Annotated in this window: 49 protein-coding genes and 1 pseudogene; 30 read left to right on the top strand and 20 right to left on the bottom strand. The window is 69.1% G+C overall.

Features of this window, described 5'->3' with window-relative positions; genetic code table 11:
* Nucleotides 1–54 precede the first annotated feature (54 nt).
* The 8 genes from fmt to rlmD all read left to right on the top strand — a co-directional run bounded on the left by fmt (nucleotide 55) and on the right by rlmD (nucleotide 10270).
* Nucleotides 55–999 carry a methionyl-tRNA formyltransferase gene (fmt, locus tag ABJF88_08965; protein ID MEP0547050.1) on the top strand — a complete coding sequence of 315 codons (945 nt, stop codon included), beginning with the start codon at nucleotides 55–57 and terminating at the stop codon, nucleotides 997–999.
* Between the two features lie 20 nt (nucleotides 1000–1019).
* Nucleotides 1020–2225 (top strand): hypothetical protein, encoded by a 1206-nt coding sequence (locus ABJF88_08960; protein MEP0547049.1) that lies wholly within the window; start codon nucleotides 1020–1022, stop codon nucleotides 2223–2225.
* A gap of 49 nt (nucleotides 2226–2274) precedes the next feature.
* Nucleotides 2275–3270: a MoxR family ATPase gene (locus ABJF88_08955; protein MEP0547048.1), complete on the top strand. Its 996-nt coding sequence runs from the start codon at nucleotides 2275–2277 to the stop codon at nucleotides 3268–3270.
* 37 nt (nucleotides 3271–3307) lie between these two features.
* Entirely contained in the window at nucleotides 3308–4342 is a 1035-nt protein-coding gene (hprK, locus tag ABJF88_08950; protein ID MEP0547047.1) for an HPr(Ser) kinase/phosphatase, read from the top strand.
* Nucleotides 4343–4746: 404 nt separating this feature from the next.
* On the top strand, nucleotides 4747–5721 hold the full coding sequence (locus tag ABJF88_08945; protein MEP0547046.1) for a peptidoglycan DD-metalloendopeptidase family protein: 975 nt from the start codon (nucleotides 4747–4749) through the stop codon (nucleotides 5719–5721).
* Between the two features lie 402 nt (nucleotides 5722–6123).
* Nucleotides 6124–6342, top strand: coding sequence for a DUF2795 domain-containing protein (locus ABJF88_08940; GenBank protein ID MEP0547045.1), 219 nt, complete (start codon nucleotides 6124–6126; stop codon nucleotides 6340–6342).
* 34 nt (nucleotides 6343–6376) lie between these two features.
* Complete coding sequence (locus ABJF88_08935) at nucleotides 6377–8767, top strand: BamA/TamA family outer membrane protein (protein ID MEP0547044.1); 2391 nt, start codon at nucleotides 6377–6379, stop codon at nucleotides 8765–8767.
* Between the two features lie 75 nt (nucleotides 8768–8842).
* Nucleotides 8843–10270 carry a 23S rRNA (uracil(1939)-C(5))-methyltransferase RlmD gene (rlmD, locus tag ABJF88_08930; GenBank protein MEP0547043.1) on the top strand — a complete coding sequence of 476 codons (1428 nt, stop codon included), beginning with the start codon at nucleotides 8843–8845 and terminating at the stop codon, nucleotides 10268–10270.
* Nucleotides 10271–10287: 17 nt separating this feature from the next.
* On the opposite strand, the gene ABJF88_08925 is transcribed toward rlmD, so the two are convergent.
* The gene (locus tag ABJF88_08925; GenBank protein ID MEP0547042.1) at nucleotides 10288–10629 is read right to left on the bottom strand and encodes a hypothetical protein; all 342 of its coding nucleotides are present in this window, start codon (nucleotides 10627–10629) and stop codon (nucleotides 10288–10290) included.
* A gap of 105 nt (nucleotides 10630–10734) precedes the next feature.
* Here ABJF88_08925 and ABJF88_08920 point away from each other — a divergent pair, with 105 nt between their 5' ends.
* On the top strand, nucleotides 10735–11712 hold the full coding sequence (locus ABJF88_08920) for an NAD-dependent epimerase/dehydratase family protein (protein MEP0547041.1): 978 nt from the start codon (nucleotides 10735–10737) through the stop codon (nucleotides 11710–11712).
* A 98-nt stretch (nucleotides 11713–11810) separates the two neighbouring features.
* Complete coding sequence (locus tag ABJF88_08915) at nucleotides 11811–15572, top strand: multifunctional oxoglutarate decarboxylase/oxoglutarate dehydrogenase thiamine pyrophosphate-binding subunit/dihydrolipoyllysine-residue succinyltransferase subunit (protein ID MEP0547040.1); 3762 nt, start codon at nucleotides 11811–11813, stop codon at nucleotides 15570–15572.
* A 258-nt stretch (nucleotides 15573–15830) separates the two neighbouring features.
* Here the strand turns inward: ABJF88_08915 and rpsU are convergent, their stop codons facing one another.
* Nucleotides 15831–16022, bottom strand: coding sequence for a 30S ribosomal protein S21 (rpsU, locus tag ABJF88_08910; protein MEP0547039.1), 192 nt, complete (start codon nucleotides 16020–16022; stop codon nucleotides 15831–15833).
* Nucleotides 16023–16225: 203 nt separating this feature from the next.
* Between rpsU and rdgB the strand changes: the two genes are divergently transcribed.
* Together rdgB and dtd are read left to right on the top strand one after the other, a co-directional pair.
* Nucleotides 16226–16819 carry an RdgB/HAM1 family non-canonical purine NTP pyrophosphatase gene (rdgB, locus tag ABJF88_08905; protein ID MEP0547038.1) on the top strand — a complete coding sequence of 198 codons (594 nt, stop codon included), beginning with the start codon at nucleotides 16226–16228 and terminating at the stop codon, nucleotides 16817–16819.
* Nucleotides 16820–16921: 102 nt separating this feature from the next.
* Nucleotides 16922–17374, top strand: coding sequence for a D-aminoacyl-tRNA deacylase (gene dtd / locus ABJF88_08900; GenBank protein MEP0547037.1), 453 nt, complete (start codon nucleotides 16922–16924; stop codon nucleotides 17372–17374).
* 1 nt (nucleotide 17375) lies between these two features.
* Here dtd and ABJF88_08895 read toward each other — a convergent pair whose 3' ends face one another.
* Nucleotides 17376–17954 carry a hypothetical protein gene (locus tag ABJF88_08895; GenBank protein ID MEP0547036.1) on the bottom strand — a complete coding sequence of 193 codons (579 nt, stop codon included), beginning with the start codon at nucleotides 17952–17954 and terminating at the stop codon, nucleotides 17376–17378.
* A gap of 13 nt (nucleotides 17955–17967) precedes the next feature.
* The gene (locus tag ABJF88_08890) at nucleotides 17968–18492 is read right to left on the bottom strand and encodes a methylated-DNA--[protein]-cysteine S-methyltransferase (protein MEP0547035.1); all 525 of its coding nucleotides are present in this window, start codon (nucleotides 18490–18492) and stop codon (nucleotides 17968–17970) included.
* A 192-nt stretch (nucleotides 18493–18684) separates the two neighbouring features.
* On the opposite strand from ABJF88_08890, the gene ABJF88_08885 reads away from it, so the two are divergent.
* Nucleotides 18685–20337: an amidohydrolase gene (locus ABJF88_08885; protein MEP0547034.1), complete on the top strand. Its 1653-nt coding sequence runs from the start codon at nucleotides 18685–18687 to the stop codon at nucleotides 20335–20337.
* Nucleotides 20338–20521: 184 nt separating this feature from the next.
* Here ABJF88_08885 and ABJF88_08880 read toward each other — a convergent pair whose 3' ends face one another.
* Nucleotides 20522–21148 (bottom strand): fasciclin domain-containing protein, encoded by a 627-nt coding sequence (locus tag ABJF88_08880; protein MEP0547033.1) that lies wholly within the window; start codon nucleotides 21146–21148, stop codon nucleotides 20522–20524.
* 340 nt (nucleotides 21149–21488) lie between these two features.
* Between ABJF88_08880 and ABJF88_08875 the strand changes: the two genes are divergently transcribed.
* The 5 genes and pseudogenes from ABJF88_08875 (at nucleotide 21489) to ABJF88_08855 (ending at nucleotide 26064) form a co-directional block, all read left to right on the top strand.
* The gene (locus ABJF88_08875) at nucleotides 21489–23801 is read left to right on the top strand and encodes a winged helix-turn-helix domain-containing protein (protein MEP0547032.1); all 2313 of its coding nucleotides are present in this window, start codon (nucleotides 21489–21491) and stop codon (nucleotides 23799–23801) included.
* Between the two features lie 6 nt (nucleotides 23802–23807).
* Complete coding sequence (gene moaA, locus ABJF88_08870) at nucleotides 23808–24815, top strand: GTP 3',8-cyclase MoaA (GenBank protein MEP0547031.1); 1008 nt, start codon at nucleotides 23808–23810, stop codon at nucleotides 24813–24815.
* A gap of 177 nt (nucleotides 24816–24992) precedes the next feature.
* Complete coding sequence (gene moaC, locus ABJF88_08865; protein ID MEP0547030.1) at nucleotides 24993–25487, top strand: cyclic pyranopterin monophosphate synthase MoaC; 495 nt, start codon at nucleotides 24993–24995, stop codon at nucleotides 25485–25487.
* Between the two features lie 62 nt (nucleotides 25488–25549).
* Nucleotides 25550–25810 carry a DUF4160 domain-containing protein gene (locus tag ABJF88_08860; GenBank protein MEP0547029.1) on the top strand — a complete coding sequence of 87 codons (261 nt, stop codon included), beginning with the start codon at nucleotides 25550–25552 and terminating at the stop codon, nucleotides 25808–25810.
* Nucleotides 25811–25833: 23 nt separating this feature from the next.
* Nucleotides 25834–26064: pseudogene (locus ABJF88_08855) on the top strand (DUF2442 domain-containing protein).
* Between the two features lie 289 nt (nucleotides 26065–26353).
* Here the strand turns inward: ABJF88_08855 and ABJF88_08850 are convergent.
* Complete coding sequence (locus tag ABJF88_08850; protein MEP0547028.1) at nucleotides 26354–27268, bottom strand: hypothetical protein; 915 nt, start codon at nucleotides 27266–27268, stop codon at nucleotides 26354–26356.
* A 138-nt stretch (nucleotides 27269–27406) separates the two neighbouring features.
* Between ABJF88_08850 and floA the strand changes: the two genes are divergently transcribed.
* Both floA and ABJF88_08840 read left to right on the top strand, forming a co-directional pair.
* Nucleotides 27407–28396, top strand: coding sequence for a flotillin-like protein FloA (floA, locus tag ABJF88_08845; protein ID MEP0547027.1), 990 nt, complete (start codon nucleotides 27407–27409; stop codon nucleotides 28394–28396).
* 67 nt (nucleotides 28397–28463) lie between these two features.
* Nucleotides 28464–29027: a hypothetical protein gene (locus ABJF88_08840; protein ID MEP0547026.1), complete on the top strand. Its 564-nt coding sequence runs from the start codon at nucleotides 28464–28466 to the stop codon at nucleotides 29025–29027.
* Here ABJF88_08840 and ABJF88_08835 read toward each other — a convergent pair.
* From ABJF88_08835 to ABJF88_08810, 6 genes are all read right to left on the bottom strand, one after another.
* On the bottom strand, nucleotides 29024–30328 hold the full coding sequence (locus tag ABJF88_08835) for a hemolysin family protein (protein ID MEP0547025.1): 1305 nt from the start codon (nucleotides 30326–30328) through the stop codon (nucleotides 29024–29026). The genes ABJF88_08840 and ABJF88_08835 overlap by 4 nt on opposite strands.
* An 84-nt stretch (nucleotides 30329–30412) precedes the next feature.
* On the bottom strand, nucleotides 30413–31210 hold the full coding sequence (locus ABJF88_08830; protein MEP0547024.1) for an enoyl-CoA hydratase-related protein: 798 nt from the start codon (nucleotides 31208–31210) through the stop codon (nucleotides 30413–30415).
* A gap of 66 nt (nucleotides 31211–31276) precedes the next feature.
* Nucleotides 31277–32125 (bottom strand): hypothetical protein, encoded by an 849-nt coding sequence (locus ABJF88_08825; protein MEP0547023.1) that lies wholly within the window; start codon nucleotides 32123–32125, stop codon nucleotides 31277–31279.
* A gap of 8 nt (nucleotides 32126–32133) precedes the next feature.
* Nucleotides 32134–32688, bottom strand: a complete 555-nt coding sequence (locus ABJF88_08820; GenBank protein ID MEP0547022.1) for a hypothetical protein — start codon at nucleotides 32686–32688, stop codon at nucleotides 32134–32136.
* Nucleotides 32689–32755: 67 nt separating this feature from the next.
* Nucleotides 32756–33535 carry a PspA/IM30 family protein gene (locus ABJF88_08815; protein ID MEP0547021.1) on the bottom strand — a complete coding sequence of 260 codons (780 nt, stop codon included), beginning with the start codon at nucleotides 33533–33535 and terminating at the stop codon, nucleotides 32756–32758.
* A gap of 118 nt (nucleotides 33536–33653) precedes the next feature.
* Nucleotides 33654–35006: a thymidine phosphorylase gene (locus ABJF88_08810; GenBank protein ID MEP0547020.1), complete on the bottom strand. Its 1353-nt coding sequence runs from the start codon at nucleotides 35004–35006 to the stop codon at nucleotides 33654–33656.
* Between the two features lie 89 nt (nucleotides 35007–35095).
* Between ABJF88_08810 and ABJF88_08805 the strand changes: the two genes are divergently transcribed.
* Nucleotides 35096–36130 carry a zinc-binding dehydrogenase gene (locus ABJF88_08805; protein MEP0547019.1) on the top strand — a complete coding sequence of 345 codons (1035 nt, stop codon included), beginning with the start codon at nucleotides 35096–35098 and terminating at the stop codon, nucleotides 36128–36130.
* A gap of 76 nt (nucleotides 36131–36206) precedes the next feature.
* Here the strand turns inward: ABJF88_08805 and rpmE are convergent, their stop codons facing one another.
* Entirely contained in the window at nucleotides 36207–36461 is a 255-nt protein-coding gene (gene rpmE, locus ABJF88_08800; protein MEP0547018.1) for a 50S ribosomal protein L31, read from the bottom strand.
* A gap of 326 nt (nucleotides 36462–36787) precedes the next feature.
* On the opposite strand from rpmE, the gene ABJF88_08795 reads away from it, so the two are divergent.
* From ABJF88_08795 to ABJF88_08775, 5 genes are all read left to right on the top strand, one after another.
* A complete protein-coding gene (locus ABJF88_08795; GenBank protein ID MEP0547017.1) occupies nucleotides 36788–38806 on the top strand; it encodes a T9SS type A sorting domain-containing protein in 2019 nt (672 codons plus the stop codon).
* A gap of 34 nt (nucleotides 38807–38840) precedes the next feature.
* On the top strand, nucleotides 38841–39473 hold the full coding sequence (locus ABJF88_08790; protein MEP0547016.1) for a sigma-70 family RNA polymerase sigma factor: 633 nt from the start codon (nucleotides 38841–38843) through the stop codon (nucleotides 39471–39473).
* Nucleotides 39474–39567: 94 nt separating this feature from the next.
* Nucleotides 39568–40473 (top strand): hypothetical protein, encoded by a 906-nt coding sequence (locus ABJF88_08785; GenBank protein MEP0547015.1) that lies wholly within the window; start codon nucleotides 39568–39570, stop codon nucleotides 40471–40473.
* A 63-nt stretch (nucleotides 40474–40536) separates the two neighbouring features.
* Nucleotides 40537–41460, top strand: coding sequence for a FecR domain-containing protein (locus ABJF88_08780; GenBank protein MEP0547014.1), 924 nt, complete (start codon nucleotides 40537–40539; stop codon nucleotides 41458–41460).
* Nucleotides 41457–44066, top strand: a complete 2610-nt coding sequence (locus ABJF88_08775) for a TonB-dependent receptor (GenBank protein ID MEP0547013.1) — start codon at nucleotides 41457–41459, stop codon at nucleotides 44064–44066. Before ABJF88_08780 ends, ABJF88_08775 begins: the two co-directional genes overlap by 4 nt.
* 15 nt (nucleotides 44067–44081) lie before the next feature.
* Here the strand turns inward: ABJF88_08775 and ABJF88_08770 are convergent, their stop codons facing one another.
* From ABJF88_08770 to ABJF88_08755, 4 genes are all read right to left on the bottom strand, one after another.
* The gene (locus ABJF88_08770; protein MEP0547012.1) at nucleotides 44082–44426 is read right to left on the bottom strand and encodes a DUF86 domain-containing protein; all 345 of its coding nucleotides are present in this window, start codon (nucleotides 44424–44426) and stop codon (nucleotides 44082–44084) included.
* Nucleotides 44398–44724 (bottom strand): nucleotidyltransferase family protein, encoded by a 327-nt coding sequence (locus tag ABJF88_08765; protein MEP0547011.1) that lies wholly within the window; start codon nucleotides 44722–44724, stop codon nucleotides 44398–44400. Before ABJF88_08765 ends, ABJF88_08770 begins: the two co-directional genes overlap by 29 nt.
* Nucleotides 44725–44741: 17 nt before the next feature.
* Complete coding sequence (gene uvrB / locus ABJF88_08760) at nucleotides 44742–46811, bottom strand: excinuclease ABC subunit UvrB (protein ID MEP0547010.1); 2070 nt, start codon at nucleotides 46809–46811, stop codon at nucleotides 44742–44744.
* 191 nt (nucleotides 46812–47002) lie between these two features.
* Complete coding sequence (locus ABJF88_08755; protein MEP0547009.1) at nucleotides 47003–48529, bottom strand: pectin acetylesterase-family hydrolase; 1527 nt, start codon at nucleotides 48527–48529, stop codon at nucleotides 47003–47005.
* 199 nt (nucleotides 48530–48728) lie between these two features.
* Here ABJF88_08755 and ABJF88_08750 point away from each other — a divergent pair, with 199 nt between their 5' ends.
* Nucleotides 48729–50414 carry an AAA family ATPase gene (locus ABJF88_08750; protein ID MEP0547008.1) on the top strand — a complete coding sequence of 562 codons (1686 nt, stop codon included), beginning with the start codon at nucleotides 48729–48731 and terminating at the stop codon, nucleotides 50412–50414.
* A 1-nt stretch (nucleotide 50415) separates the two neighbouring features.
* Here ABJF88_08750 and ABJF88_08745 read toward each other — a convergent pair whose 3' ends face one another.
* Nucleotides 50416–51042: a GNAT family N-acetyltransferase gene (locus ABJF88_08745; protein MEP0547007.1), complete on the bottom strand. Its 627-nt coding sequence runs from the start codon at nucleotides 51040–51042 to the stop codon at nucleotides 50416–50418.
* A gap of 112 nt (nucleotides 51043–51154) precedes the next feature.
* Here ABJF88_08745 and ABJF88_08740 point away from each other — a divergent pair, with 112 nt between their 5' ends.
* From ABJF88_08740 to queA, 3 genes are all read left to right on the top strand, one after another.
* Nucleotides 51155–52828: a DUF2357 domain-containing protein gene (locus ABJF88_08740; GenBank protein MEP0547006.1), complete on the top strand. Its 1674-nt coding sequence runs from the start codon at nucleotides 51155–51157 to the stop codon at nucleotides 52826–52828.
* A 108-nt stretch (nucleotides 52829–52936) separates the two neighbouring features.
* On the top strand, nucleotides 52937–54283 hold the full coding sequence (locus ABJF88_08735) for a serine hydrolase domain-containing protein (GenBank protein MEP0547005.1): 1347 nt from the start codon (nucleotides 52937–52939) through the stop codon (nucleotides 54281–54283).
* Between the two features lie 252 nt (nucleotides 54284–54535).
* Nucleotides 54536–55567, top strand: a complete 1032-nt coding sequence (gene queA / locus ABJF88_08730) for a tRNA preQ1(34) S-adenosylmethionine ribosyltransferase-isomerase QueA (GenBank protein ID MEP0547004.1) — start codon at nucleotides 54536–54538, stop codon at nucleotides 55565–55567.
* Nucleotides 55568–55643: 76 nt separating this feature from the next.
* Here queA and ABJF88_08725 read toward each other — a convergent pair whose 3' ends face one another.
* Entirely contained in the window at nucleotides 55644–56063 is a 420-nt protein-coding gene (locus tag ABJF88_08725) for a SufE family protein (GenBank protein ID MEP0547003.1), read from the bottom strand.
* Between the two features lie 128 nt (nucleotides 56064–56191).
* Nucleotides 56192–57055 (bottom strand): sulfurtransferase, encoded by an 864-nt coding sequence (locus ABJF88_08720; protein MEP0547002.1) that lies wholly within the window; start codon nucleotides 57053–57055, stop codon nucleotides 56192–56194.
* Nucleotides 57056–57249: the final 194 nt, after the last annotated feature.

Here is a 57249-nt window from a genome sequence, read left to right as displayed (position 1 = left end):
CCCTCTACCCTCGTTCGTGCAGACGCCGCATGCTGCGTCTCTACCGCCCTCGCTATGACTGACGCTCGGCCCTCCGACCTCCGCCTCGTGTTCATGGGCACGCCCGACTTCGCCGTGCCCTCGCTCGAAGCCCTCGTGAACGCGGGCTACCGGCCCGCCGCCGTCGTGACGGTGCCCGACCGGCCGAAGGGGCGCGGGCAGCAGGTGCAGGCCCCGGCCGTGAAGCAGGCCGCCGAGCGGCACGGGCTCCGCGTGCTGCAGCCCGAAGACCTCCGCGACGAGGGGTTCATCGCCGAGCTCGAAGCGCTCGCGCCAGACGTGGTCGCCGTCGTCGCCTTCCGCATCCTCCCGCCGGAGGTCTACACGCTTGCCTCGAAAGGGGCGTTCAACCTCCACGCCTCGCTCCTGCCCCAGTACCGCGGCGCGGCGCCGATCAACCGCGCCGTGATGGCGGGCGAGATCGAGACCGGCGTGACGACGTTCCTCCTCAAGCCGAAGGTGGATACGGGCGACACGCTGATGATGCGGCGGCTGGGGATCGGGCCGGACGAGACGGCGGGCGAGCTGCACGACCGGCTCGCGGAGCTCGGTGCGGAGGTCGTCGTCGAGACGGTGCGGCACCTGGCGGACGGGACGGCTGAGGCGCTGCCGCAGGATGAGCACCGCGTCAGCCACGCCCCGAAGCTCTTCAAAGAGGACGCGGAGATCGACTGGACGCGGCCGGCGCACGAGGTCCACAACCACGTCCGTGGCCTCTCGCCGTACCCGGCGGCGTGGACGATGCACAGCGACACCCTCCTAAAGATCTACCGGACGTGCGTCGTGAAAGGATCGGGCGAGCCCGGCGAGGTGCTGGAGTCCTCGGGCGACTGCCTCCGTATCGCGTGCGGCGAGAAGGCCGTGGAGGTGAAAGAAGTGCAGCGCGAGGGACGCGCCGTCCTCTCCGCCGAGGAGTTCCTCAACGGCTACACCTTCCATCCCGGCGACCGGCTGGCCTGACGCCGAGACCGAAGGTGACGATGGACTCCTCCGACGACACGGCCCCGACGGACCCTGCGCTCGCCCGCCGCGTGCGGAGCGCGCTCGGTCAGCGCCCCGCGCCGCCCGACCCCGAGGCCGCGCGACAGCGGGTCCGCGCGCTCTTCACCGAAGCCTTCGGCGCGGCGGCGACGGCGGCGGCGTTCGCCCCGGTGTACGCCCCGCTCAGCGGCGAGCACACGGCCTATTTCGACGGGCTCGCCCTGCTGCTCCGGCTGCCCGGCGGCGTGTCGGTGGCTGTGGGACGGGCGTCGGGTCCGGCTCGGCTCGTGGTGCAGCGCGGGGATGCACGTCCCCGGAACCGTGCGATGGACGCGGGGATCGACGGGTGGGGCGAGAACGCCGCGCTCGCCCGCCTCGTCCGCGCTCTCGTCCGAGCGCAGGGCGCACCGGCCGACGGCCTCTCCGTCGCCCTTCACCTCGCGCCGCCGACGCCCGAGCCCGACGCCCTGCTCGCGGCGACGGCGTCGGCCACAGGCCGAGCGTTTGCAACACTATTCGGCGCTGAAGAGGGAGTCGTTGCGACCGGGGCCGAAGCGGTGAGCGAGGTGCTCGGCAGGCCGTTCGGTCCGGCCCTCCTGATTGCGGCCGCGAAGGGCAGCCCGCTCGTACTCGCCGACGCGGCGACGCACGGGGCGGAGGCGCTGCCGGAGCCGGAGCACATGGGCTGGGGCTTCGTCGATACGCGCCGCGCGCCGGAGCCGGTGGGCTCGTCGTACCGCCACCGCGTCGCCGTGCTCGACGACGCCGTGGCCGACCTCCGACGCGGCGGGTTCGAGGGGCTGCGCTCGCTCCGTGGCCTCGACCACCGCGACGTGCCGGACGCGCTCGACAGCCTCCGCGGCGAGGCGAAGCGGATCGTCCGCTACCTCGCCGGGGAAGACCGCCGCGTGCAGCGGCTGCTCGTCGCGCTGCGGAAAGGGGACGGGCAGGTCGTCGGCGCGCACCTGCTGATGTCCGAGGCCTCGCGGCGCGACGACTGGCAGGCGGGCACGCCCGAGGCCGAGTTCGTCGTCCGCGAAGTAGAAAAGGCCGAGGGGATCTACGGCGCGCGGACCGTCGGCGGCGGGGTCGGCGGCGGCCTGCTCGTCGTAGGCCGCCCGTTCCTCGTCCCCCCCTTCCTCGACGCCCTCGCCGAGCGATTCGAAGCGGAGTTCGGGATCCGCCCCGCCACGTCGGTATTGTAGAGGCGCGCCCCGACTCCCCCTCCGAACGTTTCTGCCCGCCCCGATCCCCATGACCGAAACCGACATCACCCACCTCTCCGAGCGGATCGAGCGGGAGAGCGCGTTCATCGAGCCCCTCCTCGCCGAAGTCCGCCGCGTCGTCGTGGGGCAGCCCGAGATGGTGGAACGGCTGCTGATCGGGCTCCTCAGCGGGGGGCACGTCCTGCTCGAAGGCGTCCCCGGCCTTGCCAAGACGCTCACGATCTCGACGCTCGCGCGCGCCATTGCAGCCCGGTTCCAGCGTATCCAGTTCACCCCGGACCTCCTGCCCGCCGACCTGCTCGGCACGCTCGTTTACAACCAGAAAGAGTCCGAGTTCTTCATCAAGAAGGGCCCGATCTTCGCCAACCTCATCCTCGCCGACGAGATCAACCGCGCCCCGGCGAAGGTGCAGAGCGCGCTCCTCGAAGCGATGCAGGAGCGGCAGGTCACGATCGGCGAGACGACGTTCCCCCTCAAGGAGCCGTTCCTCGTGCTCGCCACGCAGAACCCGGTGGAGCAGGAGGGGACGTACCCGCTGCCCGAGGCGCAGGTGGACCGCTTCATGCTGAAGATCGTCGTCGACTACCCGACGCGGGAGCAAGAGCTGGAGATCATGCGGCGGATGGCCACGCCCGAGGCCCTGCCCGCCGCCGCGCCCGTCGTCGAGCCCGAGCAGATCCTCACCGCCCGCGCCGTCCTCGCCGACCTCTACGTGGACGAGCGCGTCGAGGGCTACATCGTCGACCTCGTCCTCGCCACGCGGGAGCCGGGCCGGTACCGGCTGAGCCAGGCCGAGGGGCTCATCGCCTACGGCGCGTCCCCGCGCGCATCGATCTACCTCAACCGCGCCGCCCGCGCCCACGCGTTCCTCCAGCGCCGGGCGTACGTCACGCCGGAGGACGTCCGCTCGGTGGCGCTCGACGTGCTCCGCCACCGCATCAGCGTCACCTACGAGGCCGAGGCCGAAGAGGTCACCTCGGAGATGCTCGTCCGCCAGATCCTCGATACCGTCGAAGTACCGTAGCCTCTCGACCCCCGACTCTCGACCCCCGACTCTTCCCATGCGCCAGCCGAAACCGTTTCAGAAGGAGGCCATCTCCGTCGAGTTCATGGTCGCGCAGATCCGCGACCGCGTGGGGATGACCGTGACGGAAGTGAACCACGTCGACGCATCTGAGCGCGAGGTGATCGAGAGCAACCTCCACCGGCCTGGCCTCGCCCTCGCCGGTTACACCGACCTCTTCACGTACAAGCGTGTCCAGGTCCTCGGCAACACCGAGAGCCAGTTCCTCTCCCACCTCAGCGACGAGGCGCGGATCGAGGCGTTCAGCCACCTCGTCCAGTTCGACGTGCCGTGCATCTTCCTCACGGAAAGCAATACGCTCCCGCCGACGCTCGTCCAGATGGCGACGGACGCGGGCATTCCCATCTACGTCACGGCCGTCCCGTCGACGGAATTCATGTACCACCTGCGGGACTTTCTGGAGGACCAGTTCGCGCTCCAGCAGACCGTCCACGGCTCGCTCGTCGACGTGTACGGTATCGGTCTGCTGCTCGTCGGGAAGAGCGGGATCGGGAAGAGCGAGGTCGCGCTCGACCTCGTGGAGCGCGGCCACCGGCTCGTCGCCGACGACGTCGTGGTGGTGACGAAGAAGAGCGAGGGCGTGCTGATGGGCTCGGGGACGGAGCTGACGCAGCACTTCATGGAGATCCGCGGGCTCGGGATCGTCGACGTCCGGGCGATGTTCGGGATCCGGGCGATCCGGTTTCAGAAGCGCGTCGAGGTCGTGGTGGGGATGGAGGTGTGGGAGCCGGAGAAGGAGTACACGCGGATCGGGATGGTGGAGGAGGCGCAGGACATCCTCGGCGTGCCGCTCCCGCTCGTCGAGCTCCCGATCGTGCCGGGGAAGAACGTCACCGTGATCTGCGAGGTGATCGCGATGAACCACCTCCTCCGGCACTACGGCTACGACCCCGCGCAGGTCTTCGCCCGCCGCCTCACCGAGCGGATCCGCTCGAAGGGGAGCGGGCTCCCCGACGGCGACTCCTCACGCCCTCGCCGCGGCACCGAGTGGTTCGAGCACGACACGGAGTGAGGCGCACGGGGCGTGAGGCGCGCGGGCGTGCGCCAGAAGTGATCGGAGAGAGGTTCCAAAGTACCCGAGAAGTTTTCGTCTCGACCGGCGCTTTGGTTGACATGTAGGGGTTACCCGGATATATTCAATCGCGGGTTTGTAGTTACGGTGTGACATTATGCCATCCCCACTCCCCGCTACGGTGTTTCACGGACGAAGCCAGGTCTCTCGTGGCCTGGCTTTTGCGGTTCCAACCGCGCCGTTGCACGCGTAGCAGGAAGCCCTTGTCCACCACACTGCACCCCGTGTCTCCGTCCTGAACGCACCCCTCCACGGGTTTCAGGTTGCTCTGGCCTCGCCCCGGCCGGCGCGTTGAGCACGGAGAGCGAGCCCCACCACTCGCCACCCCAGCCGCTCGCCCGTTTATGCCCAAAAACAATTACTACTACTACGACCACGAAGCCTGCACGTTCGTAGAGGTCCAGCCTAAGCCTCACAAGGTGCTCCTTCACTCGGCCGTCGTGCTGGCCCTCGCGGTTGTCCTCGCCGGTGCCGGGATGTGGGCGGTCTACGAGACCAGCTCCACGCCGAAAGAGGTCGCTCTCGCGCAGGAGAACCGCGCGCTCCAGCAGCAGCTCACCACGAATGGGCAGCGCTTCACCGAACTCTCGGAGCGGCTCGACGAGTTGGCGGAGACGGACCGCGACCTCTACCGCACCATCTTCCAGGCGGACCCGATCTCGGACGAGGTCCGGCAGGTCGGCGTCGGCGGCGCGAGTTCGACGGAGTTCGACGGCTTCGCCGAGTCCACGAGCCGCCTCCTCCGCGACAACGACAACGCCCTCGAGAAGCTGGAGCGGCAGGTCTCGCTGCAGCGTTCGAGCTACGACGAGCTGATCGACCTCGCCGCGGAGCGCGCCGAGGCGATCCCGCAGATGCCCGCCATCCTCCCGACCTCGGGGCCGCTCACGAGCGGGTTCGGGATGCGGAAGCACCCCATCCACCGCGTCTACAAGATGCACGCGGGCGTTGACTTCTCGATCCCCACCGGCACGTCGGTCTACGCCACGGGCGACGGCGTCATCGCGTTCGCCGGCGTGAGTTCGGGCTACGGGTTGAACGTTCGCATCCGCCACCCGAAGGCGAAGCGCGTCACGCTCTACGCCCACCTCTCGGAGATCCCCGAGGGCATCCGCCCCGGCGCGCGCGTCGAGCGCGGCGACGTGATCGGGAAGAGCGGGAATACGGGGCTCTCCACGTCCCCGCACCTCCACTACGAGATCCGCCGCCTCAACGACGAAGCGGTCAACCCGATCTACTCCTTCGCGCCGGGCGTCCGGCCCTCCGAGTACCACGAGCTGGTTCGGGTGGCAGAGAGCGAGAACGCGCCGCTCGACTGAGTCGAACGTCGCCACCGAGTTTCCGAGCGGAACGCAGCGGCCCTGCGTTCCGCTCTTTTTATGCAGCGAGTGTCCCCTGAGAGACTGTTTAGTGACCATTGAGATGGAGTCCCCCTCCTGGACAGGAGGGGATAGGGGTGGTGGACGAGGGCGGATGCTCGGCCTGATCTACCCCCTCCCCGTTGCGCGGGACTCCCCCTGTCCAGGGGGAGGGCTTCTTGACCCGTTACCAAACCGTCTCTGGGACACGGGGAGGGGCGAGCCGAGGCCGTTAACCGGGGACTTCATCTAGATTGCGGGAACAGATAGCGCGCGGTTGCTTTTGCCCTGCAATCGCTTTATCGTGCAGCCCACGCCCGACCGACGGGCTGCCCGCCTCTTTTCAAAGATTCCCCTCCCCCTATGTACTGGACGCTGGAGCTTGCGGCGTATCTCGAAGACGCCCCGTGGCCGGCCACGAAGGACGAGCTCATCGACTACTGTGATCGGACCGGCGCGCCGCTCGAAGTCAGGCAGAACCTGACCGAGATGGACGACGATGGGGAGCCCTACGAGAGCATCGAGGAGATCTGGCCGGATTACCCGATCAACAACGACGATTTCTACTACGAGGACGAGTAGCCGTCCGCATCCGGCGGCGTGCCCCCGACCCCTCGTGCGACGCCTCGCGCTCTTCCTCTGCTTGCTGACGGTGGCCCTCGGGGCTTCGCTCGCCGCGCCGGCCGCCGCGCAGTCCGGCCCTCCCGAGCCCCAGCGCATCACGTCGGTTCGCCTCACCGGCGACCTCGGCCCGTTCGACGCCGAGATCTTACAGGAGCTGCTGCAGACCCGGCCGAACCGCCGCTTCCTCGGCATCCCCGGCCTCACGCCGGGGCTCTGGACCTACCGACTCGGCACCGCCGGCATCTTCCCCCGCCCCATCGCGCGGGCCTTCGAGCGCAGCGGGGAGCCTCCAGCGGTGCTCGAGCCTGAAGACGTTGAAGCGGATCGGGCGCGGCTCGAACTGCTCTACCGGCAAGAGGGATTCCGGGACGCGAGCGTGACCGCCTCCGTGGACCCGGTCAGGCCGGACGCCGTGCGCGTTCGGTTCCACACGGCGCTGGGCGCGCCGAGCACGATCGAGACCGTGCGCTACGAAGGGTTGGGCGCGCTCGACGCCGACGCGCGACGCCGATTCGCGCGGGGCACGACGCTGCAGCTCGACGAGATCCGTGGCGCCGACACGCTCGCGTTCGCCGCACGCGACCAGCGCTTTTCGGAGCCGGCCCTGTTGGAAGAGCGCCGGCGCCTCCTCACGTTCCTGCGCGACGAAGGCTTTGCCCGCATCACCCGCGACTCGATCCAGGCCGTCGCGTTCGAGGCCGGACCCCGCGCGTTCGACATCGCCTTCCGCGTCCGCCCCGGCCCGCGCTACGACTTCGGCGACGTGCGCTTCGAGGTGACGGGGCCGGAAGAGGCACCGCCGCGCACCGACACGCTGCAGCTCGGCGATGGCCTCGTGACGGTGCGCTACGAGGGCGAGGAGTCGCTCGAGCCCGGCCTCCTCCTGCGCTCGCTCCGGTTCCGGCCGGGCGAGACCTACGATCGGAGCGAGCTGCTCGCCACGAAACGGCGACTGGAACGCACCGGCGTCTTCTCGTTCAGCGAGATCACGCCGCTCGCCGACAGCCTGCCCCGCACCGGCGGGGGGGCCGCGACGGATTCGATGCCGCGGATCGCGCACCGCATCGGGCTGCGGACGCGGCGGCGCCACAACATCCGGCTCGAGGGGTTCGTGCTCCAGCGGACGGGGCTCCTCACGCCGGAGGGCAGCAACCTCGGCGGCGACGAGCTCGGCTTCGGCGTCGGCGCGGCGTACCGGAATGCGAACGCGTTCGGCGGCGGCGAAGCGTTCGGCGTGCGCGCGAGCGGGTCGGTGGCGGGCGAGTTCGGCGAGTTTCCCACGGCGCAGGCTGAGGTCACGACCTCGCTCGCGTACCCCTACCTCGTGCCCCCGTTCGGCTTCATCGAGCGCGCGCTCCGCCCGTTCAACACGCGAACGCAGCTCTCGCTCGGCTTCCTCACGGCGCGGCGCGACGAGCTTCGCCTGATCATCCGGGGCCGCGCGAGCGCCGGGCTCCGCCTCGAGGTCCAGCACACGCCGACGCTCTCGTCGCTCCTCGACATCGTTGACTTCCGCCTCTCCGACCCCGACACGCTCAGCGGCTTCGCGAACGAGTTCCTCGACCTCGTCGAAGACCCCGTCGCCCGCGCGTTCGTGCTCGAAGACTACACCCGGCCCCAAGTCAACAACGCCTTTCGCTACACGCTCCGCGCCGTCACCGCCGACCTCTTCCGGCGGGACCGGGGCCACGCGCGCGAGGTCGCCGTCGAGGCCGGGGGCAACCTCCCGTACCTCCTCGACCGCTTCGTCTTCTCGCCCGACACGCTCGAAGGAACCCTGCCCGGCCTCCCCATCTTCGGCGGATCGAGCCGGCTGGAATACCGGCAGTACGTCCGCTTCGTCGCCGACGTGCGCGAGTACCGGCCGCTCGGGCGGCTCTCGACGCTTGCGATGAAAGCCATCGTCGGCATCGCGCACCCGACGGGTGATGCGCCCGTGGTGCCGTTCGACCGGCGATTCTACGTCGGTGGGGCCAACAGCGTGCGCGGGTGGCAGCTTCGCACGCTCGGGCCGGGCGGCGTGCTGCCGGGCGAGGCCGCCTTCGTGCAGGGCGGCGACGTCAAGCTGGAGTTCGGGCTCGAACTGCGCACGATCCTGCTCCGTGATCTCTTCGCCGCGAACTGGTCGCTCGCCCTCTTCTCCGACGCGGGGAACGTGTGGTTCGGCCCGCGCAACCCCGGCAACCCCGACGGCCAGTTCCGGTTGGACTCGTTCTACGACGAGATCGCCGTCGGGGCCGGGACCGGGCTGCGCGTGGCGTGGGACTTCCTCATTCTCCGGTTCGACCTCGGCTGGCAGGTCCACTCGCCCGTCGCCGGAACCGGCCTCTTCCCCGAAGGCAACCGCCCGCTCTTCCACTTCGGCATCGGCCAAGCGTTTTAGCGCGGTGTCCAACCGAGAGGTAGAGATGCAGCATGCTGCGTCTCTACGGTGGGATCAACGATAACAGACAGACCTATGGCAACGAACCGACCTCCCGCACAACGCCCCCAGCGCGGCGCCACGCTCGACATCGACATCGAGAAGTTCGCCGACCGGGGGAAGTCCCTCGCGCGGCTTGACGGCTACGTCGTGTTCGTCGCGGGGGCGGTGCCGGGCGACCGCGTCCGCGCGAAGCTGTTCAAGCGAAAGCGCGGTTTCGGTGAGGCCCGTCTGCTCGAAGTATTGGAGCCGAGTCCGCTCCGCACCACGCCACGCTGCGAGTACTTCGACGCCTGCGGCGGCTGCAAGTGGCAGCACGTGCAGTATGACGCGCAGCGTGATGCGAAGCGGCAGAGCGTCGAGGATGCGCTCCGTCACACCGGCGGCTTCGCCGACGTCGAAGTCCGCCCGACGATCGGGGCCGACGAACTCTATTTCTACCGCAACAAGATGGAGTTCTCCTTCGCCGCGCACCGCTGGCTGACGGATTGGGAGATCGCCTCCGGCACCGACTTCGACCGCGACTTCGCGCTCGGCCTCCACGTCCCCGGGCGCTACGATAAAGTCCTCGACCTCAAGGCGTGCTACCTCCAGTCGGAGTGGAGCGCGAACCTCGTCAACGCCACGCGCGCCTTCGCGAAGGAGCACGGGTGGACGCCGTGGGACGTGCACAAGCAGACCGGCTTCCTCCGCCACCTCGTCCTCCGCACGCCTGCGAACACCGACGAGCGGATGGTGAACCTCGTCACGAACGGCCGCGACGACGAGCGGATGGCGCAGTTCGCCGCCTTCCTCCGCGCCGAGTTTCCCGAGACGACGACGTTCGTCAACACGATCAACACGGGCGTCGCGCAGACGGCCTTCGGCGAGGAGATCGTGACCGTCTTCGGCCCCGGCGTCGTCCACGACCGGATCGGGGACTACACGTTCGAGATCGCGCCGAATGCGTTCTTTCAGACGAATACACGCCAAGCCGAGAAGCTCTACGCTCTCGCCACCGAGTTCGCCGACTTCCAGCCCGACGACCTCGTCTACGATCTCTACTGCGGCGCGGGGTCGATCTCGCTCTACGTCTCCGAGCACGTCCGCCACGTCGTCGGCGTCGAACTCGTAGAGGAGGCGATCGCGAATGCGCACGCGAACGCGGCGGCAAACGGCGTCGAAAACTGCACGTTCGTCGCGGGCGACATGCTGAAGCTGTTCACGCCGGACTTCGTGGAGACGCACGGGCGGCCGGACGTGCTCATCGTCGACCCGCCGCGCGCGGGGATGCACCCGAAGGTCGTCGAGCAGATCGCCCGGCTCCGGCCCGAGCGGTTCGTCTACGTGAGCTGCAACCCGCAGACGCAGGCGCGCGACCTCGCGCTCCTGAAGGACCACTACCGCATCGAAGCCGTGCAGCCCGTCGACCTCTTCCCGCACACGCACCACGTCGAGACCGTCGCGAAGCTCCAAGCAGTGTGATGCGCGAGGGCGAGCGCTCAGCGGACCCAGAGGAAGAGGAGAACGAGAGCGGTGAGGGCGAGGCCGCCGTGGGCGAGGATAACGGCGGCCGGCCACGGCTTGTCATTATGCTTGCGGTAGTGGAGGTAGCCGCCGCCGAGGGCGGCGAGCACGAAGAGGCCGAGGATGAGCCAGCCATTCCCCACTTCGGTCTCGCCGTCGAGGAGGACGGCGAGGAAGAGCAGGACGCCGCCGACGGTGAACGCGCCGTGGAGGTAGCCGATCGCCTGGGGCGATGTCTTCCCGCGGAAGTGGGCGATGGCCATGGCGAGGCCGATGAGTGCGCCGAGGGCGAGGACGATGGGTGGGATGATGGGCATGGGACGAGCGGAGGAGAGGGGCGGGCGAGAGGAGACGGGTTGGATGGACGGGGGACGCGTGCGGTTCCGGCTCGTATTTTCGGGAGAGACACTAACCACATCACGATGCGTGCATTCGTCACCGGCGGGACCGGGTTTGTCGGCAGCCACCTCGTCGAGGAACTGCGGCGTCGGGGCTACGACGAAGTGCGCTGCCTCGTCCGCTCCGAGCTGAAGTGGCTCGACGGGCTGCCGATCACACCCGTCCAAGGCGACCTCTTCGACGCCGCCGCGCTGCGCGAGGGCGTGCGCGGCGTCGACGTCGTCTACCACGTCGCCGGGCTGACGCGGGCCGAGACGCAGGAGGCGCTCGACCGGGCGAACGTGGACGGGACGGTGAACCTGCTCGACGCCGTGCGCGAGGCCGCGCCGGAGCTGGGGAAGGTCGTCGTCACCTCGTCGCTCGCCGCGTGCGGGCCGAGCCGCGAGCGTCCGCTCACCGAGGCCGACCCGCTCCGCCCGATCACGCGCTACGGCCGGAGCAAAGAGAAGATGGAGGCCGTCGTGCAGGAGCGCTACCGCGATCTGCCCGTCACGATCGTCCGGCCGCCGGCGGTCTACGGCCCGCGCGAAGCCGACATCTTCACGATCATCAAAGCGGCCGACCGGCAGCGCGTGTTTCCCATCGTCGGCGACGGGTGGAAGCCCCAGCTCTCGCTCGTCCACGTCCGCGACCTGGTGCGCGGCATGGCCGACGTCGCCGAGTCGGACGCGACGGCGGGGGAGACGTACTTCCTCGGGTCCGACACGTACTATTCGTGGAACGAGATCCGCGACGCGATCCTCGGCGCGCTCGGGCACGGGGCGTTCAAGCTGAACGTGCCCCGTCCGCTCGTCGGGCTCGTCGGCGCGGCGGTGGAAGGCGTGGGGAAGCTGACGGGGACGTATCCGCCGCTGAACCGGGAGAAGGCGCGCGAGGCGAAGGCAGCGTGGCTGTGCTCGCCGGCGAAGGCGCTGCACGATGTGGGCTACCGGCAGACGGTCGGACTGGAGGAGGGGATGCGCGAGACGGTGGCGTGGTACCGCGCCGAGGGCTGGCTCTGAGGGGACGGAAGGCGACCCCGTCGATCGGCTACGGCGTTTCTTTGGGAATCTCTGCCCATCGGGCGGCGTACCTTCCACCCGCGCCCCCGAACGGGGGCATCGCTCCCCATCACGCAACCGAATCCCCTGCCGTGAGCACCTTCGGATTCAACTCTGGCTACGTCGAAGAGCTGTACGCTCAGTACCTCGAAAACCCCGAGTCCGTCAGCGAGCGCTGGCGCGAGTTCTTCGCCGACTACAAGCCGGGCCCCACGTTCCATCCCCCCGCCTCCGCCTCCGACGGCGATGCCGCCACGGCCGAGCCGCCCCAACTCGCCGAGCCGAAGGTGGAGGCCCGTGCGGCCAAACCCTCGGGCGACGGCGCGTCGACCGCGGCGCCGACGCCGCAGGCGAAAGCGCCCGCCGAGAAGGCCTCGCCGCCCGTGCCCGATGGCGCCGAGCGCGTCCCGCTCCGGGGCGCTGCCGCGCGGATCGTCGAGAACATGGAGGCCAGCCTCGAAATCCCGACGGCGACCTCCGCGCGGCAGATCCCGGTCAAGCTGATGGCCGAGAACCGCCGGCTCATCAACGACTACCAGCGGACCGTCGGCGGCGAGAAGGTGTCGTTCACGCACCTCATCGCCTACGCTCTCGTCGAATCGCTGAAGAAGTATCCGGCGATGAATCACGCCTTCCGCCGCGAGATCGCCGATGACGGGAGTTCCACGCTCGAACGCGTCGAGCCCGCCAGCGTCAACTTCGGGCTCGCGATCGATGTCGAGCGGAAGAACGGGCAGCGCACGCTGATGGTGCCGAACGTCCGCGATGCCCAGACGATGACGTTCCCGACCTTCCTCGGCGCCTACAACGACATCGTCCGCCGCGCCCGCGACGGCAAGCTCGAGATCGCCGACTTCCAGGGCACGACGGCGACGCTCACGAACCCCGGCATGATCGGGACGGTGATGAGCGTGCCGCGGCTGATGCAGGGGCAGGGCCTCATCCTCGCCGTCGGGAGCATCGGCTACCCGCCGGAGTTCCTCGCGCTCCCGCCCACCGAGGTCTCGCGCCTCGGCATCAGCGAGGTCATGACGATCACGAGCACCTACGACCATCGCGTGATCCAGGGCGCCGAGAGCGGGGAGTTCCTCGCCTACGTCGGCGCCCTCCTCACGGGCAAGCACGGGTTCTACGAGCGCGTCTTCAAAGAGCTCGGCCTGACGATGCCGCCGCTCAAGATGAGCGCCGACACCACGCCCGTCCTCGGCAAGACCGACGAGCAGGCGCTCGTCGAGAAGCAGGCGCGCGTGCTCCAGCTCATCCGGGCGTACCGCGTGCGCGGCCACCTCATGGCCGACCTCAACCCCCTCGGCGGCGACCTCCGCCAGCACGACGAGCTCGACCCGGCGTCCTACGGCCTCACGATCTGGGACCTCGACCGGGCGTTCGCGACGGGCGGCGTCGGCACCGTCGGCGGCGGGCTCGGGGGCAAGGACGTGCTCCCGCTCCGCGAGATCCTCGACGTGGTGTGGGAGACCTACACCCGCCATGTCGGGGTGGAGTTCATGCACATCTCGGACCCGACCGAGAAGCGGTGGCTCATCGAGCGGATCGAGCCGCAGCGGATGATGGACCCGATCTCGCTCGACCAGAAGAAGCGCATCCTCGACCGGCTCAACGCCGCCGAGGCGTTCGAGCGGTTCATCCACACGAAGTACATCGGCCACAAGCGCTTCTCGCTCGAAGGGGCCGAGACGCTCATCCCCATCCTCGACCAGATCCTCTCGGACGCGGCCGATCAGGAGGTGGACGAGGCCGTGATCGGGATGGCGCACCGCGGCCGGCTCAACGTGCTCGCGAACGTGATGGGCAAGCCGTACTCCGCCATCTTCGGCGAGTTCGAGGGCAACCTCGACATCGGCACGTCCCACGGCTCGGGCGACGTGAAGTACCACCTCGGCGCCCACGGCACGCACCACGCGCCGAGCGGGACGACCGTCGACCTCACGCTCGCCGGCAACCCGAGCCACCTCGAAGCGGTCAACCCCGTGGTCGAAGGCATGGTCCGCGCCAAGCAGCAGCAGCGCGGCGACACGAACCGCGACGAGGTGCTCCCCATCCTCATCCACGGCGACGCCGCGTTCGCCGGGCAGGGCGTCGTCGCCGAGACGCTCAACCTCTCCCAGCTCGACGGCTACAAGACCGGCGGCACGGTCCACATCGTCGTCAACAACCAGATCGGGTTCACGACGCTCCCGATGCACGCGCGCTCGTCGGCCTACGCCACCGACATCGCGCGGATGATCCAGGCCCCGATCTTCCACGTCAACGGCGACGACCCCGAGGCCGCGATCCGCGTCGCCCGGCTCGCGCTCGATTACCGGCAGGTGTTCAAAAAGGACGTCGTCATCGACATGGTTTGCTACCGCCAGCATGGCCACAACGAGGGCGACGAGCCAAGCTACACGCAGCCGCTGATGTACGGCAAGATCAAGGGCCACCGCTCGGTGCGGAAGAAGTACACCGAGCTCCTCCTCCGGCGCGGCGACCTCGACCCCGCCGCCGCCGAGCAGATGCTCGACGACTTCCACGCCAAGCTCCAGCAGGCCTTCGAGGACACGAAGGAGCTGACGGAAGAGCAGGACACGGCTGTCGCGGTGTTCACCGAGGAGTCGCCCGTCTCCGTCGCGTCGCGGAACGTCGACACGACGGTCGCGCGTAGCGTGCTCGACGAGGTCGTCCGCGCAATCATCGACCTTCCTGAGAGCTTCCACGTCCACCCCAAGCTCGGTCGGCTGATCGAGCGGAAGGACGAGCAGTTCACGAGCGGGAAGATCGACTGGGCCTTCGCCGAGACGCTCGCCTTCGGGACGCTCCTGCGCGAGGGGACGCCCGTCCGGCTCAGCGGGCAGGACTCCGGGCGCGGCACGTTCAGCCAGCGCCACGTCGTGCTCCACGACCAGGAGGACGCTCACCTCTACATCCCGCTCAACCACATCGCGGACGAGCAGGCGCAGTTCCAGGTCTACGACAGCCTGCTTTCGGAATATGCCGCGCTCGGCTTCGAGTACGGCTACTCCGTCGCGACGCCCGACGCGCTCGTGCTGTGGGAAGCGCAGTTCGGCGACTTCGTCAACGGCGCGCAGATCATGATCGACCAGTTCATCACGGCGGCCGAGGAGAAGTGGAACCAGTCGTGCCGCCTCGTGATGCTGCTCCCGCACGGGTACGAAGGGCAGGGGCCGGAGCACTCGTCGGCCCGGCTCGAACGCTTCCTCCAGGCCTGCGCCGAGGAGAACATCATCGTCGCCAACTTCTCGACGCCGGCGAACTACTTCCACGCGCTGCGGCGGCAGATGAAGCGGGAGGTCGGCAAGCCGCTCGTCGTGATGACGCCGAAGAGCCTGCTCCGCCACCCCGCCGTCGTCGCCACGGCCGAAGAGCTGGCCGAGGGCACGTTCCACGAGCTGTTCCCCGCCGAGACCGAGCCGGGCGCGGCGAAGCGCCTGCTGTTCTGCAGCGGGAAGGTCTACTACGACCTGCTCAAAGCCCGCGAGGAGCTGGACAATCCCGCCGAGGTCGCGATCGCGCGGCTGGAGCAGTTCTACCCGTTCCCCGACGAGGACGTCGCGGCCGAGCTCAAGCGGTTCGGGCACGTGCAGGACATCCGCTGGGTGCAGGAGGAGCCGCAGAACATGGGCGCGTGGACGTTCGTCGCGCCCCGGTTCGACGCCCTCATCAAAGCCCAGCACGACGACTGCTGCGTCCGGCTCGAGTACGTCGGCCGCGTGGCGAGTGCGAGTCCGGCGACGGGCAGCGCCCGCGTCCACGCCGCGCAGCAGGACCGGATCGTCACCGAGGCCCTCACCGTCGAGGGCTGACGCGGCGTCACTCTGTTAACAGTTGAACACTCCTCCGTGTCATCCCGAGCGCAGCCGAGGAACCCCGCAGGGCTCGGCGAAGCCCATCTCTGATAGCAACGCGGTGCCTCGGAGAGATCCTTCGACAAGCTCAGGGTGACAAAGAAGAGAGCATCTCAACAGAGCGCGGCGCTCGTTGCGTGCAGCGCGAACCTGAAAAGGGCGGCTCCGAACTCGGTCGGAGCCGCCCTTTCTCAAAGGGGGAGGGGCGAGCGCGGCCTAGTAGTGGCGGCGCTTGCGGGCGTTGCGCATCGCCTTCTCCTTGGCGAGGCGGCGCTCCTCGGAGGGCTTCACGAAAGCCATGTTGCCGCGGTAGATGCGCAGGATGCGGCTACGGTTCACGGCGCGCTTGAAGCGGCGCAGGGCGCGGTCGATGGATTCCTTATCACGAACTTTGATGCCTACGGACAACGTGACCTCCGAGTGGGTGCAGGGTGAACAATTGAGAGCTTCCTAAAATAGCACGCGCGCGGGCCGATGGCAACGCTTGCGCGCTTAGAGACATTGAAAACGGAACGAAGGTGCGGGGTGTTCCATCGGCCGTGATGGGAGGGGTGCCCTGACGCGCGAGCCGCCGCTATCTTCGGGCTCCTTCCACCGCATCATCCTCGCCTGTGCGCATCGTCCTCGCCACCCGCAACCCCGGCAAAGTCGCCGAGCTCCGCGCCCTCCTCGCCGATCTCCCCGTCGACCTCATCAGCGCCGCCGAAGTAGAGGGCGCGCCCGAGGTAGAAGAGGACGCGCCGACGCTCAGAGGCAACGCCCGGAAGAAAGCTGAAGCGCTGCATGCCCACACCGGCCTGCCGTCGCTCGCCGACGACACCGGGCTCGAAGTCGACGCGCTCGACGGGGCGCCCGGCGTCCACTCCGCCCGCTTCGCCGGCCCCGAGGCGGATGCCGAAGCGAATCGCGCCCGTCTCCTCCGCGACCTCACCGGTGCCGACGACCGAGCGGCCCGCTTTCGCACCGTGCTCGCTTTTGCCGACGGCGACGATGTGCGGTGCTTCGACGGCGTCTGCGAGGGGCAGATCACGGAGGCTGAGCGCGGCGAAGGCGGCTTCGGATACGATGCTTTGTTCGAGCCCGAGGGCGAGACGCGGACGTTCGCCGAGATGCCGGCCGAGGCTAAGAACCAGATCAGCCACCGAGGTCGCGCGCTCCGGGCGTTCGAAGCGTGGCTGCACGGCCGCCTGTCGGAGACGCAGTAGCCATTCCTCGAGACGCAGCATGCTGCGTCTCTACGGGCACCGCGGTCAGGCAGCCGTCGGTCCTTCTCTCGTTTCGCTCTTGTCCTCTTTCGACTCGCACCGATGGTGGCCCTCGTACAACGTGTTTCTGAAGCGAGCGTCACCGTCGACGGCGACGTGACCGGGGCGATCGGGCCGGGCCTGCTCGTCCTCCTCGGCGTGCACCGCGACGACACCGACGCCGAACTGGCGTGGGTCGTCAACAAAGTCGCCAACCTCCGCATCTTCCCCGACGACGAGGGGCGCATGAACCGCTCGCTCCTCGACACCGGCGGCGAGGCGCTTGTCGTCTCACAGTTCACGCTCTACGGCGACACGCGTAAGGGCAACCGGCCGTCGTTCGTAGAATCGGCTCCGCCGGAGCAGGCGGAGGCGCTCTACGAAGCGTTCGTCGCGGCGCTCGGCGACCTCCTCGGCCGGTCGGTGCCGACGGGCGTCTTCGGCGCGCACATGGACGTGCGGCTGGCGAACGACGGCCCGGTGACGCTGTGGGTGGAGCGGCGGCGCGAGGTGTAGCTCACGGCTCGATCTCTTCGACGTAGACCCGCGCCACGCTGCCGCCGTCGAAGAGGACGAGGAGGACGAGGCCGGGCGCGCCGTCGCGGACGGTTTCGTACGAGCGGCGGCGGTACGGATTCGGGTAGAGTTGGGCGCCGAGGCGACCGTCGCTCATCCGGTTGAAGAAGAGGACGAGCGGGCGCTGCTGCCGCATCGAGAGGAGGGGGAGGGCGTCGTCGGTGACCGGCGTGAAGCGGTCGGCGGTGGCGAGGCCGGCGAGGGAGTCGCGGACGGCGGCGAGGCGGTCGGGCGAGGCGGTCGGGCCGTCGGCCTGGAGCACGGCCGGGGCGAGGAGGGCGTAGTCTGTCGGGACGAGCTCGGAGGAGACTTCGATCGCCATCGGTTCCGACGGGTCGAGGTGCTTCGCGGCGAAGGCCTGCACGGCGGGGTGGACGCGGAGCGCGGCGTAGGCCCGCTCGTAATGCGGGTCGAGCCCGGCCTCGGCGGGGGCCGGCGGCGGCGGACCCGGCTTCGGCCCGCTGCACCCCGTGGCGACGAGGAGGCCGAGCAGCGCGAGAGTGCGGAGGGAGGAGATCACGGAGCGAGAGGCGTTAGAGGAGGAGAGCGCCTTCGTGGCGGAGGAGCCATTGCTTCGTCGGGATGCCCGATGCGAAGCCCGTCAGCCCGCCGTCCGCGCCGAGCACGCGGTGGCAGGGGACGACGAGGCGAACGGGGTTCTGCCCGACGGCCGCGCCCGCCGCCTGATACCCCTGCGGCGCGCCTGCCGCGTCGGCGAGCTCGCTGTACGTCACCGTCTGCCCGAACGGGATCCGCAGCAGCCGGTCCCACACGGCGCGCTGAAACGGCGTGCCGCGCAGGTCGAGCCGCAGCTCGAACCTGGTTCGCGCGCCCTTCCAGTATGCGTCGATCTGCTCGATCACGTCAAGGTTCGGTTCGGGGTGGGGGCGGATCTGATCGGGGGCGAAGTGGTCGTGGAGCCAGACGGTGAAGTGGGCTTCGGTCTCCTCCGGGAGCGTCAGCCGGCAGAGGCCCGCGCGCGTCGACGCGGCGAAGGCCGTGCCGAGCGGGGTCGTGAACGGCGTCCAGTAGACGGCTTCGGGGCGGAGGTCGGGCATCGGGTGGCGGCGGTAAAGGTGACGGTTTTGTCGGGCGGGCGCAAGGGCAATATGCGGCATCCGACCGTGACATGTGCGAGCGGTTCGTACCACCCGATGAATGGAGGGTGCATCGAGCCGACGCACCGCCGCCGCAGGTGATAACGGGACCTGTATCTTCGCTCTCCTCTCCACCGCTCGCTCCCGACCACCATGATCCGACTCCTCCTGCTCGCCCTTCTCACGCTGCCCGCCGTCGCGGCGCAGGCGCAGCCCACCGTGCTCCACAACGCCACGATTTACACCGTCGATCCGGCGCAGCCTACGGCCGAGGCGCTCGCGTTCGACGGCGGACAGATCCTCGCCGTCGGCTCCGAGGCCGACGTGCTCGCGGCCTACCCCGACGCCCGGCGCCTCGACGCCGAAGGCCGCACCGTTGTCCCCGGCCTCATCGACGCGCACGCCCACCTGATGAATCTCGGGGCGTCGCTGCTGCAGGCCGACCTCGTGGGAACGGTCTCGAAAGCGGATGTCGTCGAGCGTTTGCAACGCTTCGCGCTCACGCTCCCCGACAGCGCGTGGGTGACGGGGCGCGGCTGGGACCAGAACGACTGGGGTGGCGACGGCGCGTTCCCCACCGCCGCCGATCTCGACGCCGCCTTCCCCGACCGGCCTGTGTGGATCCGCCGCATCGACGGGCACGCCGCGTGGGCGAACTCGGCCGCGCTCGCGCTCGTGGACAGCCTCGATGCGATGCCCGATCCCGAGGGGGGGCGCATCGTCCGCGATGCTGATGGCCGCCCGACGGGCGTGTTCGTCGACGCCGCGATGCCGCTCGTCGGAGGCCTCATCCCGCCGCCGACGGAGGTGGAGCGGCAGCTTCGGATGGAGCGCGCCCTCGCCGAGACGGCACGCTACGGCCTCACCGGCGTGCACGAAGCAGGCGTCGACCTCCCGACAATCTCGCTCTACCTCGCCGCCGCCGACGTCGGGCAGTTTCCGATCCGGCTCTACGCGATGATCGGCGGGGCGGGCGAGACGCTGGACCACTTCTGCGAGACCGGCCCGCTCGTCGACTACGCCGGGCGGCTCACCGTCCGCTCCGTCAAGCTGTACATGGACGGCGCGCTCGGCAGCCGGGGCGCGGCTCTTCTCGAAGACTACAGCGACGACCCCGGCAACGCGGGGCTCCTCGTCACCCCGCCCGATGCGTTCGGCGGGATCGTGGAGCGGGCGATGCGCTGCGATCTGCAGGTGAACACCCACGCCATCGGCGACCGCGCCAACCGGATCGTGCTCGACACCTACGAGCGCGCGATCGCGGCGACGGGCGGCGGGCCGGGCCGCCACCGCATCGAGCACGCTCAAATCGTCGTGACGCCGGACGACATCGCCCGCTTCGCCCCGCTCGGCATCATCGCCTCGATGCAGCCGACGCACGCGACGAGCGACATGCCGTGGGCCGAGGCCCGCGTCGGGCCGGCCCGCATTGAGGGCGGGTACGCGTGGCGGACGTTCCTCGACAGCGGCGCTCGCCTCGCGCTCGGCTCCGACTTCCCCGTCGAGCAGGTCAGCCCGCTCCTCGGGTTCTACGCCGCCATCACCCGGCAGGACGCCGAGCAGCGGCCCGACGGCGGGTGGTTCCCCGATCAGCGCCTCACGCGGGCCGAGGCCCTCCGCGGCTTCACCCTCGACGCCGCCTACGCCGCGTTCATGGAGGACGCGGTCGGCTCGCTCGAACCGGGCAAGCGCGCCGATTTCGTCGTGCTCTCCCGCGACATCATGACCGTGCCCGCGCCCGAGATTCTGGAGACCGACGTCGTGGCGACCTTCCTCGACGGCGCGCCGATCTACGGCGGGCTGTAGCGGAACCGAAGCGCAGCGACATAAGAGAAGCCCTCGCGCCGGCAGCCTTACGGGGCTGGGCGCGAGGGCTTTGCTGACGACAGGCTTGCGTCGACCGAGGCGTCAGAGGTGATCCGTGGTGGTGGGTGACACGCGGGGGCTCAGGTCGTGTGTCGCACGGACGGGACGCTCGGTTCCGCTGGGCTCAGCGCTGGTCGTCAGTGGGGAGGCTCTGGTCGGCGGAGGTGTCCGCGTCGTCCATCATCTCCTTGTCCATGTGCTCTTCGTGCATCTCCTCATCCATCATGTCGTCGTCCATCGGGGCATCAGCTTCGGGGAGGAGGACGGTGTCGATTACGTGGATGACGCCGTTCGAAGCCTGCACGTCGGCTTCAGTGATCGCGGCGCCGTTCACGGTGAGGCCGGCGTCGGAGGCGTAGAACGTGAGGTCGCTACCCTGCACCGAGGGGGCGGCGTCGAGCGCAGCGGCGTCCTCCGAGGAGGCGGCGCCGACTAGCACGTGGTAGCGGAGGATGCCGGTGAGCTGCTCGGGCGTCAGCCCTTCGAGCGTGCCGGCGGGCAGCTTCGCGAACGCGGCGTCGGTGGGGGCGAAGAGGGTAAACGCCTCGCCGGACGCGAGGGCCGCGTCGAGGCCGGTGGAGCGGAGGGCGTCGACGAGGATCGTGAAGTCGCCCCGATCGACGAGGGTGGTGACGATGTCTTCCTGGGCGGCCTGGGCCTGAAGCTCGGCGGCGTCGCCCTGGGCGAGGCTGACGGGGGCGGCGAGCAGCAGGGCAAGCAGCGCGGCGAGGGGGAACGTGGTGGGTTTCATAGAAGCAGGGGAAGTCGTGCGTGGTGGGCGAACGCTGGGGTGGGGGGGCGCTGGCCGGGACCCGGCGAGCGAGTGGTCCCATCCTACGCCGCCGTCCGCTGTCTCTCCATGAGCATAGCCTGAGCGTTAGCTGATGAAAGCCAGCGTATCGGCTCAGAAAAGCTATTTTTATGGGATCCGAGATCATCGGGAGAAATACTCTGCGATTGTTTGGGCGCGGCGCATCCGTGTCGTTCCTTCCAATGGGGCACGGAACAGCCCCCACGGGTTCCTGTTCGAAATGGATGGAGTAACGAGGTGGGCGCCGACACGCGGCGTGCCCCAAGATTGAGCGCCAAGGATGAGTGAGCGGACGACGCCGGGAGGGCCGGCTTTCCAGTTCAAAGTGGGCGACTGGCTGGTCGCCCCGCGCGGGAATCGGCTGGCCGGTCCCGAGGGGGACGTCCGCCTGGAGCCGAAGGTGATGGAGGTGCTCACGTGCCTCGCCGCCCGGCCCGGCCGCACCGTGACGAAGGAGGAGTTCATGGACCAGGTGTGGACCGGCACCGTCGTCTCGGACGACGTGCTCGCCCGCTGCATCTCGGAGCTACGGAAGGTCTTCGGCGACAACCCCCGCTCGCCGGACTACATCGAGACGATTCGGAAGTCCGGCTACCGCCTCATCGCGCCCGTCACCGAACCCATCGCTCACGCCGAGCCCGAGGCCCCGGTCGCCGCCGCGCCGGAGCCGGAGTCCGTGCCCGAGCCGGATGTGGCGCCGCCCGTCGAGCCGGCCCCGACCGTCGGCGTGCGGGACGTAGCGATGGCGGCGTCCCCGCTCGCTCTAGACGAGCCCGAGGTCGCCGTGCTGGAGGCGGAGCCGGACGAGGTCGTGCCCACACCGGATTCCTACGAGCCCGCGCTGCCCGTTCCCGTGCACGCGTCGGCGCGGTCGAAATGGCACGAGACGCTGCGCTGGGCTGGGATTGCGGCGGCCGTCGTGGTGGTGGCGCTCGTCGTCGGGCTCTTCGCGTTGCGGGGCGAGGCTGACGGTCCACTCGCCACGGTGCCGTTCACGAGCTTCCCCGGTCAAGAGGCGGAGCCCGCGTTCTCCCCGAACGGCGAGCAGATCGCGTTCACGTGGGAGGGGACGGAGGGCGGTGCGGCCGACATCTACGTCAAGCAGCCCGGCGCCGAGACCCCGCTCCAACTCACCGACACGCCCGACGACGAGTGGAGCCCGGCGTGGTCGCCGGACGGCCTCCGCATCGCGTTCGTCCGCGCCACCGAGAGCGGCGCCCACGCCGTCGTTGTCGTCCCGGCGATCGGCGGGGGCGAGCGGACGCTCGTCGAGTTCGAAGGCCGCGAGGTGTCGGGCATCGCGTGGGCGCCCGATGGCGAGACGCTCGCGCTCTCGGCGCAGGCCGCCCCGGCCGAGCCGTTCAGCCTGTTCCTCCTCTCCGCTGAGACGCTCGACATGCGGCGACTCACGGAGCCGGACCTCGTCGAAGGCGGCGATGTCAGCCCGTCGTTCTCGCCTGACGGCGGGCGCGTGGCGTTCGTGCGCGGCTCGAACCGGGGCGGCGAGGACCTCTTCGTCGTGCCCGCGCGCGGCGGCGAGCCGGGCCGGCTTACGCAGGGCGAGCGCGAGATCGTCGGGATCGACTGGACGCCGGACGGGCAGGACCTCGTCTTCGCCTCGCGGCGGCGCGAGGGGTCGGGGCTGTGGCGGGTCGCCGTGGCGGGCGGCGCGCCCGAGTGGATCGCGATGGCGGGGGAGGGCGAGGGCGTGCAGCGGCCGTCGGTGGCGCGGCGCGGGCGGCGGCTGACCTACGAGCAGCGCTCGGCCGACGCCAACATCTGGGCCATCCGGCAGGGCCGCTTCGAGCGCGCCCCGCTCATCCGCTCGACGCGGTGGGACTCCAACCCGCAGTTCGCCCCGGACGGCGCGCGCATTGCCTTCGCCTCTGACCGATCCGGTAGTCCCGAGGTGTGGGTCGTAAACGACGAGGGGATCGACCCCATCCAACTCACCGACTTCGGCGGCCCGCCCGTCGCCACGCCGCGCTGGGCGCCCGACGGCCGGCAGATCGCGTTCGGCGCGCGCGTCGACGGGAATGCGGACATCTACGTCATCGACGCGAACGGCGGCGCGCCCGTGCGGCTGACCGAGCACGAGGCCTCGGACGTCGCCCCGAGCTGGTCGCAGGACTCGACGACGGTCTACTTCTCCTCGAACCGCAGCGGGACGTGGGAGGTCTGGCGGATGCCGGCGAGCGGTGGGACGCCCGCGCGCGTGACATACCACGGCGGCTACAACGCGTTCGAGTCGCCGGACGGGCGCATCCTCTACTACGCGAAAAAGGGCGAGCCCGGCCTCTGGCGACGCGGGGCCGACGACGAGGAGGAGACGCTCGTGCTCGGCGCGCTCGAACCGTTCGACTGGGGTAACTGGGCCGTCACCGACGCCGGCATCTACTTCATCCGCCGCGAAGCGACCGGCCCGACGATCCGCTTCTACAGCTTCCTCTCCGGCCGCTCCTCGCCCATCGCCTCGCTCGATGACGTGCCCGATCAGCCGAGCCTCGCCGTCTCGCCCGACGGCCGCGTACTGCTCTACACCCACGTCGACCGCAACGAGAGCGACATCGTCCTCGTCGAGGACTTCCAATAGGCCGCCATGCCTTCGGACCTGCTGACGGACCGCTTCGGCCGCCGCCACACCTACCTCCGCGTCTCGCTCACCGGGCGGTGCAACCTCCGCTGCCGGTACTGCATGCCCGCCGAGGGCGTCGCGCTCACGCCCCGCGACGGCCTGCTGACGACGGACGAGATCGCCCGCCTCGCCCGGATCTTCGTCGCGGCCGGCGTCGACAAAATCCGGCTGACGGGCGGCGAGCCGCTCGTGCGGAAAGACATCGAGGAGGTGGCCGACGCGCTCGGCGCGCTGCCGGGGCTGCGGGTGCTCGCGCTCACGACGAACGGGCTCCTCCTCGACCGGAAGCTCGACGGGCTCCACCGCGCCGGGCTCACCCACCTCAACCTCTCGCTTGACACGCTCCGCGCCGACCGCTTCGAGTCGCTCACGCTCCGCCCCGGTCTGGACCGCGTGCTCGCCGCGCTCGACCTCGCGCTCGCCTACGGCTACGCCGACGACACGCTGAAGGTCAACTGTGTCGTCATGCGCGGGGTGAACGACGACGAGGTCGAGGACTTCGTGGCGCTCACCGAGGCGAGGCCCATCGAAGTCCGGTTCATCGAGTTCATGCCGTTCGGCGGGAACGAATGGGCGAGAGACCGGCTCGTCCCGTACCGCGAGCTCCTCGACCGGATCGGCGCGCGGTTCGCGCTGGAGCGGGTGGCGGACGGGCCGACGGAGACGGCGAAGACGTACCGCGTCGCCAGGCACGCGGGCCGGATCGGCTTCATCACGTCGATGACGACGCCGTTCTGCGACGGCTGCAACCGCCTCCGCCTCACCGCCGACGGCGCGCTCAAAGTCTGTCTCTTCGGCCGGGCCGAGGTCTCCCTCCGGGACCCGATGCGTGCGGGCGCGAGCGACGACGAGTTGCGGGCGACGATCCGCGCCGCCGTCCTCCGCAAAGCCGCCGCCCACGACGGCATCGCCGAGATCGCCGACGCCGCCCGGCGCGACGAGAACCGCCCGATGATCCTGATCGGTGGGTGATGGGTGACCACGGAGTGAGCCGGAAGTGGAGAGCGGATACGTTGCACGGCTCGCCTGCGGAGTGCTAGCTTCCGGCCGCGTGCGCTCCCTGCGAAGACCTGGTGAGCGCGGCACCGATGCGCGGCTCCACCGTACTAGCGCGCACGCTACGACCCCAACCCTACCACGCCGATGCCGATGCCCGAAGCCGAATCCCTCACCCTCAGCCACCTCGACGACGAAGGCCGCGCTCGCATGGTCGACATCAGCGCGAAGTCCGCGACGGTGCGCACGGCCGTGGCGCGGGGCCGTGTGCTCATCGGCGAGGAGGCGTTCCGGCTCGTGCAGGAGAACCGCATCCGGAAGGGTGACGTGCTGAGCGTGGCGCAGGTCGCCGGCATCCTCGGCGCGAAGCAGACGAGCCGCCTCATCCCGCTCTGCCACGACGTCCTCCTCGAAGGCGTCGACCTCGACCTCGAACTCAACGAGGACGTCTTCGCGATCGACGTCCGCGCCTTCGTCAAGACGACGGGGCCGACGGGCGTGGAGATGGAAGCGCTCACCGCCGTGAGTGTCGCCGCGCTGACGATCTACGACATGTGCAAGTCGGTCTCGAAGGACATCGCGATCACCGACACGCACCTCCTCGCCAAGACCGGCGGGCAGAGCGGCGACTACCGCCGCAGCGGATGAGGAGTTAGTCCTCCAGCTTCGCAGACTGCAGCGGTCCCTCGGATTTTGACAGGCCCTCGATTATGCCTCGCGTCTCCGAGTTCTACGGCATCGCCATCTACCTCTACTACGCTGACCACAATCCGCCGCACTTCCGCGCTGTCTATGGAGGGCAGCAGGCGGAGGTCGACATCCGTACCGGTGAGGTCTTGGTTGGCGCGCTACCGAAGCGGGCGCTCCGCCTCGTTCGGGAGTGGGCGGAGGCGTACCGGGACGAGCTCCTAGAGGATTGGGAACGTGCTCGGCAGGGCCAGACGTTGAACCCGATCCCTCCCCTCGCGTAGCCCCCTCCCAAACCCTTAGCCTGATGGCCGACGTCCTCCGCATCGTTGACGCCGACGCGTTCGGTGGTCACCGACTCCACCTCCTCTTCAGCACAGGCGAGCGCCGCACCGTAGATGCTCTGCCTCTCGTGGAGCGTGTGGGTGGTCCCGTCTTCGAGCCGTTGCGTGATCCGGTCTACTTCAGCCGGGTGAGTGTAGACCCGGTCTGTGGTACGGTGGTCTGGCCGAACGGGGCCGACCTTGCCCCATCGGCGCTCTACGATCTCGAAGAGGTAGGCGCTGTGCCGGCAACTAGCTGATCTTCCCTCGCGATCCCTCGCCGCGCTGACGGTTACGACATGTGCAAGTCGGTCTCGAAGGACATCGCGATCACCGACACCCACCTCCTCGCCAAAATCGGCGGCCAGAGCGGCGACTACCGTCGCAGCGGATGACCGAGACCGACTGTCAGTTTCTAGGTGGGTAGGGATGTGCAAGCGGCAAAGGGAAAGCTGGGGCATACTGTCGAACCCACATCGGGAAGAGAACAACGGGCGGAACGCATCATGTCTTTACCGGAAAAGGCCACGTGCGAGCAAGGGCGAGCATGGCTTGGAACTGCCGACTGAATTCGTTATTCCTAGGCGCGTTGTCCACATGTGTCTCGAACTCTTCAATCGTACCCGAGAAGCGGTCTTCGCGACGGCGCTGGCCAGTGAAGACGTAGCCATCGCCGGTGATGGTGTAATACAAGCCGTTGGGTCCCATCGGCCCGAGACACAGGTAATCGCGCGTAGAATCAATGACCGTGAGACCAGCGAGTACCGTCCGGCCAGAGACGACACCGCCCTGGAGGTGCGCGGCTTCCCTAACCCAGGCCTCTCCCGTTACTCCACTCTTGCCAAAGACCTTTGCGTTGTCTTGGATTTCAGTGCTGCCATTGACCCTTGCGTGCCCATACACCTCGGCCGAGCCATACACTCTGCTGTTACCATGCACTTGGGCGTAGCCGTAGATCCTCGCGCTGTGGTAGAGCGTAGCGTAACCGAAAACATTGGCAGAGCCGAAGACCTTGGCACTGCCAGAAACTTTGACGCTGTCGTAGACACTGCCATAACCGGAGATCTTGGCCGACTGGTATACCTTGGCCTCACCACCAACTCTAGCTGATTCGTAGACGCGGGCTTCGTCACATACTCGGGCCTTGTTATACACCCGGGCGTCGCCGAAGACCCTGGCCGAGTCGGAGACGTGAGCTTCGTCGTAGACTTGGGCCTCGTCGTATATCCAGGCGATGCCGTCTTGTGCAAGATTACCTTCGGAGGACACATAGCCTCCTAGATCTCCGGCGCGAACGAACTCCTCTGCGCGGATAGCAGCACCTCTCAGCCGTGAAGAAAACGGAATATCTCGGACGGCCTGGATTTGATGGAGGTCGGGTCTCCTGTAATGAGGTTTGTCTGTAATGATGTATTTCATGGCTACAGAGAGGTCTGCGAATGAGCGTCATCGATCTTCAGAGAGAGTCTAAAGAACGAGTGGCATTCCGCGGCATGCGCATTTGAAACCTATCGCGCTCCGTGCGTACCCTTAGCTCTCACCCAGATCCCTATTCGCATGGACGCATTATTCGCTACCGGCGGCGTGCTCGTCATTCTGCTCGTCGTCGCGTTTCTCATCCTCCTGCTCTACTTCGTCCCGGTCCGGCTGTGGGTCTCGGCGATCTCGGCAGGCGTCCCGCTCCGCCTGCTCGACCTCGTCGGGATGCGGCTGCGGACGGTGCCGCCGGCGCGCATCGTTAACCCGCTCATCACGGCGCACAAGGCCGGCGTCCCCGTCACGACGAGCCAGCTCGAAGCGCACTACCTCGCGGGCGGCCACGTCCAGCAGGTCGTCAACGCGCTGATCTCAGCCGATAAGGCGAACATCGACCTCACGTTCGAGCGCGCGACGGCCATCGACCTCGCCGGGCGTGACGTGTTCGAGGCGGTGCAGGTGTCGGTCAATCCCAAAGTCATCGAGACGCCGCCCGTCTCGGCCGTGGCGAAGGACGGCATCCAGGTCCGCGCGATCGCCCGCGTCACGGTCCGCGCCAACATCGAGCGGCTCGTCGGCGGCGCGGGCGAGGAGACGATCATCGCCCGCGTCGGCGAGGGCATCGTGAGCACGATCGGCTCGGCGGACACGCACGCGCAGGTGCTCGAAAACCCGGATAACATCTCGAAGACCGTCCTTGCAAAAGGGCTCGACAGCGGGACCGCGTTCGAAATCCTCTCGATCGACATCGCGGATGTGGACGTGGGCGAGAACATCGGCGCGAAGCTGCAGACCGACCAGGCCGAGGCCGACTTGCAGGTGGCCCGCGCGAAGGCCGAGGAGCGCCGCGCCGCCGCCGTCGCGCTGGAGCAGGAGATGCGCGCCGCGGTGCAGGAGCAACGCGCTCGCCTCGTCGCCGCCGAGGCCGAGATTCCGCAGGCCATCGCCGAGGCCTTCCGCAAGGGCAACCTCGGGGTGATGGACTACTACAACCTCCGCAACGTGCAGGCCGACACGCAGATGCGCCGCTCGATTGGCGGCGAGGAGACGTCCGGCTCCAGCGCCGAATAGCCCGCCTCCGCTCTCGACACCGCCGTAGGGGCGACGCATGCGTCGCCCCTACCCATTTCCCCCATCTATGTCCGCCGACCTCCGCGCCGCCCGCGTCACCGCCTTCGCCTCGCTCGGCGTGCTCAGCACGACGCAGGACCTCGTCCGCGCCGTGCTCCCGAGCCTGACCGACGCCGCGAGCCCCGACCTCGTCGCCGAAGAAACCCTCGCGCTCGTGGCGACGACGACGGCGCGCGCCGTCGAGGTCGGGCTGCGGAGCGAGGCCGGGCTCGTCGAAGCCGTCGCCACGACGGTGCTGGAGACGCCGTTCCTCTACCACGACTTCCTGCTCGGAGCCCGGCTCGTGGCCGAGGGCGCGGAGGGCGACGTGGAGGTCGACCAGAGCGTGTACGGCCGGCTCGGGCGGAAGATGGAGTTCTACGGCGTGCACTTCCCCGTCGGCCGCTTCCCCGGTCCGCGCGCGCTCGACGACAAGCTGCCGCTGTGGATGGGCCGCATCTCCCCGCCGAAGCTGCCGACGACGCCCGGCGAGCGGCTCGGCGACACGGGCCTCGTCGATCTCCTCGCCGGCCACCTCCGCCTCGTCCTCGCCTTCGCGCAGCGTGAGGGTGGGGAGACGGCCGAAGGCTAACCCGAGATGGGAGGCGTGCCGCCCGGGTCGAGGCGGCCCGGCGTTTCGCGGACGATCCGCAGCGTGTCGATCCGGTTCGCCGTCGCCTTCAGGATCGTGAAGCGGTAGCCGTCGAGTTCGAACTCCTCGCGCTCCTGCGGGATCGACGAGAGCCGGTCGAGCAGGAGGCCGGCGATGGTGTCGTAGTCGCCCTCGTCGAGCGTTAGCCCGTAGTCCTCGACGAGCGTGTGGACCTCGGTCCGGCCGCTGACGAGGAGCGTGTGCTCGTCGACGCGGCGGACGCCCTCTTCCTCCTCGTCGAACTCGTCGCGGATGTCGCCGAAGAGCTCTTCGAGCAGGTCCTCGACCGAGATCAGCCCGGCCGTCCCGCCGTACTCGTCGATCACGACGGCCATCGACGTACCCTTGGCGAGGAACTCGTAGAGGAGGTCTTTCGCCCGCTTCGACTCCGGTACGAACGGCACGTCGCGCGTGATGTCGGAGAGCTTCGCGGGCCGGAGGAACAGGTCGTGGGCGACGACGACGCCGACGATGCGGTCGATGTTTTCGCGGTACACGGGGAGCCGCGAGAAGCCGGTCTCGACGAAGCGAGCTTGCGCCTCGGCCATCGTCGCGCCCTCCTCGATCCCCTCGACGTCGGTGCGCGGCACCATCGAGTCTTTCACGCGGAGGTGGCGGAGCTCGAACACGTTCGAGAGGATCTCGCTCTCCTCCTCGTCGAGGTCGAGCGTCCCGCTCTCGCGACTCTCGCGGACGACGGCCTCGTAGTCGCTGCGGAGGAACTGCTGGAACGTCTGCGCCTCGACGCCGGTGAGGCGGACGAGGAGCGAGCTCGTCCACCCGGCGACTTTGATGATGGGGAGGAAGAGCCAGTACGTGACCTTGAGCGGGACGGCGCACGCGAAGACGACCTGATCGGCGGGCTCGCGGAAGAGCGACTTCGGGATGATCTCGCCGAAGATGAGGATGACCGTCGAGGCGATGATCGTCTGGAGGATCAGCACCAAGCCCTCGACGGGCGTCTCCGGCCCGAGCAGGCCGAGCAGCGACGACCGCAGGAGGGGATCGAGGTAGAGCGCCATCAGCGCCGAGTAGAGCACGAGCGCGACGTTGTTGCCGACGAGCGTCGTCGTGAGGAAGCGCGCGGGCTCGCGGATGAACTCGCGGACGACGTTCCCGACGAAGCCCTCGCGGTGGGCGCGTACCTCGGCCCGGAGCCGGTTGGCCGTGACGAACGCGATCTCGGAGCCCGAGAAGAACGCGCTCAGCACGATCATCAGCACGATGAGAGCTATCGTCATTCGCTGATTGAGTGAATCGCTGATTGGGTGATTGGGGCACTGAACTCACCCCATCAGTGAATCAGCCAATCACCCAATGAAGGGTTAGCGCCCGCTGAACTCGGGCTTCTGCTTGTTGAGGAAGGCGTGGACGCCCTCGCGGAAGTCATCGGTGCCGCAGGCCTGTCCGAAGAGGGCAGCTTCGAGCTGGAGCCCTTGCGGCTGCGGGAGGTCCACGGCGCGGATCGCGTTGAGCGCCATCGCCACGGCGACGGGCGCCTTCGAGGCAATCTTGACGACGAGCCCCTTCGCGACGCCGAGCAGCGCATCGGCTGTGGCGACGTGGTTGACGAGGCCGATCTCGTAGGCCCGCTGCGCCGTGATCCGGTCGCCCGTGAGGATTAGCTCCGTGGCGATGCCGCGCCCGACGAGGCGGGGGAGCCGCTGCGTCCCGCCGTAGCCGGGGATCAGGCCGAGGTTGACTTCGGGCTGGCCGAACTGCGCGTTCTCGCTCGCCACGCGGAGGTGGCACGCGAGGGCGAGCTCGCACCCGCCGCCGAGCGCGAACCCGTTGACGGCCGCCACGACGGGCTTCGGCATGCCCTCGATGGTGTTGAGCACGGCCTGTCCACGCAGCGCGAACCGGTTCCCTTCGAGCGCGTCGAGCTCGGCGAACTCCTCGATGTCGGCCCCGGCCGCGAACGCTTTGTCGCCCGAGCCGGTGAGCACGACGCCGCGCACGCCGTCGTCGGCGCGGGCCTGCCGGAACGCGCGGTTGAGGTCGCCGAGGAGCTGGATGCTGATGGCGTTGAGCTTGTCGGGCCGGTCGAGCGTGATGACGGCCACGCCGTCGTCGTCGACGTCGTAGCGGAGCGTGGCGTACGGGCTGGCAGGGGATTCCATAGGAAAGGGGAGAGGCGAGAGAGGGACACGATGCATCGTGTCCCTACGGGGAACAGGCGGCCCCGGTCAGTTGCGGAGGCGGTCGCGGGTCGGGCCGGCCGTCGTCGGGTCCTCGAACGTGTCGAGGTCGTCGAGGAGGTCGGTGGGGCGGGCGAAGACCTCTTCGAGCTCGCCGATCGACGCCTGCGTTTCTTCGACCTCGGAGACGAGCGTGTCGAGCTGGAACGAGATCTCCTCCGGGTTCTGCATCGTCAACGACTGCTCGTGGATGTACTTCGTCACGTCCTCGATCGTCTCGAGCTGGGCCTCGATGACGGCGAGGTTCTCGTGCGATTTCTTGAACTTGACGAGGCGCTTTTCGAGGATGTCGAGCCGCTTCTGCTTGATCTGCTGCACCTTCGGCGAGTCGTCGGTCATCTCCTCCCGCAGCCGCGCCATCGCGTTGATGACCTCGTCCTCGGTGGCCTGCTGCGAGAACCGCTCGTAGCGCTCCTTCTGCTGGAGCATGTTGAGGTACGAGTCGAGGAGGTTGTCGATCTTCTTGAGGTGCGATTCGAGCATGCCCTGCGAGGCGTAAGAGAGCTTCTCGTAGTTCTCGCGGACGGCCTTCTCGATGTTGCGGAAGCGGATGTAGCGCTTCTGGCTGGCCTTCGAGAGTTGGCGGAAGACTTCCTTCTCGCTCGGCGGCTTGTTCCGCTCCTCCATCTTGCGCGAGCGGACGACGCGGCGGAACCGCTCCTGCCGGGGCATCATCCCGAGGTAGAGGAGTTCGAGCGCCGCCGCGAAGAGGAGCACGAAGTTGGCGATGCCGGTCCCCGTGAGGACGAACGCCGTGACCATCGCCATGATGAGGAACACGAGGTTCCACGGCGTGAGGAAGGCCTCTTTGGTGTAGTTAATCGGTTCGTCGGCCATAGGTGGGGCTAGTCCCTCTTGGGGTCGCGGCCGAACCGGCCGATCGATCGGGCCGGCGGGGCGTCGTCCGCTCGGCCTGCGTCGGGCTCCCCCGCGGGGTCGGCGTCGTCGGGGCCGGCGGTGGGGCCGATGGTTTTGGCGGGCGGGGCCGAGGGCGCCTCGGTGGTCGGAGCCAGGCGCTCGGTGGGCTGCTGCGCTTCGACGTGCTCCGCGGCGTCGCCGAGCATTTGCGCTTTCATCTGGCGGACGAGGTCGGCGGCGGCGGTCTTCTGCCGCTCGGCCTCGATCCGGGCCATCTCCTCGCGCGTGGCCTCCTGCTTCTCGGCTTCGTCGAGGGCCTCCATCGCGAGCTCGAAGCGGGCCTCGGCGGTGACGTTCTTCTCGGTCACCTTCCGCAGCATCTCCTCGTGCGTCGCGTCGAGCCCGGACGTATCGAGACCCTGCAGCGCACCGAGCACGCCCTGCTTGCGCTTGGCCTCGCGGAGCTGCTGCTTGAGCACGCGGACCTTGCGGAGGTGCGCCTTCTCCTCTTCCTTCAGCCGTTCGAATTCGTCGCGGTCCATGAGAGCGATGGGGTGAGATGGGTAGGGGCGACCGGCCGGTCGCCCCCACGAACGTCTCGGCCTCTTACTACATCGAGTCGCCGGAGGAGGTTCGCTGGCCGGTGCGGCCGGCGGTCTTTTCAGGCGCGGCCTCTTCGCTCTCGGGGATCTGGAGCTCGGGCTCGGCCTGGGCGGCGGCGGGCTCCGTCATCCCCATCTCCAGCTTGAACTGCTTGACGAGCTCGGCCGCCTGAATGGCCTGCGCGTCCTCCTCGATCTGCATCGCCTGCGTGTCGATCGAGTCGAGGGCGAGCTCCATGCGGGCTTCCTGCTTCGCCGTCCGCTCGTTGACACGGTTGATCATCTCGTCGTGCGTCTGGTCGACGCCGGCGACCTCGAACTGCTCCAGCGTATCGGCGATCTTCGCCTGCCACTGCGCGCGTTCGTGGGCGCGGAGGGCTTCCTTCGCCTCGGAGATCTTCTTCTCGCGCTCGCGCATGAACGCCTTCTTGACCTGCAGCGACTTCTCGTAGGCTTGCTCGGCGTACTGGAGCTGTTCGGAGGTGCGGGCCTGCGCCTCTTTGGTCTGCTGGAGGTTGACGGCGTACTGCTGCGCGATGTCGTCACGGCCGGCCTGGATGGCGGCTTTGATCTTCGCGGTGAGGCTCTGGAGTTCGAGCGTGTAGCGCTTGTGCTCCTTCTGGAGCAGCATCGCGTTCGCCTTCACGGTCGCGATGTTCTCGTTCATCTTCGGGACCTGATCGTTGAGCTCGCGCATGTTCTGCTCGAGGATCAGACGGGGGTCCTCCATCGCGGAGATGGCGCCGCCGAAGAGGGACTTGATGAGCCGGGTAAATCGCTTCCACATGGTCGGAGGGGGCAGGACGAAAAGGTGTGGGTTCGGACTAGAAGCTACGAAAAGTAGGGTATGCCGCCGAACGGGCGTCGCCCGCCCGCAGGCGCACCGAGGAGACGCAAGGGGGCCGCTATTGTTGCACCGACGCCCGCTCCCAGCCCTCGCCGTCGTAGCGGTCGAGGAGGAGGGAGCGCGGCTCCGGCGGCGCGTCGGCGAAGGCGAACGCGTCGCGCACGGCGGCCGTGTCCACGCGGCTCGCGTCGCGGGCGAAGACCTGCGCGATCGGCTCGCCCGGCGTCACCGCTTCGCCGGGCTTTTTGAGCAGGACGAACCCGGCGGTCGGGTCTACGGCGTCCTCTTTCTTAGCCCGGCCCGCGCCGAGGCGGACGGCGGCCCACCCGAGCGCGAGCGCGTCGATGTCGGCGACGAAGCCGCGCGCATCGGCGGGCGCTTCGACCGTGGCGACGGGCTGCGCGCCGTCGCGGGCGTCGGGGTCGTCGAGGAGCGACACGTCGCCGCCCTGAGCCTCGACGAGCTCTTTGAACTTCGCGAGCGCGCTGCCGTCGGCGAGGGCGACGGTCGCTTTCGCGTGGCCGTCCTCGAAATCGTCCGCCGCGCCGCCGAGCCAGAGCATCTCGCCCGCGAGCGCGAGCGTGACTTCGAGGAGGTCGTCCACCTCGCCGCCGGCGGGCTCTTCGCCCCGGAGGACGCGGATCGACTCGGCCATCTCGGGCCAGTTGCCAATCGCGCGGCCGAGCGGCACGTCCATCCGCGTCAGCCGCGCGACGGTTGGTTTCCCAAATTCGAGGCCGATGCCGACGAGCGTCTCGGCCAGCTTCCGCGCCTCGGGCTCGGTCTGCATGAACGCGCCGCGCCCGCACTTCACGTCGAGCACGAGCGCGTCGATGCCCTCGGCGAGCTTCTTCGACATGATGCTGGCGGCGATGAACGGGATGAACTCGACGGTCGCCGTCACGTCGCGGAGCGCGTAGAGCTTGCGGTCGGCGGGGGCGATCTCGTCGGTCTGCCCGATCATCACGACGCCGAGCCGGTCGAGCTGCGCGCGGTAGTCGGCGATCGAGAGGTCGGTGCGGAAGCCGGGGAGGCTCTCGAGCTTGTCGAGCGTGCCGCCGGAGTGGCCGAGGCCGCGGCCGGAGATCATCGGGACGGGCACGCCGCAGGCCGCCACGAGCGGGGCGAGGATGACGGAGACCTTGTCGCCGACGCCGCCCGTCGAGTGCTTGTCGACTTTGGTTCCGGCAATGGCGGAGAGGTCGAGCACGTCGCCGGAGTGGAGCATGGCGCGGGTGAGCGCGGCGGTCTCGGCGTCGTCCATCCCGCGGAGGAACGCGGCCATGAGGAACGCGCTCACCTGGTAGTCGGGGATGTCGCCGGCGGTGTAGGCGTCGACGAGGGCGGTGATCTGGTCGGCGGAGAGGGCGCCGCCGTCGCGTTTCGTGCGGATGAGTTCGGCGGTATTCACGCGGCTACGGATCTGCGAATCGGGGGAAGAGGTAGGGGACGTGCTGCCGTAAAAGTAGCCCCGCCATCCCTCGCCCATTGGACGTTCTCATGAAACAGGTCTGGATTACACACGCCGGCGACCCCGACGTACTCGAACTCCGCGAGGCGCCGACGCCCACGCCCGGCCCCGGCGAGGTGCTGATCCGCGTCGAGGCGAGCGGGATCAACTTCGCCGATATCCTCGCGCGGCAGGGGCTCTACCCCGACGCGCCGCCGCTCCCCGCCGTCGTCGGCTACGAGGTGGGCGGCGTCGTGGAGGCGGTGGGGGAGGGCGTGACCGACCTCGCGGAAGGCGACGATATGCTGGCGATGACCCGGTTCGGCGGGTACGCGTCGCACGTCGTCGTGAAAGAGGGGCAGGCGTTTAAGCGTCCAGAGGGGATGACGGCGGCGCTCGGCGCGGCGCTCCCCGTCAACTACCTCACGGCGTTCCAATCGCTCGTGGTGATGGGCGGCATCCGCCACGCGCAGGAGCTCGGCGGGGCGCGGATGCGCGTGCTCGTCCACGGCGCGTCCGGCGGTGTCGGCACGGCCGCCTGCGACATCGGGCAGATCTACGGCGTCGAACTCTTCGGCACTGCGTCGCCCGGCAAGCACGACTACGTCCGCGAGCGCGGCTACGACCACGCGATCGATTACCGGAACGACGACTGGACCGCCGAGGTGATGGACCTCACCGGCGGGCGCGGCGTCGACCTCGTCCTCGACGCCATCGGCGGGAAGCACTGGGCGCAGAGCCTCGACGTGCTCGCGCCCACCGGCAGGCTCGTCGTGTTCGGCATGTCCACGATGACGGGCGGCGGCAAGCTCGGGATGCTGAAGGCGGCGGCGCAGGTGCCGTGGCTGAAGTTCAGCCCGATCTCGCTGATGAACCGCAATCACGGCGTACTCGGCGTCAACGTCGGCCACCTGTGGCACATGGCGGACGAGGTGGCGCAGTGGAGCCGGAAGCTGCTGCGCTACTACGAGCGCGGCGAGATCCGCCCGCACGTGGACCGCGCCTTCCCACTCGCCGAGGCCGCCGCGGCGCACCGCTATATCGAGAGCCGGCAGAACGTGGGGAAGGTGGTGCTGGAGCCGTAGACACGACGAGGCGGCCCGCCGTCTGGCGAGCCGCCTCGAAGGGACGAGTCCCGAAGACTCGGGAAGAGCGCGCGTACTACGCGTTCTCTTCGGTCGTCGCTTCCGTCGCGTCCTCGTTGCCGGCGTTCGGCTTGCCGTAGCGGCGGCGGAATTTCTCGACGCGGCCGGTGGTGTCGACCATCGTCTTCTTGCCGGTGTAGAAGGGGTGGTTCGTCGCGTCCACTTCGGAGTTGAACGTGTCGCCCTTCATCGTCGAACGGGTCTGGTACGTGGTCCCGTCGGCGAGCTTGACGGTGACGAAGTGGTAGTCGGGGTGGATGTCGGTCTTCATGGCTCTCAAAAGGGTAGCTGCGGCGTGGGCAGACACGGAAAATACAGGATCGTCCGCGCCGCGCCAAGTCCCGCGCCTGAGTTCCTTCTGTCTTCGCAAAGGATGGATGAGAGAAGGAGATGGGTTGACTAAGGGGAGTCGCTGGCTTTAATTGGATTAGCTGGGACAGAAGTCGTCACGTAACCCAGACACAGAGCAATCGCTGGAGGATCGATATGCGACCACTATTATTCTGCATGCTCTGGGTAATGATGGCTACACCGCTCAAGGCGCAAGCCTGGGTGACAGTGAACGAGGGTTGGGTTGAGCCTTATGACCCACGGATTTTGGCCTTCATTCGCACTGCCGAAGGAAGGGTGCTTGCCGGCTCGGTGGGCGATGGGCTTTACCAATCTGACGATGAGGGTGGGCTATGGACGCCTGTGGATGCCCCGCTCAGGAGCAATACAGTCTTTGCTCTCGCTGAGAAGCCCGGCGGAGGATTACTCGCTGCGACCTCGACAGGCATCTTCCGTTCGGCAACCGGTGAAACGTGGGAGCGAATGGGAGCAGACATCGGGCGTGCATCAGCGATCACAGCTACGGAGGATGCCATCTTCGCCGCATCGGGCGGCTTCCCGGGCGTGGTCTATCGTTCTGAGGACAGCGGCACAATTTGGGAAGAGGTCTATTCCGTCGATCTACTTGGAGATATAAATATGTCCTTCGGCCCTGACAGGGCTGTATATCTGACATCTAGAACTGGAATCTTCAGGACTCTAGATGGTGGCGACATCTGGAACCAGGTTAGCAATGCGCCGATTGTGAGTCGCGTTTTTTTCATAGGGGGTGCGGCCTACGCCGCGGGAAACCAGAGTGTCTACAGATCTACAGACGGAGGAGCTACGTGGGCTGTGGTCGGTCTCGAAGGTGAACTCATGGGCGACATGGCCGTCACATCGGACGGCTATCTCCTCGCATCGGTCGTGTTTGGCTACGACGTTGAAGCAGGGGTTTACAGGTCTGAGGATGGTGTAACCTGGACTCGGCTCGCAGAACCGGGCGAAGGCATATTCGGAGCCTACGCCCTGTTAGCCGAAGCCGGAGCTGGGACCCACGCATTCGCAGGCACGCTGTCTCACATCTACCGTCTGTCGGAGGGAACGGACGAATGGGTGGAGATGGAGGAGGGGTTCGAGCGTGCGCCCTCTCCGTCTGCGTTCGCTCAGACGGATGCAGGCATTTTTGCCGCGGGGTCCTATCAGGAGTACGGCACCAGAGGCATCTATTTGCTGGGCGAGAACCCCGAGCTATGGGCCGAGACAGGGGGCGAAGGGCTACCCATTGGCGACAATAACCGTCTCCGCGTACTCACAGCGATGTCCAACGGGACGCTCCTGGGCGTAGCCAACGGGGGAACCTATCAGTCGGAGGACGGCGGGGCTACCTGGGAGCTGTCCGGTCTTGGAACTGTGCGCGCGATAGCCTTCGCGGTGACGTCCACAGGGACTGTCGTGGCCGGAGCATCGGGGGGACGAGTCTACCGCTCCGAGGACGAGGAAACGTGGATGCTGACGGCTACTCTGGCCGGCTATATCACCGACGTAGCAGCCGGTCCCGACGAGACCCTGTATGCGGGAATGGTCGGAACGTTCGAGGGCGGTGTCGGCGGCGTGTCCCGCTCGTTCGATGACGGGAGGACGTGGACCTCGACGAGTCTCAACGGAACGAACGTCAATGCGATCATCGTAGACACAGACGGGGCCGTGTACGCAAGCGTGGATGGCTACGAAGGAGATCTAAGCGAGGGGGTTTACCGAAGCGACGACGCTGGGCAAACATGGACGCTGACCGGGCTTGAAGAGCGTGTAAGCGACCTCATTGTGGATGCGAGCGATGCCGTCTTTGCCGCTAGCGGTAGCGTCTACCGGAGCAGTGACGGCGGCCAGACGTGGACGCTCGCCAACGATGGCCTTGAGGAGCGATCCGTATCGGTCCTGTTCATCGACCGAGCGGGGTACCTGTGGGCTGGCACAAACCAGGGTGCTTACCGCAGCGCTGCGCCTCTGCCTGTGAGTGGCGAGATCGAGCCAGAAGGTGCGTTGGCGTTCGCGCTCGCACCGGCTTATCCCAACCCCGCCGCTTCCTCGATGCGTATCCCGTTCGCGCTGTCCGAGGCGGGGCCGGTGACGCTCACCGTTCACGACGTGCTCGGCCGCCGCGTCGCCACGCTCGTGGATGCCGTGCTCCCGGCCGGAGAACAGGAGGTGATGTGGGACGCCGCCGGAGCCGCGAGCGGGGTCTACATCGTCACGCTCCGCGCGGGCGGGCGGACGGCCGCACGGCGGATCGCTGTCGCGCGCTGAGCGACCGGATCGGTCGGGCGAGTATCTTGGCGGCATGCCTGCGTCTGCCTCCCTCGTCTCTGCCGTGTGGCTCGCCGTGTTGCTGGCGAGCACGGGGCGCGAGCGTGCGTCGGAGGAAGATGCGCGGCGTACGGCAGCCCGCATCCGCGACGGAGATCGCACGGCGTTTCGCCGCTTCTTCGATGCCACCCACGCCGACTTCCTCCGCGCGCTCCGCCGCCGGGGACTCGACGCTGCTGCCGCCGAGGACGTGGCGCAGAAAGCGTACGTCTGGCTCTGGGAGCACCGCGACCGCATCGACGAAACCAAGTCGCTCCGGGGCCTGCTCTTCCGCATCGGGCTGACGCGCGGGCTGAACCACCTCCGCGACCACGGCCGCACCGAGTCGCTGCCCGATTTCGAGTTGGCCGGGGAGCGGGAGGGCGATCCGGCCGCGCTCGCCGACCTCCGCCGGGCGCTCGCCGAAGCCGTCGCCGCCCTCCCGGAGCGCCGCCGTGAGACGTTCGCGCTCTGCTTCACCGATGGGCTGACGCACCGCGAGGCGGCCGAAGTAATGGACGTGAGCCCCCGCACCGTAGAGCATCAGATGGCGCACGCGCTGAAGGCGATCCGAGCCCACCTCGCTCCGTTTTTGGACGAGCCGATACCGCGTACGGAAAAAAGTTGAACAGACGAATAGGGGGACGACGGCGCGCACCGTGTAGTGGGAGTGACGGGCGACCGTCGATCCCCCTTGCAACCTCCATCAACCCGATGAACCCATGACACGCTTCGCCTCCCTCCGCTCCCTCGCGCTCGTCCTCGGCGTGGCCCTCACGCTCGCAGCGTGCGACGCCTCGATCGAACCCGACGACGCCAACGCGCCCGACCTCACCGATGCCGAGGTCACCGAAGCGACGCAGATCGTCGCCGACGCCCTCGCTGAAGACGGTGGTGGCCTCTTCGCCTCGGCCCGCGACCTCACCTCGTCTGTAACTGACGAAGGCCTCGCCGACGGCCCGCGCTCGGTGCCCGGCCACCGCGACGGCCGCGCCCGCTGCCGGGGCGGCGAGTACAGCCTGACCTACAACGCGGAGACGGGCACGCACGTCGTCGCGTACACGTGCAGCGTCGAGACCGACCGCGTGCAGAAGAGCTACGCCTCGCGCCTCTCGTACCAGTACCGCGACGCCGACGGCGGCTTCATCCCGCGCCCCGCCGCGAACTGGGACACCGTCGATTCCGTCGCCTTCGGCGGCACCCGCGAGGGCTCCGTGCTGATCAACCGCGGCGAGTTCAGCAGCGAGTCCGTGTTCGAGCAGGTCGGCCGGTGGACGCTGTCGGACCTCACCAGCGAGGGCCCGGCGATTCTTTCGGGCCGCCAGCAGCGGAGCGGGACGCACGCTCGGACGGGTCCCGGTGGATCAGGCTCCCGCACGTTCTCCGTCGACCTGAGCGGTCAGGGCATCGAGATCCGCGCCGGCGATGACGGGATGGGCTACATGGCCGTCGGCGAGCTCGCGTACGTGCTCACGATGGAAGTCGAGCGCAACGGGCAGACCCGGACGCGCACCGTCGAGGGTACGATCGAGCTCGAAGCGAACGGCCGCGCGCTCTTCCGCATCATCGGGCTCCGGGGCGTCTACCGGGTCTCGCTCGGCGATGGCGCGACGGTCCTCAACCCGTAGGGATTCTCGCCGCGTCCGGGTCGGCCTCGCCAGCCCGGACGCGGCCCCTCCTATCTTGCCGCTGTGTCCACACCGCTCCCCGATAACGACCGCGACCTCCGCCTCGCCCGCCGCCTCGACGCGGGCGAGGCGGCGGACGGTTCGGACGCGCTGCACGACGCGCTCCGCTCCGTGCAGCCCGCGCCGGCAGCGCCCGACGCGGGCGAGGCGGACAGGCTGTGGGCGGGCATCGCGGCCGAGATCGGGACCGCGCCGTCCGGCTATTCGGATCGTCCGCCGCTGCGCCTCGTCCGCCCGCGCGTGATGCGGTGGGCGGTCGCGGCCGTCGTTCTCGTGGGCTTCGGTGTGTGGGCCTGGTTTGTCCAGTCTCGCCCCGAACTCGTAGCCGTTGCTACGACGGACATCGTGACATGGGAAGCGTCCGACGGGTCGACAGTCACGCTCCGGCCCAACAGTTGGCTCATCCGTCTCGACGATGAGCGGACGTACCGGTTAAAGGGCGAAGCATTTTTCGACGTCGCTCACGACCCCGATGCTCCGTTCACCGTGGAAGCCGGCCCTGCCGCCGTTCGCGTGCTCGGGACGCGGTTCGATGTGAGCACGTGGGGCGAGGTCGTCGAGGTGTTCGTCGAAGAAGGCCGGGTCGAGGTGCGCGCCGACGCCGAAGCCGTCGTGCTCGGCGCGGGCGAGGCGGCGGAGGCCGGCACGGCGGGCGTCCGCGTGCTCCCGACCGCGAGCGCGGATACCTTCCTCGACTGGCAACGCGGCGAGATCGTGTTCGAGCGCGAACCCGTCCGCCGCGTGGCTGACGAACTCGCCCAGCATTTCGGCATCGCCATCGTGCTGCCGGCCGACGCGGCGCGGGAATCCATCTCGGGCGTGATCGTGCTGGAGAGCGCGGCGCAGACGCTCGGCGACCTCGGGACGATCCTCGGCGGACGGTTCGAGCGGGACGGCAGCGGCGGGTATCAATTCCTCCGCCCGTGACGGCCCGTCGCCACGCGCTCGGCGCGCTCATCGGGCTGGCCGCGCTGCTCGGGAGCGCGGTGCAGGCGCAGACGCTGACGTACGACGACGCCCGCCTGCGCGACGTGATTGAGGACGTGGAGCGCCGCACGGACTGGCGCTTTCTCTACGCCGACGCGCTCGTGGCGGGCAAGCGTGTCGGACTCCGGACCGACCCGGGAGCGCTGCCCGATGCCCTCGCTCGCGCTGTCGCGCCGCAGGGCATCGGCGTCGAAACAGACGTCGAGCGGCGACGGATCTTGCTCGTTCCCGCGTCGAACCCGACGGCGGTGCAGCGCGACCGCATCGTGCGCGGGCGCGTTCTCGACGGCGAGACCGGCGAGCCGCTCCCGTTCGCGACCGTGACGTGGGACGGCGGACGGCGCGGCGTCGTCGCGGACGAGGGTGGCGCGTTCGTCCTCTCGCTCCGGGCCGACGACGCGGCGCCGCTCCCGGCGCTCACGGCCTCGTTCGTCGGATACGACCCGGAGACGGCCGCGCCGCGCGGAGACGCCCTCTCGTTCCGGCTTCGGCCCGAGGCGGGGACGTACCCGGCCGTCGTGGTGAACGCGCTCACATTCTCGGCTCCCGTCGATACGGCGTGGGCGGCGCGGCTCCGGCCGGGGCTCTACGATGCCGTCGGCGAAGGAGGTGGGCTCCGCGCGCTCGACGTGCTGCCGTCCGTCGCCCCGTCGGTCGCCTTCGACGACGGCCCGATCGTCCGCGGCAGTCCGAGTGATGCGTTCGAAGTCCGGCTCGACGGCGTTCCAGTCTACAGCCCGCGCCACCTGTTCGGCCTCGTCGATGCGTTCAACAGCGATGCGCTCCGCGCCGTCGCGCTCTACGTCGGGGTGGCACCCGCGCGCGTCGCGGTTGCGCCGGGCGGGGCCGTCGAGTACGTCACGGCGACGGGCTCGCCGCGCGGGCCGTCGGTGGAGTTCGGCGTGTCCAGCCTCGCTGCCCGAGGCGCCGTCGCCGTCCCGCTGCGGCCGGGCCGGACGACCGTCCTCGTCGGCGGGCGCACGTCGCTCCTGGGCGCGTCCCCGTGGGTCGGCGATGCGCTCGTGGAAGAGGGGCTCGGCGCCGTGCGCCGGACGAGTCCGCTCCCGGTCGCGACGGCCGAGGTGCTCTCCCGCGTCGTCGAGGTGCAGACCACGAGCGCGTCGTTCTGGGATCTCCACGTCGGCGGTGCGGACGAGCGCGCCGGCGGCGGGCGGACCGCCGTGACGGTCTACGCGGGCGGCGACGACACGAGCCTGGAAGCGCAGCGATTCTTCAGCGGCGAGGACGACGGCACGCCGCCCAGCCGTCGCCCCGTGGCGACGCGGAACCGGTGGGGGAGCCGGGCGGCGAGCCTGCTCGACCAGCGCCCGCTCTCGCCCCGCCTCGTCCTCCACTCCCGCCTCGGCGGCAGCGCCTACGACGCCCGCTTCGGCCAGAGCGACTTCACGTTCAACCCCGACCGCATCAACCCGCTCGCCGCCTTCGTCGACACGCTCGGCTACGACAACGAGCTGCGCGAGGGGATCGTAGCGCAGCGCCTCGACGTGGTGCTCGGCGGCGGGCTCGCCTCGGGCGGCTACAGCCTCCACCTCTACCGTCAGCGCTACGAAGAGACCGCCGCCAACCGCCAAGTTTTCGTCGCCGATCAGACGGCGACGCGGCTCGACCTCCACGCCGAGTGGAGCGGGCGGGTGCTCCCCGCGCTCGACCTCGCCGCCGGGTTGCGGACCCACCTCTATTCGGCCGGCGGCGTCCGTCTCAGCCCCCGCGTCCGCGCCCGCTTCGACCTCGCGCCGGGGCTCGCGGTCTCGGGCGCGGTCGGGCGGAGCGCGCAGTTCCTCCACCGGCTCACGCTCGGCGACGCCGTCGGGGCCGCCGCGTGGGTGCTCTCCGACGACGGCGAGACGGTGACGGAGGCTGATCTCGCTGAGGCGACCGTCGATGTCGGCGCGGGCGGCGTCACGGCGCAGCTCACGGGCTACGTCAAGCGGACGCGGGGGCAGTGGCTCCACATCGAGGACCGGTCGATTCGCGACCTCGCCAACCGGACCGTACTCCAGTTCCCGTGGCTGCCCGACGTGGACAGCCGAGCGCGCGGGCTCGAAGCGCTCGTCCGCGTCCCCGTCCGCCCGTGGAGCCTCGGCGCGAGCGCGGCCCTCGCCCGCGTCGAGCTCCAGCACCCCGCGCTCGGCGGCGGCGAGCCGTTCGCCGCCGACTGGGACCGCCGGCTCCAGGCCACCTTCCTCGCCGACGGCCCGATCCTGCCCGGCCTCTGGCTCGCGACGGCGTGGACCGTCGCCTCCGGCGCGCCGAATCCGCTCGCCGAACGGTTCCGCGAAGCGGACCGGCTCGACCCGATCTCGCGGCTCGACCTCCGCCTCACCGCCCGCCGTCGGTGGGGAGGCACGACGGCCTCGCTGAGCCTCGCCGTGCGGAACGTGCTCGACACCGACAACGCCGTCACGCGCGAGTCGACTGCCGTCCTCCGGCGCACGCTCACCGGGCAGACCCGCCTCGGCCGCGTTCCACTCGACGTCTACGACGCCGGCATCCTGCCGACGCTCGACCTCGCGCTCCGGTGGTAGTGGGGCGGCGTCGCGTCACTCCGGGATAGGCGGGAGCAGGGGTTCGAGTTGGGCCAGCACAGTGGGGAGATCGTGCTGGAGGACGCGCCAGACTTCCTCCTCGTCCACGGCGTCATAGGCGTGGATCAGCACGTCGCGCAGTCCGCTCATCTGCCTCCACGGGATCGCAGGGTGACCTGCGCGAAAGGAATCCGGCAGTCGCTTGACGGCCTCTCCGAGGACGAGGAGTTGGTGCAGCACAGCCGCCCTCGTCTTGAGGTCGTCCTGGAGGGCCGCGGCACTGGGCACATCGCGCGCGAAGTCTAGGGCGAGCTGTCCCGCTTGATAGACATCAAGCAGCGTGACGCGGACGTGCTTCATAGATCGTGCGGGCCGAGTCGAGGATGGACGCCCGGCGAAGCGGGTTCTTGCTTCGCCTCACGGCACGGCGCGATATGAGGTCCACCGGCCGCTGGAACACGGTGACCAATTCGTCCTGCATCGTGACGATGTCGAACAGGCTCCACGGAGCGTCGGGCTCGAACGTGACGAGGAGGTCCACGTCGCTCTCCGGCCCGAAGTCGTCGCGGAGGGCGGAGCCGAACAGCGCCAGCTCCTTCACCTTCCAGCGGCGGGCGAAGTCGGCGATGGCTTCTCGGTGGGGTGTGAGGTCGAGCATGGCTCCAACATACGGCGTCAGGCCGCGAGTTCGCCTTCGATCTGAGCGATCGAGTCGCGGAGCTCGGCGGCCTTCTCGAACTCGAGGTTCTCCGCGGCCGTCTCCATCTCGCGCGTGAGCTGGGCGACGAGGTCGCGCTTCTGGTCGTCGGTGAGGTACTTCACCACGGGGTCGGCGACGCGGGGGAGCTGGTCGGGGCCGGCGTAGTACTGCACGTCGCGCCGCTCGTCGTGGGCCGGCTTGTGGTCGGCGATCGCAGTGCCGCGGCGGATCTGGTCCGTGGACTTCGTGACGGTCGTCGGGGTGATGCCGTGCTCCTCGTTGTAGGCCTGCTGGATCTCGCGGCGGCGCTCGGTCTCGTCCATCATCCGCTGCATCGAGTCCGTGACCTTGTTGGCGTACATGATCACGCGCGAGTTCGCGTTGCGTGCGGCACGGCCCGCCGTCTGGATCAGCGAGCGCTCGGAGCGGAGGAAGCCCTCTTTGTCGGCGTCGAGGATCGCGACGAGCGAGACTTCGGGGAGGTCGAGCCCCTCGCGCAGGAGGTTTACGCCGACGAGCACGTCGAACTCGCCGAGGCGGAGGTCGCGGAGGATGTCGACGCGGGCGAGCGCATCGATGTCAGAGTGGAGGTACTGGACGCGGACGCCGAAGCTGTCGAGGTAGTCGGTCAGGTCCTCGCTCATCCGCTTCGTAAGCGTGGTCACGAGCACGCGCTCGTTCCGGTTGACACGCGTGCGGATCTCGTCGAGGAGGTCGTCGATCTGGTTGTCGACGGGGCGGACATCGACCTCGGGATCGAGGATGCCGGTCGGGCGGATGATCTGCTCGACGACGATGCCCTCGCTCTGCTCCAACTCGTAGTCGGCGGGCGTGGCGCTGACGAAGAGGACACGGTGGTGGAAGTTCTCGAACTCCTCGAACGTCAGCGGCCGGTTGTCGAGCGCCGACGGCAGGCGGAAGCCGTGTTCGACGAGGTTCAGCTTGCGGGCGCGGTCGCCGTTGTACATCCCGCGCACCTGCGGGATCGTGACGTGGCTCTCGTCGATCACCATCATCCATTCGTCGCCGACGCTCTGCTGGAAGTAGTCGAGCAGGCAGTAGGGGCGGGTGCCGGGCGCGCGGCCGTCCATGTGGCGCGAGTAGTTCTCGATCCCCGAGCAGTAGCCGATCTCCTTGATCATCTCGATATCGAAGACGGTCCGCTGCTCCAGCCGCTGCGCCGCGATCATGTTGCCCTCGTTGCGGAGCACGGCGAGCCGCCACCGCAGCTCCTCCTCGATGCTCGCGATCGAGCGGTCGATCTGGTCCTTCGGCGTGACGAAGTGTTTCGCGGGGTAGATCGTGAGGAGGTTCTCCTTCGCCTTCTCCTGCCCCGTCACCGGGTCGAACGTGGCGACGGACTCGACCTCATCGCCCCACATCGAGATCCGGTAGGCGAGGTCTTCGAGGTAGGCCGGGAAGATCTCGACGACGTCGCCGCGCACGCGGAACATGCCGGGCTCGAACTCGATGTCGTTGCGCGTATAGAAAATGTTGACCAGCTTCCGCAGGAGTTCGTCGCGCGGGACGACGGCGCCGGGGCTGACCTGGACGATCTGCGCCTTGTACTCCTTCGGGTCGCCGAGGCCGTAGATGCACGACACCGACGCGACGATGATCACGTCCTGCCGCCCGCTCACGAGCGCCGACGTGGCGCGGAGCCGGAGCCGGTCGATCTCCTCATTGATGGCGAGGTCCTTCTCGATGTACGTGTCCGAGGAGACGATGTACGCCTCGGGCTGGTAGTAGTCGTAGTACGAGATGAAGAACTCGACGGCGTTGTTCGGGAAGAACGAGCGGAGCTCGGCGTAGAGCTGGGCCGCGAGCGTCTTATTGTGCGAGATGACGAGCGTCGGCTTACCCGCGTTCTGGACGACGTGGCTGACGCTGAAGGTCTTGCCCGTGCCCGTCGCGCCGAGGAGCGTCTGGTAGCGGTCGCCGCGGAAGACGCCCTCGGTCAGCTCGGCGATCGCGCCGGGCTGGTCGCCCATCGGCCGGAACGGGGCGTCGAGGCGGAACGGCGTGTCGATCTTCGTGATGGCCATCGGGCGGGGGGAGGCTTGGGAGAGGGCGAACGCGGCAGCATACGATCCAGCGGTGCCAACGCTATGGCACCGAGCCTGTTGTAAGAGCCTCAGCGCGTGCGCGTTCCGCCGGGGGCCCACAGAAAACCCCGCCCCGGACGAATCCAGAGCGGGGTCGCGAAGCGCGGCGAGCGCGATCCGTGGGCTGCCGGTTACGGCGTGACGGGGATTACGTCGGGGGCGTCACCGTCGAGGAGCGCTCCGAGCCAGCTGTTGAGCGCGACGCCCTCCGAGGTGCCGAAGTAGGTCGCGTCGGCGCCGATGAAGGTGTGCGCCGTGCCGGGGGCGTAGTACACCTTCCAACTCTCCGGCGCCATAGCGTTGAGGTCCAGGAGTCCGGCCTCGTACTCCGGCCCGGTGATCGTGCCGTCAGGCTGGCCGAAGCCGAAGAAGAACCGGATCGTCTGGTCTTCGAGGTACGACGAGAGGCCGAAGTTCGCGTCCGGGTAGCGGGCGTCGTAGTAGGCGTAGATCCCTTGGAGGCCGTCGGGCGCGAAGAGCGGGGCGGCGTCGGCGGGGAAGGAGGCGGGGAAGTTGTAGAGCGCGACGAACGCGCCGCCGAGCTGGGGGCTGAACACGTCGTCGGCGAAGAAGGCCGGGCCGGAGTCGTCGTAGAGCGTGAGGTCGGCGCCCTCGAACGTGTCGGCGACCTGGGCGAAGTTGACGAGCGTGCCGAAGCCGCCCGCGCTCGCGCCGGTCAGGAGCACTTGGTCCGCGTCCTCTAGGTAGCGGTCGAGGATGTCGAGGTAGAGCCCGACGTTCCGGTGGCCGACGAACTGCTGCATGCCGGGCACGCCGGGCACGACGGCGTTCGGCGCGTTGCCGCCTTGCACGTCGCCTGTGCAGTACGGGACATAGACCATGTTCCACGCGCTGACGGGGTTACCGCTCAGCGTGGTGTTGAAGATGCCGGCGTTCCCGCGCGCTGCCGCGAGAGCTGCGAAGTCGTTCGCATCGAAGCTCGACCGATTGCTGCCGCAGGTCTGCTCGTTGAAGCACGCGCCGCCGCCTTCGAGGTAGATCATGAGGTTCTCGGCGCCTTCCTGGAGCCGGACGCCGAAGCCGGTGTCGGAGCCGTCGCGGCACTTCGCGCCGTCGGTCTCGACGAACGTCCACGTGCCGGGGTTCGTCGCCGCGTCGGCGAGCGGGCCGTCGCCGATGAGGTCGGCCGGGAGGAGCACGTCGTCGACGAGGTGGACGACGCCGTTGCTCGCCTCGATGTTGGCCGTCGTGACGGTGACGGTGTTGGTCTCGCCGATGAGCGAGATCGTGTCGCCGTCGATGTCGACTTCGAGCGTGCTGCCTTCGAGCGTCGTGAGGGTCTGGCCGTCGGTGAGGTCGGACGAGAGCGCGGCCGTCTGGACGACGTGGTAGCGCAGGATCTGGGCGAGGTCGGGCCGGGCGAGGAGCTGCGCGGCCGTGATCTCGCGCTCGTCGAGGAAGGCTTCGAACGCGGCGTCCGTCGGAGCGAAGACCGTGAACGGGCCGGTGCCGTTGAGCGCCGTCACGAGGTTCGCTTCGGTGAGGGCCTGGACGAGGATGCTCAGTTCGGGCGTGTCCTGCGCGATCACGACGATGCTGTCTTGGTCGACCGGATCGTCGGAGTCGCAGGCGGGGAGGGCGAGGAGGAGGGTGCCGAGGCAGAGCACGGGGAGGAAACGGGAGCGCAGGTGCAGCATAGGGAGGCCGTGGGATGGGTTGAGGAGAAGGAGCAATGGTAACGCCGTGCCGCACGCAGGACAAGCCCCGTCGGCCCGGCGCGGCCTCCGTTCGTGGAGCCTCGCCTATCTTCACGGCGTTGCGTCCGATCCCGGCCGGGCGCGGCCCGTCCGAACCGGGCGCCGCCGCGCGACCCTCCGCCTCCCATTTCGCTCTCCGATGGCTTACTGGCTCTGGTCCGTCCCTCCCGACAATTTCCCGGTCTACGACCGCGCCGGCACGTTCGCCGTGCGGCGCGTGGGGCGGCAGGCGATGCAGGCGGTTCGGCCGGGCGACCGGATCGTGGCGTACCTCCCGGGCCGCCGCGTCATCGCCGGGCTCTACGAAGTGACGAGTCCACCGTTCGAGGACGCGACGGCGCTCGTGCCGGGCGGCCACTACCCGCACCGTGTCCGCGTCCGCCCGCTCGTCCGGCTGAGCGAGGAGGCGTGGGTGGCTTACGACGCCTTCGCCGGCAAGCTCACCGTGCTCGACGAGTACCCGGACCTCGACGACCCCGACCGGCAGTTCCGCGCCGTCGCGCAGCGCGTCGTCCACCCGCTCCCGAGCATCGACGGGAAGGTGCTGGAGTTCCTCGTCCGCGCCCGCGAAGGCCGCAGCTTCGACGAGCTGATGGCGGCGTTCGAGCGGCTCCGGCAGGCGCAGCGGGGCGAGGAGCCCGCCTCGGTCGTCGGCGAGCCGGCGAGCGGTTATCAGCCCGAACTGGCGGAGTGGGACCGAGCGGCGGCGCTGGAACGGCTGATCGACGCCGTCGCGGCGCGGGGGTTCGTGTATCAGCCGTGGCAGATCGCGGCGTATGTGACGGCGCTGCGGACGAAGCCGCTCGTGATCCTCGCCGGGGTGACGGGCGTCGGGAAGAGCCGGCTCCCCGTACTCGTGGCGGAGGCCACGGGCGGAACCGCCCACGTCATCCCCGTGCGCCCCGACTGGACCGACAGCGCCGATGTGCTCGGCTACACCGATCTGCAGGGCGACTTCCGGCCCGGCGCGCTCCTCACCGTCGCCCGCGAAGCCGCCGAGCGCGGGGGCTTCACCGTCGCCGTGCTCGACGAGATGAACCTCGCCCGGCCCGAGCACTACCTCGCCGAAGTGCTGAGCCGGATCGAGAGCCGCCGCCTCGCGCCCGGCGGCGGGTTCGAGAGCGCACCGCTTCTCGCCGACCGCGCTGTGACGCTGCCGCCGAACCTCGGGCTCGTCGGGACGGTGAACATGGACGAGAGCGCGTACGGGTTCAGCCGGAAGGTGCTCGACCGCGCGTTCACGCTCGAACTCTCCGACGTGGACCTCGGGACGTGGCGCAAGGTGTCGCCGCAGGAGGAAATGTCGCCGCCGGAGCCGTGGCCCGTCGCGGCGTGGCGACCACGTGCCCTCACCCTCGGCGGGCTCGCCGATCTCTCGGAGCGGGTGGCCGCGAAGGTCGAGCGCGTCGTCGCCGTGCTGACGGAGGCGAACGGGCTGCTCGCGCCCGCCGGGCTCGGCGTCGGCTACCGGCTGCGCGACGAGGCGGCGCTCTTCGTCCTCCACGCGGCGGAAACGCCCGACGCCTTCCGCACCCGCGACGGCGAGGCCGTTGACCCGCTCGACCTCGCCCTGTTCATGAAGCTGCTGCCGCGCATCGCCGGGGGCAGCCGCAGCGTCCGGCAGGCCCTCTTCGCGCTCCTGGGCTGGGCCTCCGACGGCACGCCGCTCCGCTTGGACGATGACGTGCGCGAGCGGATCGAAGCGTGGGAGCGCAGCGGTCGCCCGCCGGTGATGCCTGCGGCGCGCTATCCCCGCACCGCCGCCCGCCTCGCGCTCATGACGGACCGGCTGCTGGCCGACGGGTTCGCGTCGTTCTGGGAGTAACTCACGCCTCGGCGAGCGCCGCTTCCACCATGCGGAGTACGCGCTTGAGGCCGTCCGCTTCGGGCGTGGACGGCAGCAGGTCGGTGTCGGTCACGACGGGCACGTCGATGAGCACCTGCCCCTCTTCGTGGTGCACGACCCCGCCGATCGCGCGGAGGCGCTCGACGAGGCCCTGGTTGTGCGGCATGACGACGGCGCGGAACGCGGTCACGCCCTGCGCGCGGGCGAGGCAGTAGAGCACGCCGAACAGGAGGCTCCCGAGCCCATGCCCTTGCGATGCATCGACGACGGCGAGGGCGACTTCGGCGACCTCGGGCTCGGACGGCAGCCGCGCGAACCGGCCGATGCCGAGCCCGAGAACCTCGTCCGTCGAGAGGTCGAGCGCGCCCCACGCGACGTGGTTCACCTGGTCGACGTGGGTGAGGTAGTCGAGCTGGGCGTCGGAGAGGTGGGACACCGGGGCGAAGAAGCGCGAGGTCCGGGAGGCGGCCGACAGCCGCTCCAACCCTTGCTGGATCAGCGGTGCGTCCTCCGGCAGGACCGGGCGGAGCAGGACCGGCCGCCCGTCCTCCAACTTGAGGTGGAGCGACGGTCCGCGAGGGGCTGGCGGGTCGGAGGCAGGGAGCATGGAGGGGAGGAGCGGGCGGGGTCCTTAGTTACGGACGGGGGGACTCTGGTGCAACCGATTTGGGCGACCGCCTGTTCGGGGAGAACGCGCGCTTTCTCACGCCCGATTTCCCATGCCCCCGCTGTTCTCCATCACCACCAATCGCGTTCGGCTGACCTGGAGCGGCCCCACCGCTCCGCCCGACGCCACGGCTCCGCCCGGCGTCCTCGCCGTACGCCCGCTTCGGACCGACGCGGCGCCGCACGTCGAAGCGAACGGCATGCCCGTCGTAGCCGGCGCTCCGCTCCGGTTGGCCGAGCAGACGACGTACCGCCTGTTCGCTGCGAGCCCGCACGGAGTGGTCGAGATCCGGCACCGCGACCCCGTAGTCGTGGGCGGCCTCGCGCGGGAGGACGGCGGGCGCGTCGTCGCGGGCACGGTCAATTTCGGCGGGCAGATTGGGCGGAGCACGTTCGTCATCGCCGTCGATGGGGAGGAGGAGGTCGCGTTCGAGGTGGACGTGGAGCCGACAAAGGCGGCGTGGGCGGACGTGGAGGCGATGCGCGACGAGGTGGACGAAGCCCTCGCCGGGCTCGCGCTGGACTATCTCCGCGCGACGGCGTCGCCTGCCGTCGCGACCTCGGCCCCGCCGCGCCGGGCGACGTGGCTGACGCTCGTCCGCCGCGCGCTCCCCACGCTCGAAGCCGCGCTCGACCACATCGCCGCGCACCCCCGCCGCGATCTCCTCCGCGAGCCGACGCTCGTCCGCGCCGAGCGCGTGCAGCGGCCCGATGCCTCGCTGCGTGCCGCCGTCCGGCAGGGGCGCGGTGCCGGTCCTGTGCAGGCGCTCCGGTCCGGCGTGCCCGTCCGCGCCCGCCTCACGGAACGCCTCGCCCGCGCCACGCTCGATACGTCCGAGCACCGCTGGCTCCGCGCCCGCACCGCCGCCGCCCGCCGCACGCTTGCCGAACTCCACGCCGACGAGTCCCGTGGCCCGGCCTCGGCCCGCCGCCGCCGCGTGCTCGCCGACCTCGCCGACACCGAAGCCCGCCTCGCCCGACTTCTCCGGCTCGCGCCGCTCGCCGCTGCCTCGCCCGGCCCGCCGCCGGCGCCGACGCCACGCCTGCTCACCGCGCCCGGCTACGCCGAAGCCCACGCCGCCTGTCAGTCGCTCACGCTCGGCCTCCGCCTCGCCGACGGCCCCGTCCCGCACGCGACGAACGACCTGTGGGCACTCTACGAGGTGTGGGCCTACCTCACCGTCGTCCGCGCCGTGGCCCGCGTGCTGGACCGGCCGATCTCCCCGCACGACTTCTTCCGCGCCGAGCACCGCGGCATCCGGTTCCTGTTGCGGCGCGGGCGGCGGCACGGCGTCGCGTTCGAAGCCGACGGGCGGCGGGTGACGGTGACGTACAACCCGCGCTTCCCCGCCCGCGCCGGCCTCCTCGCGCAGCGCCCCGACGTGCTGCTGACCATCGAGCGGGACGGCACCACGCGCCGCTTCGTGCTCGACGCGAAGTACCGCCGTGACGACAGCACCGGGTACGCCCGGCGGCACGGCGCGCCCGGCCCGCCCGAGCCCGCCCTCGGCGACCTCCACCGTTACCGCGACGCGATCGTGAGCGCGGCGGGGGAGCGGACCGTCGAGCAGGCCGTCGCACTCTTCCCATACCGCGAGCCCGCGCCGGGCGCGTTCGCCGCGAGCAAGCTGTGGACGGCGGTGGAGGCCGTCGGCGTCGGCGCAATCCCCCTCCTGCCCGGCGCGACGGCCTACCTCGACCGCTGGCTGCGCCTCGTGCTTGGGTAGTCAATACCCGACGCACTTCGCACAGGTCGGCACGTTATAATAGAGTGTAATTATTTGTTTATAGTAAACCTATGTGCGCGGTCGCGGCCGTCGCTTACGGAGGGTCACATGAAGAACGTGATGCTGGGAGGTTGCTTGGTTCTCCTCGTCGCTGGATGCTCGGGAAGCGGCGGGCCTGTGCTCGATGAGGCCACGCGCTTTCAAGCGATGACGCAGGACATTCAGATCGACGGGGCGAGCGGGGTCTCCATCGACGAAGCCTTGGAACATCACGGGGCCGATGGCGCGACGGTCGTGGTGTTCGAGGACGGCGTGCCTACGCTACTGCGGGGCCACTACGGCTATCAGGACCGAGCTGCGGGCATCGAGACAGACGGCCAGACGATCTATCAGGCGGCCTCGCTATCCAAGTTCGTCGCCGGGCTGGGCATGGTGAAAGGGGCACGGCTGCACGGCGAGTTCGGGCTGGGCCGCAAAGTGAGCGATACGGCGTCCGGCCACGCCGGCAGCCTGGTGAGCGTATGGGTCAATGTGCAGGGGATTCAGGGCGTAGCGGCGGTAGCTGCGACACAGATGATTTCCATTCGGCGACTGCTGAAGAACGCAGCCGGACTCAACCGCCCCACCACGGGGACCGAGTGCTCTCACCCCAGCGCGACGACCGGTCTGGACGACCTACTGACCCCGATTGGCTCCGATCCCGTGGAGATCGTTGGCACGCCCGGCACGAAGTGGAAGTATTCGAGCGGGGGCTTCGCGCTGGCCGAAGCGATGTTGCTGGCCGAGACAGGACGCAACGGGGAGGAGTTCTTGGAGACCGAGATTTTGGAGCCGTTCGGTATGGACGAGAGCACCTTCGCTGACGCATCCGCCAGCATGGACCATCTCGCACGCGGCTGCGACAGCGAGCCCTGCGCATGCGAGGTCGAGTACGCCGAGGTCAAGTTTCCGGGCGGTCTGCTGGCCCATCCGGTGGAGTATGCGGCCTTCTTGCGCGAGGTCATGAATGTCAGCGTGGATGGCGTGGGGCGAGGCGGCCTCACGGCAGACGATCTGCACGAAGCGCTCCGCCCTGCCCAGCACGCAACGCTAAGCTCGAACGCATCCTGCACCAGTGATGCGGGCTGCCCGCCCTTGCCGATTCTGGGTTCGATCAACCCGATCTGTCACACCGGCACGTGCATCCAGCCGCTTGAAACGGGCAATGAAGAGAACAGTGGCGGTGAGGCGGGCGGGTGGTACGGCACCGGGGTCCACCTGAGCCCAGATCGCGACGTGGGCGGCTACTCGCGCACGCTGCACCACTTGGGCGGACAGGACGGTGTGACTACATACTTCAGCGTCGATCGTTCCCTGAAGAACGGAATCGTCATTATGATCAACGGCGGACCAAAGGCCGGGCGCAAAGCGCTGCGTGCGGACATCTTCGACGCCTTCGAGCGCCATTTCCGCTAGTAGCTATACTTGACTTCGGCGACGGCGTGCTTGGTGCGGTGGAGGACGGCGCCGAGCCTGCGCTATCGCCCTCTCTCGTTGAGGACGGGCCCCCGCTGCGCCCCGGAACGCCATCCCGACAGGGTTACGCATGACGGCGAGGAACCGGTGCCGGTCGGAGTCGCCCCCGCTCCGGGCGGTACCTTGCCGGGCTGGTCCGCCCGTTGGCCCCCGCGCCCTGCCGCCCCTGTGCCTCTATCCGCTCGTCTTTGCATGCATCGAACCTCCGACTACGACTACGACCTCCCCGCCGATCAGATTGCCCAGCATCCGGCCGAGCGCCGCGATCAGAGCAGGCTCTTGGTGATCGACCGCGAGAGCGGGGAACGGACCCACCGCCTGTTCTCGGACCTCGTAGCGTACGTTCGTCCCGGTGATGTGCTCGTGGTCAACGAGACGCGCGTTTTCCCGGCTCGCCTGCGGGGCCGGCGCTCCGGCGGCGGCGAGGCGGAGGTGCTCCTCCTGCACCCGGGGGAGGACGAATCGCTCTGGACGGCCCTCGTCCGCCCGGGGACCAAGATGCGCCCCGGCCGCGTGATCGACGTCTCGCCCGAGATGTCGGTCGAGGTCGTGGAGGTCCTTCCCAGCGGCGAACGCGTGGTGCGCCTGCGCAGCGCGCTCGCGGTGGAGGACGCGCTCGCTCGCTACGGCGAGATGCCGCTTCCACCGTACATGAAACGGGAGGTCACCGAGGACGACCGGGACCGGTATCAGACGGTCTACGCGCGCGAACGGGGCTCGGTGGCCGCCCCGACGGCGGGCCTGCACTTCACGCCGGAGCTGATCGAGCGGCTGCAAGAGGCGGGGGTAGAGCTGGCCCGGCTAGTGCTCCACGTGGGCGTGGGCACGTTCCGCCCCGTGGAGGTGGACGACCCGGCCGACCACCCGATGCATAAGGAGTGGTACCGCGTCCCGCCGGAGGCCGCCGACGCCGTCAACGCCGCTCGTGCCCGCGGCAGCGCGGTCTGGGCAGTGGGCACCACCACCGTCCGCACGCTAGAAAGCGTGGCCGACGAGCACGGCCGCGTCCACGCTGGCAGCGGCTGGACCGACATCTTCATCCAGTCCCCGTACCGGTTCCGCGCCGTGGACCGCCTCATCACCAATTTCCACCTCCCCCGCTCGACGCTCCTCATGCTCGTCGCCGCGTTCGCGGGGTACGAACTGACGATGGAGACGTACCGGGATGCGGTGGCGCGCGGGTATCGCTTTTACTCGTACGGCGACGCCATGGCGCTCCTGTAACAGACCGGTGCCGCCGGCGCCTGCACGGCCTCGGCCGGCCGTTTATACAGTGTGCTGTGCCTGCGGAGTCGCGCAGCTACGCCGCTTCGGCGACGGCGTGCTTGATGCGGTGGAGGACGGCGCCGAGGCCGCGTTGCCGCGTCATCCCGAGCGTTTGCGCGATGCCGAGCTGGCGGAGGAGGTCGTCCGGCACGGCGGCGACCTCGGCGGGCGGCGCGCCGTCGAGCGCGTCGACGAGGAGGGAGACGAAGCCGCGCACGGTCGGCGCCTGCTCGGGCACGTCGGCGAAGAGGCGGACGGTGCCGTCGTCGACGGAGGTGAAGAGGTAGACCGGCGACTGGCACTCCACGACGCGGCCGAGCCCGGCGTCGCGCTGGGCATGGAGCCGCTCGGGGAGCGGGGGCAGCGCGTTCGCGTAGTCCAGCAGCATCTCCAGCCGGAGCTGCGGGTCCAGCATCTGGAAGTTCTCGACGGCCTCTTGCAGCTTCTCGTTCATGTCGTTCGACGCCTTCGGATGGGGCGGGGGCGGTTCGGCCAGACGCAGCATGCTGCGTCTCTACGGGCGCGATGGGTCAGGGATAAGTTTCTGTCCTCTGTCCTCTGTCCTCTGTCCTCCGTCCTCTGTCACCCGTCCTCGCGTTCGCCCTTCTCGATGGGCACGCCGACGAGGTTGCCCCACTCGGTCCAACTCCCGTCGTAGTTCTTGACGTCCTTGAAGCCGAGGAGGTACTTCAGCACGAACCATGTGTGGCTGGAGCGCTCGCCGATACGGCAGTACGCAATCGTGTCCTCCTTCGCGTCGAGGCCCTGCTCGTCGAGGTAGATCGCCTCCAACTCCTCGCGCGACTTGAACGTGCCGTCCTCGGCGGCAGCGCGGGACCACGGGACGTTCGCGGCGCCGGGGATGTGGCCGCCGCGGAGCGCGCCCTCGTCGGGGTAGCCGGGGATGTGCATCAGCTCGCCGATGTACTCCTGCGGGCTGCGAACATCGACCATCGCGCCGCCCTTCTTCATGTGCTTGAGCACCTCGTCGCGGAAGGCGCGGATCGAGAGGTCGGGGTCCTGCGGCTCGTAGTCGGTCGAGGGGTAGTGGGGGACGGTCTTGGTGAGCGAGCGGTCCTCGGCGATCCACTTGTCGCGCCCGCCGTTCATGATCCGGCAGTCGGCGTGGCCGAAGAGCTTGAAGGTCCAGAAGGCGTAGCAGGCCCACCAGTTGTTCTTGTCGCCGTAGAACACGACCGTCGTGTCGTCGGCGATGCCGCGCTCGGAGCAGAGGCGGGCGAACTCGTCGCGGCCGATGTAGTCGCGGACGGTGTCGTCCTGGAGGTCGTTCACCCAGTCGATGTGGACGGCGCCGGGGACGTGGCCGGTGCTGTAGAGCAGGAGGTCCTCGTTGGACTCGACGATGCGGACGTGCTGCGTGTCGCTGAGGTGCTCGGCGACCCACTCGGTGGAGACGAGGACGTCGGGGTTGGCGTAGTCAGACATGGTGGGTGGGATGAGGGGGAGGGGGACGGCGACCGCGCGGTCGCCGCTAGAGTGTGTTATGGACTCGCCCCCCTCGGAGGGGGGCAGCAAGCCCCGCTTGCGGGGCGAGCGGGGGGTCCGCAGCGTTCGAGGAGCCCGATGCGGTCGCGTCGAGCGAGGCGGACCCCCACCTGTCCTCCCCCTCCGAGGGGGAG

The sequence above is a fragment of the Rhodothermales bacterium genome (assembly GCA_039944855.1).
GTDB lineage: Bacteria > Bacteroidota > Rhodothermia > Rhodothermales > JANQRZ01 > JBBSMX01.
Note: the sequence above shows the minus strand (reverse complement) of the source record. Positions and strands in the feature narration are given on the sequence as shown.

Coding starts and splice junctions, on each gene's coding strand:
- floA (MEP0547027.1), top strand. CDS start 27,407: ATGGACGCATTATTCGCTACCGGCGGCGTGCTCGTCATTCTGCTCGTC.
- ABJF88_08955 (MEP0547048.1), top strand. CDS start 2,275: ATGACCGAAACCGACATCACCCACCTCTCCGAGCGGATCGAGCGGGAG.
- queA (MEP0547004.1), top strand. CDS start 54,536: ATGCATCGAACCTCCGACTACGACTACGACCTCCCCGCCGATCAGATT.
- moaC (MEP0547030.1), top strand. CDS start 24,993: ATGCCCGAAGCCGAATCCCTCACCCTCAGCCACCTCGACGACGAAGGC.
- ABJF88_08925 (MEP0547042.1), bottom strand. CDS start 10,629: ATGCCCATCATCCCACCCATCGTCCTCGCCCTCGGCGCACTCATCGGC.
- rlmD (MEP0547043.1), top strand. CDS start 8,843: ATGGCAACGAACCGACCTCCCGCACAACGCCCCCAGCGCGGCGCCACG.
- ABJF88_08945 (MEP0547046.1), top strand. CDS start 4,747: ATGCCCAAAAACAATTACTACTACTACGACCACGAAGCCTGCACGTTC.
- ABJF88_08850 (MEP0547028.1), bottom strand. CDS start 27,268: ATGAAATACATCATTACAGACAAACCTCATTACAGGAGACCCGACCTC.
- ABJF88_08860 (MEP0547029.1), top strand. CDS start 25,550: ATGCCTCGCGTCTCCGAGTTCTACGGCATCGCCATCTACCTCTACTAC.
- ABJF88_08890 (MEP0547035.1), bottom strand. CDS start 18,492: ATGCCCGACCTCCGCCCCGAAGCCGTCTACTGGACGCCGTTCACGACC.
- ABJF88_08885 (MEP0547034.1), top strand. CDS start 18,685: ATGATCCGACTCCTCCTGCTCGCCCTTCTCACGCTGCCCGCCGTCGCG.
- ABJF88_08835 (MEP0547025.1), bottom strand. CDS start 30,328: ATGACGATAGCTCTCATCGTGCTGATGATCGTGCTGAGCGCGTTCTTC.
- ABJF88_08750 (MEP0547008.1), top strand. CDS start 48,729: ATGGCTTACTGGCTCTGGTCCGTCCCTCCCGACAATTTCCCGGTCTAC.
- ABJF88_08940 (MEP0547045.1), top strand. CDS start 6,124: ATGTACTGGACGCTGGAGCTTGCGGCGTATCTCGAAGACGCCCCGTGG.
- ABJF88_08830 (MEP0547024.1), bottom strand. CDS start 31,210: ATGGAATCCCCTGCCAGCCCGTACGCCACGCTCCGCTACGACGTCGAC.
- uvrB (MEP0547010.1), bottom strand. CDS start 46,811: ATGGCCATCACGAAGATCGACACGCCGTTCCGCCTCGACGCCCCGTTC.
- rpmE (MEP0547018.1), bottom strand. CDS start 36,461: ATGAAGACCGACATCCACCCCGACTACCACTTCGTCACCGTCAAGCTC.
- ABJF88_08745 (MEP0547007.1), bottom strand. CDS start 51,042: ATGCTCCCTGCCTCCGACCCGCCAGCCCCTCGCGGACCGTCGCTCCAC.
- moaA (MEP0547031.1), top strand. CDS start 23,808: ATGCCTTCGGACCTGCTGACGGACCGCTTCGGCCGCCGCCACACCTAC.
- ABJF88_08875 (MEP0547032.1), top strand. CDS start 21,489: ATGAGTGAGCGGACGACGCCGGGAGGGCCGGCTTTCCAGTTCAAAGTG.
- ABJF88_08880 (MEP0547033.1), bottom strand. CDS start 21,148: ATGAAACCCACCACGTTCCCCCTCGCCGCGCTGCTTGCCCTGCTGCTC.
- ABJF88_08720 (MEP0547002.1), bottom strand. CDS start 57,055: ATGTCTGACTACGCCAACCCCGACGTCCTCGTCTCCACCGAGTGGGTC.
- ABJF88_08805 (MEP0547019.1), top strand. CDS start 35,096: ATGAAACAGGTCTGGATTACACACGCCGGCGACCCCGACGTACTCGAA.
- ABJF88_08820 (MEP0547022.1), bottom strand. CDS start 32,688: ATGGACCGCGACGAATTCGAACGGCTGAAGGAAGAGGAGAAGGCGCAC.
- ABJF88_08770 (MEP0547012.1), bottom strand. CDS start 44,426: ATGAAGCACGTCCGCGTCACGCTGCTTGATGTCTATCAAGCGGGACAG.
- ABJF88_08785 (MEP0547015.1), top strand. CDS start 39,568: ATGACACGCTTCGCCTCCCTCCGCTCCCTCGCGCTCGTCCTCGGCGTG.
- ABJF88_08815 (MEP0547021.1), bottom strand. CDS start 33,535: ATGTGGAAGCGATTTACCCGGCTCATCAAGTCCCTCTTCGGCGGCGCC.
- ABJF88_08755 (MEP0547009.1), bottom strand. CDS start 48,529: ATGCTGCACCTGCGCTCCCGTTTCCTCCCCGTGCTCTGCCTCGGCACC.
- ABJF88_08840 (MEP0547026.1), top strand. CDS start 28,464: ATGTCCGCCGACCTCCGCGCCGCCCGCGTCACCGCCTTCGCCTCGCTC.
- ABJF88_08740 (MEP0547006.1), top strand. CDS start 51,155: ATGCCCCCGCTGTTCTCCATCACCACCAATCGCGTTCGGCTGACCTGG.
- dtd (MEP0547037.1), top strand. CDS start 16,922: ATGGTGGCCCTCGTACAACGTGTTTCTGAAGCGAGCGTCACCGTCGAC.
- ABJF88_08765 (MEP0547011.1), bottom strand. CDS start 44,724: ATGCTCGACCTCACACCCCACCGAGAAGCCATCGCCGACTTCGCCCGC.
- ABJF88_08825 (MEP0547023.1), bottom strand. CDS start 32,125: ATGGCCGACGAACCGATTAACTACACCAAAGAGGCCTTCCTCACGCCG.
- ABJF88_08790 (MEP0547016.1), top strand. CDS start 38,841: ATGCCTGCGTCTGCCTCCCTCGTCTCTGCCGTGTGGCTCGCCGTGTTG.
- hprK (MEP0547047.1), top strand. CDS start 3,308: ATGCGCCAGCCGAAACCGTTTCAGAAGGAGGCCATCTCCGTCGAGTTC.
- ABJF88_08725 (MEP0547003.1), bottom strand. CDS start 56,063: ATGAACGAGAAGCTGCAAGAGGCCGTCGAGAACTTCCAGATGCTGGAC.
- ABJF88_08735 (MEP0547005.1), top strand. CDS start 52,937: ATGAAGAACGTGATGCTGGGAGGTTGCTTGGTTCTCCTCGTCGCTGGA.
- fmt (MEP0547050.1), top strand. CDS start 55: ATGACTGACGCTCGGCCCTCCGACCTCCGCCTCGTGTTCATGGGCACG.
- ABJF88_08920 (MEP0547041.1), top strand. CDS start 10,735: ATGCGTGCATTCGTCACCGGCGGGACCGGGTTTGTCGGCAGCCACCTC.
- ABJF88_08960 (MEP0547049.1), top strand. CDS start 1,020: ATGGACTCCTCCGACGACACGGCCCCGACGGACCCTGCGCTCGCCCGC.